The following is a 56,073-nucleotide window of genomic DNA, read 5'->3' on the forward strand; positions in this document are numbered from 1 at the left end:
AAATATCCACTAAAATGACAAAACGACCCCAAAAGATTTCTTTTGGGTCCGTTTTGTCTACAGTCTGAGCACCCGCGAAGGGTGCTGTTTTTCAAAGCGGCCGTCAAGCGACCTTTCTTTCCGGCAGTCCGATGCCGGTTTTCTTTCTGTAATCGAGCCACAGCCACATGTTCAGGGCCATCAGCAGCAGGGCCATTGTGAGCGGGATCAGCCATCGGACGGAAGAGTCGCCGTTCCAGCCGATGACCGTGACGGCGATGGCCATGGCCGGTGCGAGGAAGTAATACGCTTTTGTCATGTAGACCCAGCCGTAAGGGAACAAATGCGCACCCGTGATGACGGCAAAGATGAGCAGCATGGTCTCCGGATGCACGCCGAATGCCCAGAAGACGAGCGGGAAATACATGAACTGGGCGACGTTCAGGATGAGCCCGAGGCTGCCGAGCGGATTTCCCTCCGATTTCCAGTCTGTCTTCAAGAGTGAGGAAAGGCCCACGGCAAGCGGAAACATGATGCCGGACAGGACAAACAGGCCGATGTTTTGCAGTTCGAGTTCTACGGGAAGAGAAAACCAGACGGTGGCCAAAATCCAGACAGTCATGCCGGACAGCAGAAACGGCAGTCCGTTTTTATTGCGAAGCGCCAGGTCTTGCCTGAGTTCATTCAGATCCATGCGAAACTCCCCCTTTAAATGATGGCCCGTGTCAGCGGGTCGTCAGATGCGGCCAGAGAATATCGGCCCAGATGGCGTATCCGAGGTCGTTCGGATGGATGCCGTCTTTCAGAGTGTCCGGAAGCGCGATGTCCCGGTTTTGCATTTCGGCAAGCATTTCGTCGTGTACGTTCACGTAGTCCCAGCCTTGGTCGCGGATGAACGCTTCCGTGCCGTATACGTAGTCGGTGAAGCGGAGTCCGAGCGCGTTGACGGGCGGCCCGAATTGATTGTCCGTGCACGGGTTCGGCGAAAGGAAGACGATCCGGGCTTCGGGCAGGGCGCCGGTGTACAGTTCGTGCAGCCGGCGGAGCGAGTCGTATGTGTCTTCGAGCGAGACGTTTTTATTGTGGTTGTTGATCACGGATGTTTCGATGACCAGGACATCCGGTTTTGCGGCGAGGATCGGCGCGGTCACTTCGTCCTCGAGCAGCCGGACGGATGTGTAGCCGGAGTGGCCGAAGTTGCCGATTTTCAAGTGCTTGAGCGCCGGATAGGCGAGGCGGAGCTTTTGTTCGGTGAGTCCCCGCCATGTATACGCCTGTGCCGTGGCGCCGGTGCCGCGCGTGACGGAGCTGCCGGTGACGGCCATCCGGGCTTCTCCCGATGAGAGCGCACGGTAGACGAGATAGTCTGCGACTGGCTGCCCCGGATTTAAAAACGGATCGACCGCTTCGATCCTGGCCACGTCCGCTGCGGCGCGGCCGCCCCTGCCGTCCGGCTTGAATAAAAGCAGCAGGGCCCCGACTGCGGCGGCGACGATGATCCATCTCATGCGCTTCATCGGCGGGCCTCCTGTTCCGGTGCCGGGTATTTGAGCGCATTCTTTTTCATCTTATGACGGGCGGCCTCTTCCAAATCAATGCCGAGCACATCGGCGAGCTGAAGAAGGTAAATGAACACGTCCGCCGCCTCGTCTTCGAGGGCCTCCCGGTCTTGCCGGAGCGCCTCTTCCCCGGAATTCCACTGGAAATGCTCGAGCAGTTCCGCCGCTTCAAGCGTAACCGAAATGGCCAGACTGCGGGCATCCCGGTTTCCGGACGTCCATCCCCGGTCTTCGTTGAAGGCCAGAATCTCATCTGTGAGTTGCTTCAAAGGTGCTTCCCCCTGTGCGGTTTTCTTGAGTATACAACAGATTCAAGAGACAATGTATGGAAGAATGTTTGAAAGTTGGAGGTGTGCCCATGTATCAGCCGATTGATCCCGAGTTCTTCCGGCAACCGGTCCTTGAACTGGCGCCTGCGCTGCTCGGACAGTATATTGTGCACGAGACGCCGGCCGGGCTGGCGGTTGCTCGGATTGTGGAAACGGAGGCGTATCACGGGCCGGAAGACCGTGCCGCCCACAGTTTCGGCAACCGCCGGACGAAGCGGACGGAAATCATGTTCGGGGCGCCGGGGCTTGTGTATACGTATCAGATGCACACGCACACGCTCATGAACGTCGTCGCCGGGCCTGAGGGAACGCCGCACGCCGTCCTTATCCGGGGCGCCGAGCCGGTTGACGGGCTGGAACTGATGAGGGAGCGCCGGGGAGATCAGCACCGCATTCCCGATTTGACGAACGGGCCGGGCAAGCTGTCGAAGGCGCTCGGTGTGACAATGAAATACTACGGCAATCTGTGGTACGAAGAGCCGCTGTTCATTGCGCCGGGACCCGGTCTTGGCGGGGAGTTGGTGACCGGACCGCGTGTCGGCATCCAGAACACCGGAGAAGCCGTCCATTACCCTTGGCGGTTCTACGAAGCGGGCAATCCGTTCGTTTCAAAATACCGTTGAGGTTTGGAAGATTGGCAGACGGGAATAGTACGGAGGTAGAAATCTTTTAAGGAGTGATCGGATTGGCTAAGATTGCAACGGTAATCACGAACATGTTCGAGGACTCGGAATATACCGAACCGGCAAAAGCATTCAAGGATGCCGGCCATGAAGTGGTCACGATCGAAAAAGAATCGGGCAAGCAGGTGAAGGGCAAGCAGGGCGAAGCAACCGTCACGATCGACAAAGGGATCGGCGATGTGAACGCACAGGACTTCGATGCCCTCTTCATCCCGGGCGGCTTCTCGCCGGACCAGCTCCGTGCGGACGAGCGTTTCGTCGATTTTGCGAAGGACTTCATGGATGCGAAGAAACCGGTCTTCGCCATCTGCCACGGTCCGCAGCTGCTCATCACGGCGAAATCGCTTGAAGGCCGCAACGCGACCGGCTATAAATCAATCGCACAGGATATGAAGTATGCCGGAGCGGACTATGCAGACAAGGAAGTCGTCGTCTGCCAGGACCAGCTCGTCACGAGCCGCCAGCCGGACGACATCCCTGCGTTCAACCGGGAGTCGCTGAAGCTGCTTGAAGGCAAGTGATCAATTATGTTCGAAAACGCGCCCGATGCGGCGCGTTTTTTTAGTTTGATGAAAAATAAGCCTTTACTTATGGATTGGGTCACCTTTATAATGAGCCGGTGTTCGATTTTGGAGGGATTCCGGTGGAGTTATCAGAACTTGAATCATTTTTGAAAGCGGCGGGGGATGGTACCCGCCTGAAAATATTACAGCAGCTGACCCAGGGGCCGGTGTGCATTTGCGACCTGACGCCGCTTGTCGGCTTGACGCAGCCGGCGGTGAGCCAGCATCTGAAACGGCTGAAGGAAGCGGGCATCGTCAAAGGAGAAAAGAGGGGGAGATGGACATTCTGGTCTCTCAACGGGGAACACCCGCTGCAGCCGGTCTTGCTTTACTTGCTGGCGAGACTCCGGAATCCGGAACAGACACTTGCCGGGCTTGAAGTGGCCTGGCGGGAAAGTGGCTGCAGCTCGTGACCGCCTTGCTGGCGGCGCTCATTTTCATTGTCACGCTTGTATTCGTCATCTGGCAGCCGCGCGGACTGTCGATCGGCTGGTCGGCGGTCTCCGGTGCGGCACTGGCACTCCTCGCAGGGGTCGTCAGTTTCCGGGATGTCCTCGACGTGACGGGCATCGTCTGGAATGCGACACTGACGTTCGTCGCATTGATCATCATCTCGCTCATCCTTGATGAAATCGGGTTCTTCGAATGGGCTGCACTCCATATGGCCCGGTTCGCGAAGGGGAGCGGGCTCCGGATGTTCGTGCTCGTTACGCTTCTCGGAGCGGCCGTTTCTGCCCTGTTCGCGAACGACGGAGCGGCGCTCATCATCACGCCGATCGTGCTCGCGATGATGCGGGCGCTTGACCTTAAAGACAAGCTGATCCTGCCGTTCATCATGGCGAGCGGATTCATCGCCGATACGACGTCTCTTCCGCTCGTCATATCCAATCTCGTGAATATCGTGTCCGCGGACTTCTTTGGCATCGGCTTCGCAGAGTACGCTTCGCGGATGGTCGTGCCGAACTTTTTCAGCCTGGCGGCAAGCCTGCTCGTTCTTTATCTGTACTTCGGCAAAAGCATTCCGAAGACGGTTGACGCATCCAAACTCGCCGAGCCCCGATCAGCAATCAAGGATGCCAAGCTGTTTCGGTTGTCGTGGGCTGTGATTGCGGTATTGCTCGCGGGCTATTTCTTGAGCGAAGTGATCGGGGTACCGGTGTCTTTGATCGCCATGGCTGTCGCGCTTCTGTTCCTCGGCATTTCCGCACCGAGCGAGGCTGTCGACGGGAGGGCGGTCATCAGGGCCGCGCCCTGGGCGATCGTCTTTTTCTCAATCGGCATGTATGTGGTCGTCTATGGACTGCGCAACGCGGGCCTCACCGATATGCTGGCTTCTCTCATCGAATGGACGGCGGCACATGGCCTGTATGCGGCGACCATTGGAATGGGCTTCATCGCAGCGATTCTGTCTTCGGTCATGAACAACCTGCCGACCGTCATGATCGACGCGCTTGCCATCGCGGATGCGGACGTGCCGGAACGGGTGAGGGAAGCACTGGTTTATGCGAATGTCATCGGTTCGGACCTCGGACCGAAAATGACGCCGATCGGTTCGCTCGCGACACTCCTCTGGCTGCATGTTTTGTCTTTGAAGGGTGTCAGGATTTCGTGGGGCTATTACTTCAAAGTCGGAATCGTGCTGACGGTTCCGGTGCTGATCGTGACGTTGACCGGGCTCTATCTTTGGCTGGAGTGGATGGGTTGAAGGTTCTCTGTGTGAATATCGTTCAGAAGGAGAAGAAATTTTCGAGACACCTGCGGGAAAAGCGTCAGGCGAAGGCCCCGCAGAGCGCAGCTCGAGGAGACTGAGCCGACGCCCGCGGTAAGCGAGCGGATTTCTTCGACTGATGGAGTTTAGGGACAATCGCAAAATATCACCATACAAAAAAGCCCCCGGCCGGGAAGTTTCTTCCGGCCGGGGGCTCGCTTGTTTGATGTTAAGCAGTGACGGCTTCGAGTTCAGCGGCAGGGCCGAAGAATTCGTAGTGGATTTTCTCCATCGGTACGCCGAGTGCTTTCAGTTCGAAGATCATGGCGTTCATGAATGGTGCCGGGCCGCAGATGTAGACGTCGCTGCCGTCAAGGACGCGGCTTTCCAGGAAGTCGCGGTCGAGGAAGCCGTCCGTGTCGGAGTAGCGGACCGAGTACGAGGCGTTCTCGAGGCCGGCCGCCAATTCGCGGAGGTCGCCGTCGAATGCCTGAAGCTGCGGATTGCGGGCGGAGTGGATGAATGACACCGCGCGTTCCGGCTGGTTGTTCGTGATGTGATCGAACATCGACATCATCGGAGTGAGGCCGACGCCGCCGGAGATGAGTGTGACCGGAGTCACGGCTTCGGTACTCAGGTAGAATACGCCGGCCGGTGCGCTCACTTCGATCTTGTCGCCTTCGTTCACTTGGCGGTGAAGGTAAGTCGATACCTTGCCTTCCGGATTGCATTCGTCTTCACGCTTCACGGAAATGCGGAACATGTCTTCGCGAGGTGCGCGGGACAGGCTGTACTGGCGGATCATCGTGTACTTTTCGCCGGGAATCGAAACGCGGATCGTCAGGTATTGGCCGGGGATGTACGAAGGCACGCCTTTGCCGTCTGCAGGCTTCAGGTAGAAGGACGTGATGACGTCGCTTTCTTCCACTTTTTTCGCAACGACGAAGTCCTTGAAACCGTCCCAGCCGTTTTCCTGGTTGGCTGCTTCTTCATACATTTTCTTCTCTACGCCGATGAAGGCGTCTGCGATTGCTTCGTATGCTTCGCCCCATGCGCCGATGATTTCAGGAGTGGCGGCGTCGCCGAGCACTTCTTTGATGGCGCCGAGGAGATGGTAGCCGACGATCGGATAGTGCTCAGGGCGTACGTTGAGGCCGCGGTGCTTTTCGCCGATCTGGACGACGACCGGCACGATGGCTTCCAGGTTGTCGATATACTTGGCGGCTGCGAGGACGGTGTTGGACAGAGCCGTCTGTTGGCGTCCGCGGGATTGGTTTGCGTGGTTGAAGATATTCAGGAGCTCCGGATGAGCTTCAAACATGTTTTTATAGAAGACGGTCGTAATCGTTTTGCCGTGCTGCTCCAGGACAGGAACTGTGGATTTTACGATATCGATGGTTTGTTGGGAAAGCATTGCACTCTCACCTTTCGTCTGTGTGTTTTGTTCTTGAGTCAAGAATACTGCGGTCCGGCGCTTAAAGCAATATATAAAATACATGTTTAAATGGCTGTCGAAATTCAGCCACATTCCATTCAAAGAAAAGACAAATTTTCGGACATGGCGCTTTTCTTTATGGAATGAGCGACAGCGCTTATAATATGGATAGAAAGGTGAGTGACCATTCATGAGACTCACGATGTATACCGACTATTCCCTGCGCGTCCTCATGTACCTCGGGACAAAAGGGCCGGGGGAACTGTCGACGATCCAGGGAATTTCGGATGCATACGGCATTTCAAAAAACCATCTGATGAAAGTGACTCACGAACTCGGTAAAATGGGCTATGTCGAGACAATCCGGGGCCGGGGCGGCGGCGTGAGGCTTGCCGTTGCGCCGGAAGCGATCAATATCGGGGCGGTCGTCCGCCAGACGGAAGATGACTTCAACCTCGTCGAATGCTTCTCTTCCACGGCGAATCAATGCGTCCTCAGCCCGATCTGCGGCCTGCGCGGCTCGCTCAACCGGGCACTGCTTGCCTATCTGGCCGTGCTCGACGAATACACGCTCGCCGATTTCCTCATCAACAAAGAGGACCTCGCCGCCTTATTGTCGGCGGGCGAGTTATGATAAAATAAGTTTGGAAAATGAGAGACAAGACGGTCAGGAGTGAATGTTTCAATGGCAAAAGTACTGGTTTTCGGACATCAGAACCCGGACACGGACTCCATCACGGCGGCAATCGCCTACGCACATTTAAAGAAAGAACTCGGAATGGATGCGGAAGCGGTCCGCCTCGGCGAAGTGAACGACGAAACGGCCTACGCACTGGAGAAATTCGGTTTTGACGCACCGCGCCTCGTGAAAAAAGTGGCGGCGGAGGCCGAGGAAGTCATCCTCGTCGACCACAATGAGCGCCAGCAGAGCGCGGAGGACATCGCGGACGTCCGCATCCTCGAAGTCGTCGACCATCACCGGATCGCCAACTTCGAGACGGCCGACCCGCTTTATTACCGTGCGGAGCCGGTCGGCTGCACGGCGACGATTCTCAACAAACTCTACAAAGAGAACGGCGTCGACATTCCGAAAGACATCGCGGGCCTCATGCTGTCGGCGATCGTCTCCGACTCGCTGCTGTTCAAGTCGCCGACGTTCACGGAAGAAGACCGGAAAGCGGCGGACGAACTTGCGTCGATTGCAGATGTGGACGCGGAAGAATACGGCCTTGCCATGCTGAAGGCGGGTGCCGACCTGAGCAAGAAAACACTGGATGAACTCATCAACATGGATGCGAAAGAATTCGAGATGGGCGGCAAAAAAGTCGTCATCGCACAGGTGAACACAGTGGACGTGGATGACGTGCTGGGCCGCAAGGAAGAGCTTGAGGACCTGCTGTACCGCACGATCGCGGAGCGGGAGCTGTCCCTCTACATGCTCGCCATCACCGACATCCTCGAGAACGATTCCACGGTTCTCGTCCTCGGCAGCGAAGCGGATGCCGCATGCGGCGCATTCCACGCACCGCTCGAGAACAACCTCACGAAACTCAAAGGCGTCGTCTCCCGGAAAAAGCAGATCGTTCCGGTTCTGACTGCAGCCCTCTCTGAATAAGGTTCAAGCCCCCGGCCGCGATGCCGGGGGTTTTGATGTTCTGGGAGGGAGCTGAAATGATTTTCCCGGTCGCCCGGCTTGCAACCGTCCCCGCGGCTTTGGAATAATGAAAGCAGCAACCAGTGGGAGGAGGAGCCAGAATGAGCAGAAACAAACGGGTGGCGGATTCGCCGGTCGCCCAATTCATCATGATCACCATCGGGGCCGTGATCGCAGCGATCGGCCTGCAGCTGTTCCTCGTCCCGAACGAAATCCTGGACGGCGGCGTCATCGGCCTCTCAATCATCTTCTCGGAAATGACGCCGCTCTCCCTCAGTGTGTTCATCGTCCTGCTGAATATCCCGTTCTTGTTCCTCGGCTACAAACGGCTCGGACTCAAATTCACGGTCGAGGCGCTCTACGGCATTCTGGTCCTTTCCGTCGCCACAAAATTCTTCGAGCGGTTCGACGTCGTCACGCATGACCTGTTCCTCGCGACGATCATCGGCGCGGTCGTGCTCGGCGTCGGCGTCGGCCTTGTCATCCGGACGGGCGGCGCGCTCGACGGCACGGAAATCCTCGCCATCCTGATCAGCAAACGCCGGCCGATCTCGGTCGGCCAGATCGTCATGATCATGAACGTGTTCATCTTCACGCTCGCCGGGCTTCTCGTCTTTACATGGGAGACAACATTCTACTCGATGATCACGTACTTCATCGCCTCCAAAGTGATCGACATGGTCGTCGAAGGTCTCGACGAGTCACTGTCCGTCATGATCATCTCCGACCGTGCCGACGAACTGGCCCGCGGCTTCATTGACGAAATCGGCCGCGGCGTCACGTTCCTCCGTGGAGAAGGCGCCTTTACGACCGATACGAAAAAAGTCATCTACACGGTGGTCGACCGCCTTGAAATGGCACGAATCCGCACGATCATCCGAAATGTCGACCCCGATGCATTCGTCGTCGTCCAGCGCGTCAACGAAATTTCCGGCAGCAACTTTGAAAAAGAGGGCCATTAGGCAGACAAAAACCGGCACCCGTCACGGGAGCCGGTTTCATTTTTGATCGGAAGAAGTGCCGAAGCTTCTTCCGGCTGTGCGACTCGCGTCAGCCGAACAGATGCCGCAGGAACCGCTCCGGCGCATCCAGGAAATCCTTCGTCATCCGGACGTGTTCGATCTCATCAAAATCCACGGATTCGATCCGGCCGCCTTGGATTTCGTACAAGTCCGCTCCGGGAAATGCCATGAGGATCGGCGAATGGGTCGAGATGAGGAACTGGGCGCCCTGTGCGACCATGTCGTTCAGCATGGCGAGCAGGACGAGTTGTCTGGACGGGGAAAGCGGCGCCTCGGGCTCATCAAGGATATAGAAGCCGCCGGGGCGGAAGCGCGCCTGGAACAAGTCAAGGAAACTTTCGCCGTGGGAACGCTGCTCGAGCCCTTCGCCGTACAGGTTGCGCAGTTCTGAATATGTACGGGCATACGGCAAGATTTCCAGGCTGCCGGGATTGCGCTCCCGGATTTCCTCCATCGCCTCGCGGGCATCTTCGCGCATCCGGGCGACTTCGATCGTGTAGGTGACAAAGTCGAGCGCACGGAAGAAAAAGCCATTGCGCGTCTTCACCGACCAGGAAAGGGCAAGATGTTCCGCAAGTTCATGCGCATGGGCGAGCGACGCATTCCCTTCCATGGGCTCCCGGCTGATCAGGATGCTGTCGGCAGCCGCGGCGATTCCTTCGAGAAGCGTCGTCTTGCCGGTGCCGTTGTCGCCGGCTATGATCGTGACCGGCGTGCGGAAATCCATCCCGCCGAACTGGCGGATCACCGGCAGATCAAACGGGAACCGCCCGCTGTCCGGAAACGGCTTTTTCAGCCGGATGCTTTTCAGGATCATGACTCCGCCTCCTTTTTCTTCACTTTATCAGAAGAAGGCGCCAGTGTCCCATGCCCCCGGAAAACAAAACCGCAGGCGGGGCGCATCGCGCGTCCTGCCTGCGGTTTTGATCAAAGATCGAGCGGCTGGGTGGCCGGGCCTTCGAGCACGGAGCCGTCTTCGCGGAAGCGGGAGCCGTGGCACGGGCAGTCCCATGTCCGGTCGCCCTCATTCCAGCGGGTTTTGCAGCCCATGTGCGTGCACGTCGGAGAGTCGAGCCTCACCGTGTAGCCGGTGGCGAGTTCTCCGGCGACGAGGCCGCCGAGTTTCAGCCCCTGCAGGAGGAGCGAGCCGAAGCCGCTCCGTCCCGGGTCATACAGTTCGATCGCCGGATTGTTGCGCCCCGTGATGAGATCGCGGAGTATCCGGCCGGCCGCAAGGGAATTCGAGAGGCCCCATTTTCTGTAGCCGGTGGCGATGTATACATGGGGCAGGTTGTCTGAGATCCGGCCGACGTACGGCACCATGTCGGGCGTCTGCGGATCCTGCGCCGACCAGCTGTGCGTGATGCCCTTCAGGTGGAACAGGGTTTCCATGTCCTCGGAAAGCCGGCCGTATTCTTCATCGGTCTCTTTTTTCATGCCGGCGGTGTGGCTGCTGCCGGCGAGCATCATGTAGATCTTCCCGTCGATGTTCGCCGTGCGGACCGAGCGCTGCGGGGAGTCGACCGAAATGTACTGGTCCTTCAGCTCGCGGTCGGTCGGAGCGGCGGAGATGTAGGAACGGCTGACGGCGAGCTTCAGGATGTTCATGCCGCGGAGCCCTTCGATCGGGTAGTGGGTCGCGAGGATGAGTTCCTTGAATTCGACGTCGGCCCCGGTAGCGAGGAAGACGACCTTTTTCTTGAAGTCCATCGTGCGGACCGGTGACATCTCGTAGATGCGGGCACCATGGTCGGCGGCCGTCCGGGCAAGCCGCTGGCCGAAGCGGAGCGGGTGGATCTGGAGTTCGTCGTACATCGAAAGCGACGCCTGTACGGGGAACGGCAGCTCGGTCTCTTTGCCGAATGTCCCCTGGATGCCGATCTCCCGGTAGGCATCCCACTCCCTGCGCAGTTTTTCAGTGCCGTGGCGGGTCTGGGAAAACAGATAGGAGTCGGCCGATCTCGCTTCGCCTTCGCCGGCCATTTCCCCGCCGCGACGGACTGCTTCCTCATTGGCCTCAAAATAGGTCCTGGCCCCGTCCTTGCCGAACTTCTTCAGCAGATCGGCGTACACATAGCCATGCTGGGCGGTGAGCTTGCCGGTGGAATTGCCGGTCGTGCCGGCAAGGATCCGGTCGCGTTCAACGAGGACGACATCCTTGCCGGCCGCCGCAAGCTGTTCGGCGGCGGCCAGGCCGCTGATCCCCCCGCCGACGATGCAGACATCGCACTTGATCCGCCCCTGCGCCTGCGGGAATGAATCACGCGGATAGCCGGTATCAAGCCATAGGGATTGGGTCAATTCAATTTCCTCCATTCAGTGATCACTCAGTTTCACCGGGACACAAACAAAAGCCGACAAACAGCCTGCCGGGACAAAGCTGAAAAGTTGTCCGGCCGGCTGCAACACCTCTACAATGTAAGAAAAGAAAGAGGGGACCCACACATGAAAATCGAAGTATGGTCTGATTATGTTTGCCCATTTTGCTACATCGGTAAACGGAAACTGGAAAATGCCCTGAAGGAAACCGGTCTCGGCGACCGGGCGGAGGTTGTGTATAAAAGCTACCAGCTCGACCCGAACTCTCCGGATTCTTCCGAACATACGATGGCTTCGGCCGTGGCCGAGAAGTACGGCATATCACTTGAACAGGCGGAGGCTTCGAACGCGAACATTGGCGCAGCCGCCAAGGAAGTCGGGCTCGACTACGACTTCGACGGCATGCGTCCCGGCAACACGTTCAATGCGCACCGGCTCGCCAAGTGGGCGGAAGAGCAGGGCAAGGGTGCGGAAATGACGGAAAACCTGCTGCGGGGATATTTCACGGAGGGCAAAGCGATCGGGCTGAAGGACGTGCTCGCGGACATCGCGGCGGAAACCGGCCTCGACCGGACGGAAGCGCTGGCCGTGTTGGATTCGGACCGGTATGCGGGCGATGTCAGGGGCGACATCGGCGAAGCGGCGGCACTCGGCGTGCGCGGCGTCCCGTTCTTTGTCCTGAACCGGAAATACGCGATCTCCGGCGCCCAGCCGGACGAACTGTTCCGATCGGCGCTGGAAAAAGCGGCGGCGGAAGAGTGAAACACGGGAATTGCCGCACGGCGGGTCATGACGACTGCCGTGCGGTTTTTTGTCGGTCAATTCCGCCTCCTCCGGCGGTCCCGCGTGGCGCTTGTCAAAATCCGCGGCGCACAGCATACTATATACTTGTGAAGGACTTTGAATGGAATAAGAAATGCGGTGCGGCCGGCGGGCGGGATGCGCTTCGCCGGCGGCCGTGGAACGGCGATGAAAGGACTGCATTCCCATGAATAAACGGCAATGGGCCGATGATTTGAAAAAGATGCTGCGGAGCGAGGATGTCTTGCTCGATGAAAAGCTGTCGCTGCACACCGCGACGAAGATGGGCGGCTGTGCCGACTTGTTCGTCACGCCGGAAACGGAGGAGGAAACGCAGGAAGTTGTCCGGTATGCACACCGGAACGGGATTCCGATTCTCCTTCTCGGGAACGGGTCGAATATGGTCGTCCGCGACGGCGGGGTGCGGGGCATCGTCCTGAATCTCGGCAAGCTCGATGCGATTCGGGTGGACGGCGGCCATATTTGGGCAGAAAGCGGCGCCGACATCATCCAGGTATCGCGCGCGGCCGCGGCGGCGGGGCTCGCCGGCTTTGAGTTCGCCTGCGGAATTCCCGGCTCGGTCGGCGGTGCGATGGTCATGAACGCCGGCGCCTACGGAGGCGAGATCAAAGACATCATCCGCCGGTGCACGGTGCTCACGAAGGAAGGCGAACGGCTCGTCCTGTCGAAGGACGAACTGGAGCTCGGCTACCGGACGAGCATCATCGCGCGAAAAGGCTACTATGTTTTGTCCGCGGAATTCGATCTGACGGAAGGCGTTCAGGAAGAGATCGACGCGAAAGTCGCAGACCTCACCCACCAGCGCGAATCCAAACAGCCGCTTGAGTACCCGTCCGCGGGCAGCGTCTTCAAGCGTCCGCCGGGCTACTTCGCCGGCAAGCTCATCCAGGATTCCGGCATGCAGGGCAAAGGCCACGGCGGCGCGGAAGTTTCGACAAAACACGCCGGCTTCATCATCAACAAAAACGGCGCCACGGCGACCGACTACATCCGCACGATCGAGATGGTCAAGGCCGAAGTGAAAAAGAACTTCGGCGTCGACCTGGAACTCGAAGTGAAAATCGTCGGGGAAGAAGCGTGAATTTGGAAGACCGGAGGGCGTGGCGCCCTCCGGTCTTTTCAATGCGGCGGATGGGGAGAGAGGCGGCTGCCCGGGGTGAATGTCGGGATAGGGTGCGCGAATGTCGGGAACCGCCCTCTGAATGTCGGGAAAACCCGCCGCCCGGGGTGAATGTCGGGATAGGGTGCGCGAATGTCGGGATAGCGGCGTTGAATGTCGGGAAACGCCTTCTGAATGTCGGGAAAACCCTCCGCCCGGGGTGAATGTCGGGATAGGGTGCGCGAATGTCGGGATAGCGGCGTTGAATGTCGGGAACCGCCTTCTGAATGTCGGGAAAACCCGCCGCCCGGGGTGAACGTCGGGAAAACCCGCCGCCCTCCGCCCTCCGCTGCCTCGCCTCCCCGTGCCGAAAAAGCCGCAGTCCCCTGGGGAACTGCGGCTTTTTCCTATTCCGGTTTCACTTCACGTGCTTTTCTTCCGCGATGCGGTCGACGGTGCCGGTTTCTTCGATCTGGTCGTCGTGGACGTGGACTTGGCACATTTTGTGGTCGTGCATGAATTTGAAGATGCCATTGTTGAAGTCGGTGCCGATCTCCTTGAAGAAGATGCCTTCGAACGCGCAGCCTTTTGTCAGTGTGAAGCTGACGCGGTAGCCGTCGCCGTCTTTGAGAAGGTAAGCGCGGACGCCTTTTTCGTAAAGTCCTTCTTCTTCGGACTTGACGGTGCGTGCCACTGACACGACGTGCAGATCGGCGAACGGGATCTCGCGCAGGAGGACGTTGATGAATGAGCCTTTTGTGATTTCTTCCCAGCGGCTTTGGGCAGTCTGGCCGACGATGATCTGGGTGATGTTCAGCTCGTAGGCGACTTCCTTGATCACTTTGGCGGATGCGCGCTTCTCGTCATCACGAAGGATGAAGTCTTCGGCACCGAGCTCGTCGGCAAGTGCTTTCCAGCTTTCAACGTAGTCGGATTTGTCTGCGTCGAATTCGTCATAGGGCAGCGGATCGACCGTCAGAATATAGAACGGGCAGTCCAGCATGCTGGCCATCTGATGGCCGCGGCGGATGAGCCGCTCGCCGTTCGGCCCGTAGTACACACACACAAGGATGCGTTCGTCCATCCCCGGCTTTTTCATCATGGCGGTGTTCACCTCTCGTTTTTGGTATGCCGGCGGCCCGGTGCTGTGCCGGCCGGCGGTCGTCATTATGGTTCGGCCCGCCCGCCGGGAGTGCGGGAGCGGCCTGTTTCCTGTATAATTGATCAGTGGGGAAATACCGGCACGGCAGGCGCCACGCCCGCCGGAGATCGGGTGTCCCTCTTTCTACATATGCGGGTGGCGGACGGCTTCCAAAAAGACCGGATCCGCCCCGCCTTATACCGGTTTTCGGAATATCAGGTTTTCCGAAGGACCGGCCTGTCGCCCATATTATGCGCCCTGCCGGCCAGTCCGTCAAGGGCTCCCGAAAACGCTTCTCGTGGACACACCAATTTACTGGAGGGTTCCCATGCTGGTTGTTTTAGGAGTATTCTTTCCGTTCGCCATGGCCGCGGTCATTCCGCTGCTGTACCGGGTGGTTCCCGACCGCCGGATCGGCTGGTTTGTGGCGGCGGTCCCGCTTGTTTTATTCGCAGGGCTTGTGAGCATTCTGCCGCGCATTGCATCGGGGAAAACTGCGAATGTCACGGTTCCCTGGATTCCGGCCGCCGGAATCGATCTATCCTTTCATATTGACGGGCTGAGCATGATTTTCGGCCTGCTGATCACGGGCGTCGGAGCGCTCGTCGTGCTTTACTCCATCTACTATTTGTCCCAACGCGAATCGCTCGGCCACTTCTACGCATATATTCTTCTGTTCATGGGCGCCATGCTCGGCGTCGTGTTTTCCGACAATCTGATGGTCCTCTATGCGTTCTGGGAGCTGACGAGCATTTCGTCGTTCCTGCTCATCGCCTTTTGGTACCACCGTAAAGGCTCCCGCTACGGCGCGCGAAAATCCATGCTGATCACCGTATTCGGCGGCATCGGGATGCTCGCCGGGTTCCTCATGCTGTACTCGATGACGGGGACGTTCAGCATCCGCGAGACGATCGCCCTCGCCCCTGCATTGAAATCAGAGCCGCTTTACCTGGCGGCGATGATCCTCGTCATGCTCGGAGCGTTCACGAAATCGGCGCAGTTCCCGTTTCACATCTGGCTGCCGGATGCGATGGAGGCGCCGACGCCGGTCAGTGCCTACCTTCACTCCGCGACGATGGTGAAGGCCGGCATCTACCTGATCGCCCGGTTCACGCCGGTGTTCGGCGGGGAAGCCGCCTGGTTCTGGACGGTCAGCCTCGTCGGAATCATCACGCTCCTCTGGGGATCGTTCAATGCGGTGAAGCAGAACGACCTGAAGGCGCTGCTCGCCTATTCGACAATCAGCCAGCTCGGCCTCATCATGAGCCTTCTCGGTTTCGGTTCGGCGGCGCTGTCGGCAGGGGCCGGGTCCGACCGGGTCCTCTTTGCGCAGGCCGGGTTCGCCGCACTGTTTTACATGGTGAACCATTCCACGTTCAAGGGCTTGCTGTTCATGATCGTCGGCATCGTCGACCATGAGCTCGGCACGCGCGATATCCGGCGGCTCGGTGGCCTGATGGCGCTCATGCCGGTATCGTTCACGCTCGCCGTCATCGGCAGCTTCTCGATGGCCGGGCTGCCGCCGTTCAACGGCTTCCTCGGCAAAGAGATGTTCTTTGAGGCTGCGGTGGCCATCAGTTCCGGGAATCCGTTTGCCGAAGGCGGCGCATCTGCGCTGTTTCCCGTCATTGGCTGGGTCGCGAGTGTCTTTACGTTCATCTACTGCATGATCATCGTCTACCGGACGTTCCTCGGTCCCCGGCAGCCGGAGAAAGTCGACCGGCTGCCGCATGAGGCACCGAAAGGGATGCTCGTATCGCCGATCATCCTTGCGCTGTTCGTCGTCGGGATTTTCTTCTTCCCGAATCTGGCGGGAGCGTACGTCATCGGACCGGCAATGCCGGCGGTGTTTCCGACGCTCTCGGGCGAGCCCGGCCTCGTGCCGCATATTCGGGCGTGGCACGGAATCAACACGCCGCTGCTCATGACGCTCGGCGTCATCACTGCCGGCATCATTCTGTTCATCACGCTCCGCCACTGGCGCCGGATTTACCGGCTGCCGCCGTTCCGGTGGAATCTCGATGCCGTGTACAGAGGCTTGATCGGGGGCACGGAAGCCGGCTCCACGCTCATCACGAAGCGTTACATGACCGGCAATCTCCGTGATTACTTCGTCTACATTTATGTGTTCTTCCTGGCGGCAGCCGGCGGCAGTCTGTTCCTGACAGGTGCATTCAAACCCGATTTCCATATGGAGAAGATCGCGGCTTATGAAGTGGCATACGTTCTCATCATGTCATTCGCCGCGCTGGCCATGCCGTTCGTGAAGTCGAGGATCACCGCGACGCTGCTCAACGGCGTGCTCGGCTACTCAATCGCCATCTTCTTCATTTACTTCCGTGCGCCGGATCTGGCGCTCACGCAGACGGTCATCGAGACGGTGACGACTGTGCTGTTCCTGCTCTGTTTCCGCTTTTTGCCGGACTGGAAGCCGGAGCGGGCGCCCGCCCGGACGAAAATCGTCAATGGGCTCATCGCAGTCGGCGCGGGCGTGCTCGTGACCGGATTCGCGCTGACGGTCAAAGGGTACGACGTGTTCAACAGCATTTCCGGCTACTTTGAAGACGCCTACACGCTTGCCGGCGGCAACAACATCGTCAACGCCATCCTCGGGGACTTCCGTGCGTTTGACACGATGCTGGAAGTGGTCGTGCTCTTCATCGCCGGGATCGGCGTTTATACGCTCATTGTGCTGAAAGCGAAGAAAGGGGGCGGGGACATTGAAGGGAAATGATGTGATCCTCCGGACGGTTTCGCGGATTGTCGTCTTCATCATCCTGACGTTCGGCGTCGAGCTGTTCCTGTCCGGACACAACGATCCGGGCGGCGGATTCATCGGCGGCCTTGTCCTTTCTTCGGCGCTCGTTCTTCTTTACGTCGTCTACGACATCGAAACGGTTCACGAGGGTGTGCCGCTCGACTTCAAGAAAGTCGCCGCGTTTGGCGCGATGCTCGCCGTCCTGTCGGGAACCGCCTCCGCGGTCCTCGGGAAGCCGTTCCTTTCCCAGACGTTCGGCTACTTTGACCTGCCGATCTTCGGCGTCACGGAACTTGCGACGGTCACCATTTTTGAAGCCGGCGTCGCGCTCACCGTCATCGGAACGGTGGAAACGATTATTTTGAGTATCAGCAAGGATGTGTAGCGGATGGAAGTTCACATGATCATATTGACGGGTGTCCTTGTGACCGTGGCGGTCTATTTGCTGCTGTCGCGCAACATGATCCGGATGATTCTCGGCACGGCGGTCCTGTCGCACGCCGTCCACCTGCTGCTCATCACGATGGGCGGCGCGGCCGGCGGGAATGTCCCGCTGCTCGGGGAATCGGACGGGCCGTACGTCGATGCACTGCCGCAGGCACTCATCCTGACGGCGATCGTCATCAGCTTTGCGACGACCGCGTTCCTTCTCGTGCTCGCCTACAGGACCTACGAGGAGACCGGGACGGACGACCTGAGCTACCTCCGGAGGGTGCGCCGTGAATAATATCCTCGTCCTTCCGATGGTCGTCCCGCTGCTCACCGGCTTTGTGCTGTTTTTCCTGCGCCCGTCCGTCAAGGCGCAGAAGCTGGTCGCGTCGCTGTCTCTCCTGTCGCTCACCGCGATCAGCGTCCGGCTGCTCCTGAAAGTCCGGGACGAAGGCATTCTCCGGCTGGACTTCGGCGGATGGAAACCGCCGTTCGGCATCCTGTTCGTCGGCGATTCATTCGCTGCACTGCTCGTCCTGACAACCTCGGTCGTCTCCGGCCTGATCTTGTTCTATGCATTCGCCGCGACCGAGCGGCGGCATGAGAACATGTTTTTCTATCCGTTCTCGTTTTTCCTCGTGGCGGGTGTCAACGGCTCGTTTCTGACCGGTGACCTGTTCAACCTGTTTGTCTGTTTTGAAGTGATGCTGCTCGCCTCTTATGTGCTTGTCACGCTCGGGGGCGGCAGGGCGCAACTCGCGGAATCGGTGAAATACGTCGCGATCAATGTCGTGGCCTCCTGGTTTTTCCTCGTCGCCCTCGCGTTCCTCTACGGGACGGTCGGCACTCTGAACATGGCCCACATTTCGGTCCGGGTGGCAGAGGCCGGACAGGGGCCGCTCCTGAGCGCCATCGCGGTGATTTTCCTCATCGTGTTCGCGCTGAAAGCCGGCCTGCTGCTGTACTTCTGGCTCCCGGGCTCTTATTCGGTGCCGCCCGCACCGGTTGCCGCGCTGTTCGGGGCGCTGCTGACGAAAGTGGGGGTGTACGCGATGTTCCGCGTGTTCACGCTCATCTTTTACCACGACGCGGCCATCACGCACGGGCTCATCGGTGCAATGGCCGTCCTGACGCTTGCCGGCGGCTCGCTCGGCGCCATCGCCTACAAAGACATCCGCGTCATCGCCTCCTACAACGTCGTCATCGCGGTCGGCTTCATGCTGCTCGGCCTGGCCGTCTTCAACGAAGCCGCATTCCAGGGATCGGTGTATTACCTCATCCATGACATGGTGATCAAGGCCCTCTTGTTCCTTGCCGTCGGGTCGATGGTCGTCCTGACGGGAGAGTCGAGAATCGACCGGATGAGCGGCCTCATCCGCAACTATCCGGTGCTCGGCTGGCTGTTTTTCATCACGATGCTGTCGCTTGCGGGCATCCCGCCGTTCAGCGGGTTCATCGGCAAGGTGTACACCGGGCTCGGGGCGGTCGAGGGAGGCAACTACTGGCTGCTGCTCGCAGGGTTTCTTTCCAGCCTGTTCGTGCTGTATTCGCTTTTGCGGATCTTCATGAACTGTTTTTGGGGGGAGACGATCATCACGCCCGAGGAGCAGCGTCCGCTGAATAAGAAAAAGCTGATCCCGCTGTCGCTGCTCGGCGCACTGACGCTGGCGCTCGGCATCGGCACGCAGGCGATCGCGCCGTTCGTCGCGGATGCGGCGCATGTGCTGGCCCATCCGGAGCTTTACATCGACGCCGTGCTCGGGGAGGTGCCGCCGGGTGAATAAATTTCGGAAAAACGGGGAGACGGGGGCGACGGCCGGCCAGTTCCTGCTCAATCTGTTTATCGCGTTCCTCTGGATGCTGCTGCTGGACGAAGACGAGTTCCGGGTGACGACGTTCGCCGCCGGGTTCATCGTCGGGATCTTCATCGTGTTTTTCATGCACCGGTTTTTCGGGACGCAGTTTTACCTGCGGCGGCTGTTCGCGATCGTGAAGCTCGTGTTCATCTTCAACCGGGAACTGGTGAAGTCGAGCTGGTCGGTGATCGGGCAGATCCTGAGCCCGAGGCTGACGATCCGGCCGGGGATCTTCCGCTACGATACGGTGCTGGAAAGCGAAGGGGAAGTGACGACGCTGTCGCTGCTGCTCACGCTGACGCCGGGGTCTGTCGTCATGGAAGTGACCGAGGACGGCCGCGGACTCTACATTCACGCGATGGACATCGAAAATTCAAAGGAAGCCCTGATCGTCCAGCTGAAAAACTTTGAGAAAGCGATCATGGAGGTGACGCGCTGATGGTGAATACGCTGATGCTCATTGCACTGATTCTGTTTTCCTTCACGATTGTCATCGCTGTGTACCGGATCATCAGGGGGCCGTCCAAGCCCGACCGGGTCATCGCGCTCGATATGATCGGCGTCAATCTGCTCGCCTCGATTGCGGTCGTCTCCTGCCTGCTCGAGACGAAGGCGTTCATGGAAGTAATCCTGATCCTCGGCATCCTGAGCTTTATCGGGACGATCGCCTTCTCGAAATATATCGAGAGGGGGGTCATCGTTGAACGCCGACACAATCGTTGAATACGCGGCAGCCATTCTCATGGTGACCGGCGGCCTCATGAGCCTTGTGAGCGCGATCGGGCTGTTCCGGCTGCCGGATGTGTATACCCGGTCGCATGCAGCGACGAAAAGCTCGACGCTCGCGGTGTTGCTGACATTGCTCGGCGGCTTCCTTTACTTTTGGGCGCTCGAACGCTTCATCAGCGTCCGGCTGCTGCTCGGCATCATCTTCGTCTTCCTCACCGCCCCGGTTGCAGGCCACGTCATTATCCGCGCCGCCCACCGCTCCGGCGTGAAGCTTGCGGACATTTCGAAGAAAGACGAACTGGCCGAAGCGAAAGAGAGGCTGTGGCAAGAACAGGAGAGAAACCGGCTGGAGAAAGAGATGAAACACGGATCCGACGGCTAAGGCCGGGCGGGTCCGTTTTTGTTGTCGCGGAGCGGGATAAAGAGGGTTTTTTCCCGGCAAGGAAGAATGGAAGAATCAAGGGGGGAGAGTAAATGAGAAAATGGCCGAAATGGCTGAAAGCGGTCGTCATAGTGCTTGGAACGGCCGCGGTGCTGGCGGTGGCCGCACTGATTTTCGTAAACGCTTACATATCAAAGTCAAAACCGGTGACGGAAGGGGAGCTTTCCGTTCCGGTGCTCGAAGAAGAAGTGACCGTCGTGAGGGATGCGAAGGGGGTGCCGCATATCCGGGCGGAGTCTGATGCGGATCTCTACAGGGCGCAGGGGTTTGTCCAGGCGCAGGACCGCTTGTTCCAGATGGACCTGGCGCGCAGGCAGGCGTCCGGCCGGCTCGCGGAAGTCGTCGGGGAAGCGGCCGTACCGTCCGACAAGCTGTTCAGGACATTCAGCCTGCGCCAGGCGGCGGCCGATTCGGAGTCCGGCTACGGGGAAGATGCCCGCGAAGTGCTCGGCTGGTTCGCGGAAGGGGTGAATGCGTTCATCGGCCAGGCGAAGGAAGACGGAAAGCTTCCGTATGAGTTCCGGCTGCTCGGCTATGAGCCGGAAGAGTGGACGCCGATTGATTCGCTGACGATCGGCAAATACATGGCCTATGACCTGGGCGGCAACTGGCCGGCACTCGCCTTCCGCCACTGGGCGGTGAATGAGTTTGATGGAGGGAAGATGAAGGAGCTGTTTATCCGGTATCCGGAAAATGCACCGTCCATCATCGAGGCGAACCGTGCGAATCCGGTGGCGATCGCGGGCGCGTTCGATGCATCGCTCATTCCCCCGGAGCATAACGGAAGCAACAACTGGGTCGTGTCGGGCGACAAGACGGCGTCAGGCAAGCCGCTGCTTGCGGACGATCCGCACCTCGGGCTGACCACCCCGTCGATCTGGTACGAGATGCATCTCGAATCGCCCGAACAAAATGTGGCGGGCGTCATTTTCGGCGGCATCCCCGGGATCATCCTCGGCCATACCGAAAAAGTGGCATGGGGCGTGACGAATGTCGGACCGGACGTGCAGGACCTCTATATCGAGGAGCAGAACCCGGACAATCCGGCGGAATTCCGCTGGGACGGCGAGTGGGAGCGGGCGACCGTCCGCGATGAGCCGATCAAGGTGAAGGACGGCGGCACGATCGAATTTGAAGTGGTGACGACCCGCCACGGCCCGGTCATTTCGGATATCATGCTCCAGGACACAGGGACGGACGGCGATGTGCTGTCAATGCAGTGGACCGCCCTTGAGCCGACCCGGGAGCTGGAGGCGGTGCTGCAGATGAATAAAGCTTCGGACTGGAATGACTTCGAGCAAGCGCTCCGGAACTTCAACGCTCCCGCGCAGAACTTCGTCTTTGCTTCGGTGGACGGGACGATCGCCTACCGGGCGAACGGCAATATCCCGATCCGCAAAAAAGGAGACGGCCAGCTGCCGGTTCCGGGCAACTCATCCGAGTACGGCTGGGAAGGCTACATCCCGTACGAGGAGCTGCCGACGGCGGTCAATCCGGAGGAAGGATTCGTCGCGACGGCGAACAACCGGGTCATCAATGAGAACTATCCGTATCATATCACCGACTTCTGGGCACAGCCGTACCGGTACGAACGAATCGCGGAAGTGCTCCGGGCCGGAGATTCATTCACGCCCGAAGACATGATGGCTCTCCAGATGGACGTGAAGAACCTGTATGCGCGCGAATTTCTGGAGGACATGCTCGGTTCGCTGAAGAACACGGGGACGGATAAGGAATTCGGCGGAGCGGTGAAGCTCCTCGAGGAATGGAACCAGGAGGACGACAAAGATCTGGCTGCGCCGCTCATCTTCCATAAGTGGATGAAGGAGTTGCCGAAGACGATGTTCCGGAGCACCATGCCGGAAGATGTTTACGGACTCATGCCCGGCAAAAACCACATCACCGACGAAATGATGCGCCGGGCGTATGCCGGCAATCCGGGTGAATGGGTGACGGAATACGGCGGCGTCGACAAATGGGTGAGCGACTCGTTCGAAAAGACGATCAAGGGCATTTCCGGCAAGTACGGCGAAAATACGGACAAGTGGAAGTGGGGCGACTTTCACCAGCTCGTCTTCCCGCATCCGCTCGGCAGCGCTTCTCCGGTGTTCGAGCGGCTGCTGAGTCCGCCGCGCACCGCGACAAGCGGCTCAGGAATCACCGTCCAGGCGGCCGGTTTCAAGGAAGACGGATCCGCTGATCACGGCGCTTCCTGGCGGTTCGTCGCCGATCTGTCCGACCTGTCCAGTACATGGAACATCGTCGGGCCGGGCCAGAGCGGCCACATGAAATCGGAATGGTTCCACGACCAGGCAAAAGACTGGGTCGCCGGGGATTATCATGAGACCCGGATCGACGGCGACGTTGAGGGAGACGTGCTGAAACTCTTTCCTTAAGACGGAGGACCGGGGCGGAAGATAAAATCAAAGAAAGGGCAGGTTCCCCGTATCGGGAGAACCTGCCCTTGTTTGATTCAGCCGAGGGGATCGGTCTCGAAATCGGCTTTTTTGACTGAGCGTCCTTTGCGTCCGCGTGTGTCTTCCGCGTGGAGCAGCGACTGGAGGATCGCTTCCTCGGTGGACTCGATGGCGGCCTGGAACAGGTCGTTCATGAGCGGGTGATCGTCTTTGAATGTTTCGCGTACGATGAGCGGGTCATCGCCGCCATGCGGGACGGTATAGCCGGTGGAGAAAGCGATGATGATGTCGCCGCTGCCGTTGTGGATGTGCGTGCCCGTTCGCCCGAGCCCGATGGATGCCCTTTTTGCAAGACGGCCGAGCTGTCGGCTGTCGAGCGGGGCGTCGGTCGCAACGACGATGATGACGGAGCCGTCCGGCCGTTTTTCATCCCGGTCCGAGGCGGATGGATCCGAGCCCGCAACCGGTGTTTCAGGAGCCGGCTCTTCAGGTGCGACCCATCCGGGGAACCGGCATTCATTGCCGCGTCCGAAGTTCGTGAGCACGAGCGTGCCGACGGTGAATCGGCGTCCCGCATGCTCCGCGGTGCGGGAAGAACTGCCGATTCCCCCCTTTGCGCCGTAGCAGATCATCCCTTTGCCGGCCCCTGTCGCGCCCTGCGCGAATTCACCGCCCGTTGCCGAGCGGATCGCTTGTTCGGCATGCTCCGGACGGACTTCCATCCGTCGCATCGAGTTGAGGAAAGAGTCGTTGCATTCGCCGACGACTACATTGAGCGAGCTGGACGAGTCGCCGATTTCAGGGTTTTCCGAGAGCATATGCCGGAGGGTTCCCTCGAGTACGGCTCCGACGCTGAACGTATTCGTCAGCATGACCGGTGACTCGAGCACGCCGAGTTCTTCAACTTGGATGAGGCCGGCCGTCTTGCCGAACCCGTTGAGGACAAACGAAGCGGCAGGCACTTTTTCCTTGAACAGATTGCCGGCGTGAGGAAGGATGGCCGTCACGCCGGTGCATCGGTAGTCCTCCCCGTCGAGCGGGCCGTCGAGCGTAACGTGGCCGACCGCCACGCCTTCAATGTCCGTGATGGCGTTGAATGTTCCTTTTTTCATGATGAGATTCCCCCTTGGAAATGGATGAACAGGTGGTGAGCAGAGATGAATAGATAGAATGCGGTGATGAATAGATAGAAAGCGGCGATGAATAGATAGAAAGCGGTGATGAATGGACAGGACCCGCCCTCCGCCCTCTGGCAATCGGCCTGTACATCCAAAACGCCCATCCGCACCGGATGGGCGTTTGGTCATTTGACGAGAAGGACGGGGCAGTCGACACGCTTGGCGACTTTGTGGCTGACACTGCCGAGCACCATTTCCTGGAAGGCATTCAGGCCGCGGCTGCCGACAATGAGGATGTCGTAATCTTCGGCGTTGCAGAATTTGACGATGGTCGGTCCGGGTTCGCCGTATTGGATCTTGAGCGCGGGACCCACGCCTTTTTCGCGGAACACTTCGAAGATATGGTCGAGCCGGTCGGTGATTTTCCCTTCGAGTTCATCTTTTGGGACGCTTTCGAACTCCTTTTCACGGGAGCGGTCGTAGTCGACCACGTACAACATGTCTGCAGCGGCGCCCGTCGAGGCGGCAAGATCCGCCGCGTGCTCGGCGGCGCGCTTGGAGTGGTCGGATCCATCCACTGCAACAAGGATTTTTTTATACATCAATCTGTCACTCCTTCGCTCTCCTGCCGGACCGGACAGCGGTTTGCCCGGAGCCGGTTTCTGTCACTCGGTTGGTATCTTCTATATGTTTCTATTCCCTTAGCGCGTCCAAAAAACCTTCCCGATGCACAATATTTGAGGGAAACTCAAATCTCTGTTTGAATGGCCTTGCATTCGGCGAGTTCTCCGAATACAATGAGGTCATACAATCAAATGAACGTTTGAATGAAAGGGGAACAAGTCGTGAATGCGGCAAATGAGCCAAAGGCCGGGAGGAACCCCGGCATTCAGCAACAGGAAGAGATTTGTGATGTTACGTGCATTCATGCGGACACTGTCCCTTTAATCAGGGAGCAGCTTCCGGAGTTCGGAGGAATGTCGGCGATCTTCAAGGCCCTGGCCGACCAGACCCGTCTAAAGATTGCCTATTCCCTTTTGATCGGCGGAAAGCTCTGCGTCTGTGATGTGTCGGCCATCATCGGCTCGTCGACAGCGACGGCGTCCCATCATCTCCGCTATCTGAAGCAGCATGGGCTCGCCAAGTCCGAACGGGAAGGCCGGCTCGTTTATTATTCTTTGCAGGACCATCATGTGCGCGATCTGGTCCGCATCGCACAAGAGCACGCCGAGGAGGATGATACGGATGGGAACTGATCTGAAGCAGGAATATCGGCTGGAAAACCTCAGCTGTGCCAACTGCGCGGCGAAATTCGAGCGGAATGTCAGCTCGCTCAGCACGGTCAGCGGGGCGCAGGTGAATTTCGGCGCGTCGAAGCTGACTGTGATCGGCGGTGCCACGGTGGAAGAGCTTGAAGCAGCGGGCTCATTTGACGGCATCAAGGTCGTGCCGGCGAACAAGCGTCCCGAAATGAAGAAAACGCCGCTTCTCCGGCGAAAGGAAACCGCCGTCACCGGCGTATCACTGATTCTGTTGGCGGCGGGGCTCATTTCCTCCTACACGGCAGGGGAGTCTGCCTGGCTGACGATCGCCTTGTTTTCTGCGTCCATCCTTGCCGGCGGGCTCGGGATGTTCCGGGCCGGCCTGAGGAATCTGGCCCGTCTGGAATTTGAAATGAAAACGCTGATGACGATCGCCGTCATCGGTGCGGCGATCATCGGCGAATGGCGCGAAGCTGCAGTGGTCGTTTTCCTGTTTGCCATCTCGGAGATGCTGGAGGCCTATTCCATGGACAAAGCCCGTCAGTCCATCCGGGGCCTCATGGACCTGGCGCCGCCCGTTGCGGAAGTGATCCGGAACGGCAGCCCCGCCGAAATCCCGACCGAAGAAATCCGGATCGGGGACGTCATGGTGGTGCGTCCGGGCGGGAAGCTGGCCATGGACGGAATCATCATCGAAGGACGCTCATCGGTCAGCGAGGCGGCCATCACCGGAGAGTCGGTCCCGGCGGCGAAAGGGCCTGATGACGAAGTGTTCGCAGGCACTTTGAACGGGGAAGGAGCACTCAAAGTCCGGGTGACGAAGGGGGCGGAGGACACGACGATCGCCAAGATCATCCACCTCGTCGAAGAGGCGCAGGCGGAAAAAGCCCCTTCCCAGAAATTCGTCGACCGCTTTGCCAAATGGTACACGCCGGCAATCATGACGGTGGCCTTCCTGGTCGCCGTACTGCCTCCGCTGCTGGGAGCGGACTGGCACACATGGATCTATCAGGGCCTCGCCGTCCTCGTTGTCGGATGCCCGTGCGCGCTTGTCGTCTCCACGCCGGTCGCCATCGTGACGGCAATAGGAAACGCAGCCCGAAACGGCGTTTTGATCAAGGGTGGCGTCCATCTTGAAGAGCTGGGTCGCATCCGTGCAGTGGCGTTTGATAAGACCGGCACGCTGACGAACGGCGTTCCGGAAGTGACGAACGTCCTTATGGCGGAAGACATGGAGCGGAAGCGGCTCATCGCCCTCGCGGCTGCGGTCGAGTCGCTGTCCCAGCATCCGTTGGCAAATGCGATCCTGAAAGAAGCACGCGGATCAGGAGCCGCCGTGCCGGAAGTGACGGACTTCCGGTCGGTCACCGGAAAAGGGGCCGAAGGAAGAGTGGCGGGAGACCGGGTTGCCGTCGGCAGTGTTGACTGGATCAGTGAGCAGACAGATATTCCGGTTTCATTCCGGCAGGACGCAGAGCGATTGCTCGAAGAGGGCAAGACGGTCATGGCCGTCACTTCCGGCGGGCGGTTTGCCGGACTGATCGCCGCTGCCGATTCGGAAAGGCGCGAGGCTGCCGCAATCGTCGGGAATCTGAAGCGGTCGGGGGTCGGGGCAATCGCGATGCTCACGGGCGATCACCGCAAAACGGCCGAAGCCATCGCCGGCCGGATCGGGATCACGGATGTCCGGGCAGGACTCATGCCGGATGAAAAGCTCAAAGCCATCAAGGAGTTCAACAACTCGCACGGTTCAGCCGCCATGGTGGGAGACGGCATCAACGACGCGCCGGCACTTGCGGCTGCGTCGGTCGGCATCGCGATGGGCGGTGCAGGGACAGACGCGGCGCTTGAGACGGCGGATATCGCCCTTATGGCGGATGATCTGGAAAAATTGCCGTATACGATACGGCTCAGTCGAAAAACATTGCGCATCATCAAAGAAAACATTATGTTTGCATTAGGACTGAAAATTGCTGCGCTGCTCCTGCTCATTCCGGGGTGGCTCACGCTCTGGATCGCGATCTTCGCGGATATGGGGGCGACGCTGCTCGTCGTGCTGAACTCCCTCCGGCTGATCAGGATCCGGGGGTAGCGCACTGCGGAGGGACTTCGGATGAAACTGACAGAATGGACGATGCAGGAACAGGAAGAGCTCATCCACTTCATGACGGAAAACAGCTGGCCGTACCACGGCATTCCGCACCCGGCGCGGGAGATGATCGAAAAGGCGATCGGAGAGGGCGGCTATGAATCGGATGAAGTGAAGACGTTCTGGGTAGAGACGGACGGAGGAGAGAAAGTCGGGATCGTCAAGCTGTATGACATGCAGGATGAAATTCCGATGTTCGATCTGAGAATCGCGGACCGGGCGCGCGGGCACGGCTACGGCCGGCGGGCGCTGCGGCTCATCTGCGACTTTGTCTTCAGCATGCCGGACAAGAAAATCCGGCTTGAAGGGCACACCCGCCAGGACAACGCGCCGATGCGCAAGACGTTCGAGCGGGCGGGATTTGTAAAGGAAGCCCATCTCCGCAAGGCGTGGTATTCGCCGAAGGAGGAGTCGTACTATGACGCCGTCACCTACGGGATGACGCGCGAAGACTTCCTGAGCGGAACAACGACGCCTGTGGAGTGGAACGACCGGGAGAACAGCCTGGAAGAACCCGCACAGGTGTCCGGCCCTCCGGTATTTCCGGATGAATTTCGCTCGGAACGCCTGGTCATCCGTGCGCCGCGGCTGGATGACGCTGCGGACGTATGCGATGCGCTGACCCATTCCCATGCAGAACTGAAGGAATGGCTGCCGTTCGCCAAGGAAGCGCCCACGCTTGAGGCGACGGAGGAAAGCCTTCGCCAGGCGGTCGCGGACTTCGTTACACGAAAAGACCTCCGGCTGCATCTGTACCGGATCGAGGACGGCGCCTTTATCGGCTCGTCCGGATTGCACCGGATCGACTGGGAAGTGCCGAAGTTTGAGATCGGCTACTGGATCGACAGCCGTTTCGCCGGCCAGGGTTATATGACCGAGGCGGCTGCGCGGATCACCGAGTTCGCTTTCGAGTCGCTCAGAGCGCGCCGCGTTGAAATCCGCTGCGATTCACTCAACCTGAAAAGCCGCGCGATTCCGGAACGGCTCGGCTTTGAGCTAGAAGGGACGCTCCGCAATGATGCCCGTTCGGTGTCGGGTGACGGTGTGCGCGATACGTGCATTTACGCTAAGATTAAATAAAAAGGGATGCCGCGCTGTGCGGCATCCCTTTCTTCAGGCGGATCTTCGGCCCGTGAACAGTGAAATGATAAACAGTACGGCCGCGACAACCAGCAGGATGTGGATTAATCCGCCTGCGACCTTGAAGATGAGCCCGAGCACCCAGAATACGATGAGCGCGAGGATGATGAACCATAGTATTTTGCCCATATTGATTTTCACCCGCTTTCCTTCAAGACGTTAATAAAAGATAATGGCCTTTGCTTGGAAAATACCCGACTGTGACGCTCCTTAAACCGCCGCCTTCCTCGTGCTATAATGGACGGACAGGATAGGAAAGGGCTGATGGCATGGCGACGCCGAGCATGGAAGACTATATCGAACAGATCTGGCTGAAGTCGGGCGGCCGCGGGGAGGCCAGAGTTTCCGACATCGCCGAGGCGCTGGAAGTCCTGCCTTCTTCGGTGACGAAGATGGCCCGAAAGCTGGACCGGGAAGGCTATTTAGTTTATGAACGGTATAAAGGGTTAATATTAACGGAAAAAGGCGAAGCATTCGGCCGGAAGCTGGTCCGCCGCCACGAACTGCTTGAACGGTTTCTCCGCATCATCGGCGTGGATGAGCAATATGTCTACGGCGATGTCGAAGGGATTGAGCACCACCTGAGCTGGAATGCAATCGACCGGATCACCGAACTGGTCGAGACGCTGGAGGAACATCCGGAAGTGCTCGGGCGGATGGCCGGCGGACAAACGGAAGACAAAACGGGAATTGAAAAGGAGAGATGAGGATGGCGAAGGCAGAATCCGGCCGGATCATCGAAGCGGCTGCAGAGCGCAGGGAAGGCTCCCGCTGGGTGTTGTCGTGCGGGGAAGAGGAAATTTTCATGAATGATTCGGAAGCGCCGGAAGGACTGGAGGAAGGGGACAGGCTGAAAGTCTTTATCCATCCGGACCGGCGCGGCAATCTGACCGCCACTTCCCGGCTCCCCCGCATGGAAATCGGCTCCTACGGATGGGCGGAGGTGATCGACACGGACGGCCGTGACGGCATCCGGACGGATATCGGAACATCGGTCGAAGTGATCGTCAATCCCGCGGACATGCCGAAGCTGCGCGAGCTGTGGCCAAAGCCGGGAGACTGCCTGTACATGACGCTCCGCACCGACAAGGGCGGCAATCTGTTCGGCCGGCTCGTCACCGAAGAGCGGATCATGGACGAATTCGTCGACGCCCCGTCTTCGATTTTCAATAAAAACCTGAAAGCCCGTCCTTACCGGCTGCTGCCGGTCGGCGCGTTCATGCTGACGGAGCCGGAGAAATACCGGATATTCGTCCACCATTCGGAGATGAAATTCGAGCCCCGGCTCGGCCAGGAACTGGAAGTGCGGGTCATCGGCGTCCGCGACGACGCCTCTCTGAACGGATCGCTCCTGCCGAGGAAGGAAGAGCGGATCGGAGACGATGCCGAAACAGTGCTTCGCTATTTGAACAGTGCCGGAGGGAAAATGCCGTTCTGGGACAAGTCCACGCCGGAAGAGATCGAGGAAATGTTCGGCATGAGCAAGGCCTCGTTCAAGCGGGCGCTCGGCAAGCTCATGAAAGGCCGGCGCATCGAGCAGAAGGACGGCTGGACTTATTTGAAAGAAGAACAAGCCTGAACGGGCTCTGCTGATTGAAAGTGAAACTTTTCGAGTGCTCTGCCCGTTTATATGGGTAGGGCACTTTGAGTTGAAGGGGGAAGAATGAGGATGAAACGAAAAATTAAATGGGCACTGCCGGCGGCGCTGGCGCTGATGGCTTCGCTGATCCTGCCGCCTGCTGCCTCGGCCGACACGCCGGTCGATGAGCGTCTCGGCGTGCCGATCGTCGTATACGGGGCAAACCTGTCGGATGCAGAAAAAGCGAGCGTCAAAGAGAGCCTCGATGTTGACGACGAGGCGGAAATGGAAGAAATCACCGTCTCCGGAGAAGATCTCGGCAAATACATCAAAGACTCCAATCCGCGGGCGCGGATGTATTCGTCTGCGAAAATCACCGTGACCGATGCGGGCAGCGGACTGGTCATCCAGATCGTCACGCCGGATAACATCACGCAGGTCACGTCCGACATGTATGCGAATGCGATGCTGACCGCCGGCATCGAAGACGCGAACGTCGATGTCGCGTCGCCGAAGCCGGTCTCCGGCCACTCGGCGCTTGCGGGGATCTACAAAGCGTATGAAGCAAGCGGCGGAGAGCTCGATACCGAGCGCACCGACGTCGCCAATGACGAACTGTCCGTCGCCACGGACCTGACCGAAAAGTCGGGCGTCGAGGAGCAGAAAGTGAATGAACTGCTCACCAATCTGAAACAGCAGATCGCCGACCAGAAGCCGGCCACGAAAGAAGACGTCGAGCGGATCGTCAAGGAACAGCTCGACAAGCTGCAAATCGAACTGAAGCCCGAAGACCGCCAGCTCCTCATCGACCTGATGGACCGCATCCGCCAGCTTGATATCGACTTCGGCAAATGGTCCGACAAGCTCAGCCAATTTGGCCAGGAACTGAACGACAAATACGGCGACAAAATAAAAGAGACACTGAAAGACGAAGGATTTTGGCAAAGCGTGAAGGATTTCTTCAACAAACTGATCGACACCGTCAAATCCTGGTTCAGCTGACGAAAAAAACGGATGTCCGGCTTAATCGGCCGGGGCATCCGTTTTTTCATCGATCTTTTTTTTCCACTGTTGTGTTTGGGCATTGCTTGCTCCCGTGAGGAAAACGGGTCCGTCGGTTGTCTTGATCAGCAGGACAGGCTGTTTTCTCATGTCGACAAAAAGAAGGGCGGACCCATACTCTTTCGTCTTGAACCAACCTTTTGCAAATGAAGAAAAGCCGAAGCCGTTCTCCTTGTAGGAAACATCCGGCATGCGTTCAAGCAGTTCGGAGGACTGGATGTCTTGGTAGGAGATTTCCTCCCCGTACATCCCCGAAATGTCGAGGGAATCCGGCCCGAATGTGACGGCAACCGGACGGCTTCCCGTCAGGAGCAGGACGGAGACCCCGCCGATGACGAGAACGGCCATGACGGAGGAAGTGATGAACGCCCGCTTCCGCTTTTGGGGAATTTCCTTTCGCGACAGCAAGATGAGTCCGCCGAACAAACCGAGGAACAGGAAGGCCATCTGGATTTCAAATGAGTGGGAGAACCCGAAAAACGAAAGGATTTGAATGACGGCCAGGCCGGCGGCAAGAAAGAAAAACAGCCTGCCGACACCCTGCGGATAGCCGTTTCGGATCAGCTCCTCCTGTTCCGCGTCCGCCCTCGTGGCAAAGCCGGAAATCAAGAAATACGCCTTTTTTTTCAAGATGGCATACGCAAACAGGGCAAACATGACAATGAGCACGATCTGAGTCCAAAAAATAAGTGACATGGGCTGCATCCTTTCTGCCTGAGGGGTCTGAAGACCAGTTTAATCCAGAGCATCCGGTTTGCAAAGGGTCCCGCCAGCAGATAGACTGAAAAAAGGAAAACCTTTGCAGGAAGCCGGGGCCACGTGGAAAGGCCGGGTGAGTGGGAGATCGGAGTAAGGGATGGGATATCGGAGTAAGGGACCGGATTTCGGAGTAAGGAACCGGATTTCGGAGTAAGCGACCTGATTTCGGAGTAAGGGACCGAATCTCGGAGTAAGTGACTGAATTTCGGAGTAAGCGACCGGATTTCGGAGTAAGCGACCTGATTTCGGAGTAAGGAACCGGATTTCGGAGTAAGGGACTTGATTTCGGAGTAAGGAACCGGATTTCGGAGTAAGCGACCTGATTTCGGAGTAAGGGACCGAAAATCGGAGTAAGGAACCGGATATCGGATTAAGGTCCCGACTTCCGATGCCCCGCAGCACCACTCCCCGCTCCCTCACTCTGCTCCCGCACCCCTAAAGGCCATTGCGCCGCTCGGCCTCTCCCGCACACCCCCGCAACTGCAAAGGTTGAAATGATGCGAAAGGGGCACACCAAAATGGAATTCCAACTGCAGGAACTGGGCAATGATGCGTATGCGTTCATTCATGAATCGGATGAAGGGAAGCAGGATGCGGAAATCACGTGGACGATGATGGGGGACGTCATGGTCATGGACCATACATTCGTTCATCCGTCGCTCAGGGGAGGCGGCGTTGCGAAGCAACTGCTGGACCGGGCCGCCGAGCATGCTCGTGAGCACGGCTACAAAATGGAAGCGGTCTGTTCGTATGTTGTGACGGCGTTCAAACGCTACCCGGACTACGATGATGTGAAAGTCCAGGGATAAAATCCAGAACAAAATCAAAAAAGCAATCCGGTCCTCATCAGGGTCGGATTGCTTTTTATGTACCTAAATCCAGAATGTCAGCCATGTCGTCCTCCTCAGAATGTAAGCAACAGCAAGATGGCGGTGAGCACCGATGAACCGGCAATGGCATACATGGCATCTGCGTTGTTAAAGATCAATTTTTTCTCCATTCTTCTCTCTCCCGTCTCTTTGGTTATACTTGGAGAATACCCGGGCAAATGTTTGCATAAACCTTCCAGCGTCCAAAAAATCTGTCCTTTCGGATGAAACCATATGCTAAGATAGCCGTATGATGAAGGAGAACAAAAGAAAAAGAGGTGTTTCATCCATGCAATATGAACAGACCGCATATGGGCGACCATTCAAGCGGACGGGAGAAATGGTTCTTGGCATCATCGGCATCGTCTTCAATGTCCTGGGGATCATCGGGGTGTTCCTCCTGAACGGCTTCACGAAAATGATTTCGTCGGACCCTGCATTCCGCGAAGAATTCGAGGCGGAAATCTGGAATGACCCGACACTCAGCCAATCCGAGGCGCAAAGCATCATCGACATCATGTACTCGGTCATCGACTGGATGGTCGGCTTCGGCTGGTTTTTCATCGTCGCGCTCATCATCAGCACGATCCTGGGCGTCTTCGCGGTTGTTAATCTGAAAAAGAACTCGAAACTTGCAGGCATTCTGTTCCTCGTCGCCGGATTCCTTGCCGGGATCCTGACGCTCACATCGATCCTGCTTTACATCGCCGGTATCATGTGCCTCGTCCGCAAACCGCCCGTCGCACCGCAGGAACCGTCGTCTTACTCCGATGATGATTTTGGAGAGCCGATGCGCCCGCTTTGATTTCAAGAAAAAAATGAAAAAACACCGGCTGCTCAGACGAGCGCCGGTGTTTTCAGATAGTGAACATATTGTGCGGTGAGCGTCGGATAGCCTTCGAACAGTTCTTCGAATTCATCCAGCAGTTCAAATCCGCAACCTTCAAAAAATGAGCAGGCTTCGCTGTCCGGGCCTTCCACGTAGGCGAACAGCCGGAGCCCTCCTTCGAGCCGGCTGATCCCGGCCTCGATCAGCCGGTGGCCGTAGCCGAGTCCTTCAACTTGCGGGAGGAGGTGGAAAGCCGTCAGTTCTGCGTCTCCATCCTCATCTACTCGCGTGATGTTGGCGAATCCGATGGGCATGCCTTCATGTTCCGCGATGAGCATCGTCGTCTTTTCCATCCGCTTCATCAGCATCGGGGCCGAATAGTCGCGGTTCAGCGACTGCTCGAGTGCCTGGGCGGGCAATAGTCCTTCATACGCTCGGCGCCGGCTGATTTCCGCAATCTGCCGGACAGTATTGATATCATTCGGTGTCATCAAACGGATCATGGCTTCCCCCACCTCTTTTTTATTTCATCTAGCATAACAAATAAATCGCACTTCAACTATATGTTATGGAATAATGTAATCAAATTGAAATGAAAGAGGGGGATTCCATGGAATGGGAAATGAAACGATTCGAAGAATTGACGACCGACGAGCTTTACGAGCTGCTCCGCCTCCGGGTGGATGTGTTCATCGTCGAGCAACGGTGCATCTACGGGGAGATCGACGGACATGACCGCCAGGCGCTTCATCTGATCGGGACGGATGGGGGAGAAATCGCCGCCTACTGCAGAATCCTGCCGCCGGGTGAGCGGTATGACGAGCCGTCAATCGGCCGCGTGATCGTCAAGACGGCCTGGCGGGGGAACGGCCATGCGCGCGGACTTGTGGAGCGGGCGAAGGACATCATCCGCGGAGAATGGGGGGCCGTGCCGGTCCGGCTGCAGGCTCAGCACCATCTGGAACCGTTCTATGGATCTTGCGGATTCGAATCCATCTCGGAGCCTTACGATGACGAAGGCGTCCCGCATATCGATATGAGAATGCAGGTTTCTGAAAGCTTGTGAACGGGTATACTCGACTATGGATAAATAATTGACCTGACAAAGAGCAAAATATGGAGGATGATGGAGAATGGCGAACAAAAACCGCAATCTGTTGCTGGCCGGGCTTGCAGCCGGTGCCTATGCATACTTCAGCAAAAAGGAAAACCGAGATAAAGCGATGGTGGCATTCAATAACTTGAAGACGAAAGTGGACTCGTTCGTCGAAAGCCAGCAGCTGAACAGGAGCGACGACACGAAAGCCGGCTATTCCGATCCATATGACCTTCAGGACAACGACATGGTGGCGGAAGGCGCGCAGACGAGCGTCCATTACTACAACCAGGAAGTGCAGGACGACAAAAAACTGGCGCCGGACGAGGATGGACTCTATCATAAGAAAGAGACCGGCAAGCCGGCCGGCCAACAACAGGCCAAACTGGGCGGCACCGACCAAAACCAAGAGCATAAACAGGAAAACACTGATACCGTCACGGATGAGAATCGGATTAACACCGAGAATCTGTAAATCCGTTCCAGACAGCCGTCTATCCGGCGCCGGATAGACGGCCTCTTTGCGTCTTTGCATTCAACGGGGAATTCGGGTGCGGTCAGGTGAGATTCTCCGCCCGAAGGGTATAGAAGGATACGAACGAGCAGGAAATGGAGTGGCGACATGTCGGAAAAACGGCAACGGCAGGCGGTTTTGATCATGAACCCGTCATCGGGCAAGGAAAAAGCAGAAGAGATCCGGAAATCTGCAGAAGCAGCAATCGCCGGCGCCGGCTATTCGGTCACGACCCGGCTGACGGAAAAAGCGGGAGATGCGGAGCGGTTTGCCCGGGAGGGGACACGGGACGGGGCAGATCTCGTCATTGCGGCAGGCGGTGACGGAACGGTGAATGAAGCGGTCAACGGCATCGCGGGTCTTCCGGAGCGGCCCCTCTTTGCACTGCTTCCGCTTGGAACGGTGAATGACTTTGCACGCGCGCTCGGCATTCCGCTGGATGTTGGAGAAGCAATTCAAGCGCTGCCGGATCTTGTGCCCAAACCGGCGGATATCGGAATGGCGGCCGGCAGGTATTTCATGAACATCATTGCCATCGGCGCGCTCGCGGAAGGCGTGGCCGGCGTACCGGTTGAACAGAAATCTGCATTCGGACCGCTGGCCTATATCGCGCATGGTGCCAAGGCTCTGTTTTCAGCAGAAGGCAACGAGTTGCAGCTGTGGCATGATCACGGAAGCTGGTCCGGTGAAGCCTCTCTTCTCCTTCTCGCGCTGACCAACTCAACGGGCGGATTTGAACGGATGAATCCGGAGGCGGAAACGGACGACGGACTGTTGCATGTGACGGTGATCAAAAACACGAAACTGCCGAATCTCGTCCGGATGTCTGCAGCGCTGCTTCTTGGAAAACTTCAGGAGGCGGGGGCCGTCGAAACATTCCGGACAAAGCGTCTGCGCGTGGAATCGGATCGACCGCTCGTCTGCAACATCGACGGAGATGAGTGCGGCGTCACGCCTCTGGAAGTTTCTGTTCTTCCCGGCCATCTCCGCGTTCTGGTACCCGCGGAAGAGGGCGGGGGCGGTGAGCCGGACGAACGGATCCCCAATGCATGATAGAGAAAGCGGGTGAAACAGGATGATGAACCCAGGGTTGCAGGATATGACCAAGGCGTTTTTGGACGACTTTGAAGTGATGAGGGCCTATGACAGAAGCGAGGACTTCTACCGGCTGGAAAAAGAACTGCTTTCGTGCATCGGAGAAGGGAAAAGGGCGGAAGCGAAGGAGCGTCTCAATAAGATCGTGGAGATGATCTGCGAAATCGCCGGCGAAGAACGGGCGGACCGTGACGTTTCTTTTTACTACATTATCATTTCTGCGCTTGTTGCCCGGATTCTCCTCAAGCCGAAATTCACTGTTGAGCGGACTGTGGCTTTCAATATTACGTGCATGAGGATCGTCGAGCGGAAATTTGACACGGACGCCATCCAGGACCTGACGAATGATATGGTCGAGTTTTTCATACATGTTCTCCAGGGGCGCAAAAACCCGGATTTGCCCCACCCGGTCGTCAATGAGCTGATCGAATACATCGACGCCTCCATCGAAGCCAATCTGACGGTGGCCCGGCTGGCAGAGCATTTCAACATCAGCACGAGCCATCTTTCCCGGATTTTCAGGGAACACACCGGCCTGACGCTCATTGACTACATCAACATGAGAAAGATCGAGGAATCGCAGTATTTCCTTCGCAACACCGACTTGAAGATTTCGACGATCGCCGAGCAATTCAGTTTTTGCAATCAAAGCTATTTCACGCGCACCTTCAAAAAATACACCGGCATGACGCCGAAACAGTTCAGGGAGCGCAAGGAGATCGACTACTTTTCCTTCGCGCTGCCGGCCGGGGGGGGGGCCTGAGCGCCTGCCCGCAATTGAAATGCCTGTGAGGGTTGATGTATACTACTCTATAGCCTGAAAAAAGATGTAGGTGAATTGATTGAATAAACGCATAGGGTTGATCATCACCCTCGTGGCGACGGCGACACTCCTCGGCGGCTGCTCGAGCGTGCAGAACAAGGAAGGCACGTTCTACAGTTTGTTTGTCCGTCCGATGGAATGGGCGCTCGAGTCGCTCGGTGAGGCGTTCAACGGAAACTACGGGCTCGCCATCATTGTCATCACGGTCATCATCCGCCTCGTCCTCATGCCGCTCATGCTGAAGAACTACAAAAGCCAGCAGGCGATGAAGGTCAAGATGGATGCGCTCAAGCCGGAGATGGACGAGATCCAGAAGAAGATCAAGGCTGCGAAAGACAAAGACGAGCAGATGAAGCTGCAGCAGGAAATGATGGGTCTTTACCAGAAACACGGAGTCAATCCGCTCAATATGGGCTGTCTGCCTGTACTGATCCAGATGCCGATCATCATGGGCCTCTACTTCTCGATCCGCTACTCCGCGGACGTGCAGGCTCACCAGTTCCTCTGGTTCAGCCTCGGTGCCCCGGACATCATCATGGCATTCATCGCGGGAGCCGTGTACCTGTTCCAGGCGCGTGTTTCGCTTTGGACGATGCCTGAACAGCAACAGAAGCAGATGAAAATGTTCATTTACATGTCACCGATCATGATCACGTTCATTTCCTTTACCGCGATGTCGGCACTTCCGCTTTACTGGGCGGTCAGCGGGGCCCTCCTCGTCATCCAGACGTACATCGGGCGCAAGTTCTACTACCAGCATCCTGAAAAAGCGGTGGAATGATCTCTTTGAATACAGGATCACAAGTGATTTAATCGGATAAAGGCAAACGGAAGCGACCCGGGTCCTGCCGTTTGCCTCTTTTTATCAATTTGCCAAAGGGGGAGCCGCATGTCAAAGGGGAAACGGTGGGTGCTCGGCGGACTGATCGCCGTCGTGGGTGTCCTGACAATCGTCTTCATCATCCGGCAGGCGATGTACGGCGCCGCGCTTTCGCTGTCGCTGCTGTTCGTGCTCACGAACACGGCCCGGGCATCGGGCTTCCGCGAACGCGGGATGTTCCGCGAAGCCAGGTGGATGAACTTGCTTGCCGGCTTTTTCGGACTCCTGTTTGTCGTATTGCTCGCAATGATGTGGTTTTGAGGTGAATCAAAAAAGGCAAGGACCGGCGGAAATATCCGCAGTCCTTGCCTTTTGGCTTGACCTGCAACATCGGGGCGGCCTGCCCCGTCAGTAAGAGAACCGCTTGCGTGTTGCCAGCACGAGCAGGCCGGCGGGAATGGTGCACATCGCCATTCCGAGGAACGAGAGGTTCGGCGACACGCCGTACAGGGCCCCGCCGAGCAGCGTGAGGAATGCGGTGCTGAGGCTCATCCCGAGGGCAGCGTACAGACCTTGCGCGGAAGCAAGCAGTCCGCGCGGCAACTTTTCGGATATGTACCGGATGAATGCATAATGTGCGATGCCGAAAGACACGGCGTGCAGCACCTGGGTGAGCGTGAACATCCACACGGCCGGGACGAGTGCGATGAGCAGCCAGCGGGCCGTGGAACCGGCTGCGGCAATCAGGAACATGTTGGAGGACTTCATCGAACCGAACCATTTGTCCGCCTGTGCGAAAAACACGATCTCCGCGATGACGGCGACGTTCAGGATCACCCCGATTGCAAAGCTTGCCACCCCGAGGTCCTCCAGGTAAATGAACCCGTAATTATAATACGAGGCATGCGCGCTCTGCAAAAGGATGGAGATGCCGAGCACGGTGACGAACCCCCGCATGCCGAGCAGCTGCCGGAATGCATTGCCCCGCCTCCCTTCGCCGGACTCTGCCGCGCGGGCGCTCAGCACGGCGGGCGGTCCCGCGAGTTGGGCAACGTAGAACACGGCAAGCCCGGCAAACATCGTCCACAGGATGGCTGAATTGCCAAACCAGGCGTTTAGGCCGCCGATGACGAGCAGGGCGACCGTGTAACCGAGCGAACCGAAGGCGCGGCTGCGGCCATAGTTGATCCGTTCGGACTGGATAAGCACCGAGGCGCCGGACTCCATCGCCGGCAGGAGATTCGGATAAACGAGGTTGAACGCGAGTGTCACGGCAAACAACGCCTCAAGCGAATGTGCCGGTATGTAAAAGAGGCCGATCAAGAGAGACAGGAGAATGGAGATCCTCATCAGTTTCGTGAGGGGCAGGCGGTGGGCCGCGGCAGGGAAGAGAAACAGCGTCGACAGGGCACGGGCAATCATCCCGGCGCCCATGACGAGGCTGGCCTCAAAAACGCTCAGCCCCTTGACCGACGTCAGCCAGCCGGTCCAGTACGGCAGAAAGATGCCCCAGGTGAAGAAGTAAGCAAAGAAGTTCAGAGAAAGCCATCGTGCATTCATCGGGTCCATCCTCCGCGTTGAAAAATAGTCATATGAAAATAGAATAGCACACCGGAAGAACGTACGGAACAAGGCCTGGATGTGGTACGATAAAGAAATGGAAAATAAGGAAAGAAGGTAGCCGCTAACGATGCGCAGAATCGATACACGCAACAAGAAAACACACAAAAGCAAAGGATGGGTTCCCGCCGCTTCGGTCGCCGTTCTCCTTTTCGGCGGAGGAGCGGCCTGGACGGGCGCCCACGGCTGGGACCTGAAAGAGAGCGCGGCTTCGCTGAGGGGTGCACTAGGCGGCGAAACCCCGACGGATGCAGGTTCCGGCGGTCAGAAAGGGACAGAAGAAAATTCGGCTCCCGATTCCGCAGGCCAGCCGACCGGCGACGGTCCCGATCAGCCTGCGGACGGCGTCGTGACACAGCCCGCAGGGGGAACTTCCGAAAAAGGCGGGGACCCTGCATCGTCCGCCGATGATCCGCTTGCCGGGATTGCGGAGTATGACGACAACCGCCCGCTCCCGTCCGAACCGACTTATATCGACGGCGTGCTGCTTGCCAATAAAAAATACCCGCTCCCGGCAGATTTCGCACCCGGGGTGGATCCCGAGGCTCAGGAAGCATTTGACGAAATGGCCGCCGCCGCACGGCTTGACGGCTTTGAACTGGCCCCGTTCAGCACATTCCGCACATTTGAGCGGCAAAAGGAACTGTATGACCAGTATGTGGCGCGCGACGGCGTGGAAGCGGCGGACCGGTACAGCGCGCGTCCCGGTTACTCGGAGCACCAGACCGGCCTGACGTTCGACATCGGCGAAGTGAACCAGGAACAGCACTGGGCCCGCGATTCATTCGGAGACACGGAAGCCGGGAAATGGCTGTTCGCCAACGCGCACAGGTTCGGCTTCATTCTCCGCTATCCGGAAGGCAAGGAGGACATCACCGGCTACATGCACGAGTCGTGGCACTACCGCTACGTCGGCAAGGAAATCGCGGCGAAGATCCATTCCAGCGGACTCACGCTCGAAGAGTACCTGCTCGGTTCCGGGAAGGGTGCGCCTTCAGATCCGGATAAGTGAATAAACAAAAATGCCCGGAAGGCCGTCTGGCTTTCCGGGCATTTTCGTCTGTTCACAGGATCGGCGAGACGAGCCGTGACAGGGATTCTTTCAGCTTAATGGCCGTCGATCGGGAATGATAGGCCTCCGAGGTCAGTTCCGTGCAGAGCCGCATGTCCTGTTCAAACAGTTCGGCGAGTTCGTGTGATTCTTCACGGTCATAGATGAAGGCATTCACTTCAAAGTTCAGCTTGAAACTCCGCACGTCGATGTTCGCCGTGCCGACCGTCGACAGTTCATCATCGACGACGATCATTTTCGCGTGGATGAACCCGTTTTCGTAAATGTACACTTTCGCTCCGGCCCTGAGAAGCGAGCCGACATTGGAGTAAGTTGCCCAGTAGACAAACATGTGGTCGGGCTTGTTCGGGATCATGATCCGGACATCGATGCCCGACAGGCAGGCGATCCGGAGTGAATCGAGAAAGCTGGCATCCGGGATGAAATAAGGCGTCTGGATGTAAATGTACTTTTTCGCGAGATTGATCATTTTCAGATAGCCGTCTTTGATCTGCTCCCAGTCGGCGTCGGGTCCGCTTGAGACAATCTGGATGCCGACCTCGCCTTTCCTCGGGATGGCGGGGAAGTACCGGTCCGCGTATTCGATATCATGAGTGGTGGATGCCTGGTTCCAGTCCAGGATGAACCGGGTCTGGAGCGGATGAAGCGCACTGCCTTCGATCCGCAGGTGCGTGTCCCGCCAGTAGCCGAACTTCTTTTTCAGCCCAAGGTATTCATCGCCGACATTGAATCCGCCGATATAGCCGATCCGCCCGTCGACGATGGCGATTTTGCGGTGGTTCCGGTAGTTCATCCGCGGGTTGATGAGCGGAAGGATGGCCGGGAAGAACGCCTCCACTTCGCCGCCGGCTTCCACCAGTTCCCGGAAATGCCGCTTCCTGAGGCCGCGGGAGCCCATGTCATCGTAGAGGACACGGACTTTCACGCCTTGCTTCGCTTTTTTCACGAGTACATCGAAGATCCGCCTGCCGAGATTGTCCAGCCGGAAGATGTAGTACTGGATGTGGATGTGATCCTTTGCCTGCTCGAGATCCGCAATCAGCGATTCGAACTTCGCCGTCCCGTCATTGAAAATCTCCACATCGTTGTCCTGTGTGAGAAGGGCATGATTGTTTCGCAGATGAAGGTAAATCATATCTTTATAGTGGGCCGTGTCGTCAAGGTTAAATTCAAACGTCCCGTCTTCGATCGCCTCGATCTGATAGTCGACGAGCTTCTCAATCCCGATCCGGTTGCGCCCCTCCCAGCGGAACATATGCCGTTTGCGGAGCTGCCTTCCGAACAGGAGATAAATGAAGAACCCGAAAACCGGAATGAAGAAGAGGACCATGAGCCACGCCCAGGTGGATGTTGCATCCCGCCGCTCCAGGAAGATCAGCGCGACGGCGAGGAATATGTTCAATATGAAAATGGCAACCGTCATGATTGTGATCGCCTGTGTCATGGCAAAACCCTCCACCGGTGCTTTTTTCTATAACCCATAGTATACCGAACGGCAACGGAAAAGACGAACGGGGAATTAAGGCAATTAAACCTACTTGACTTATAGGTTATATAACATTAAAATTTCGTTATGCCGTCAAGAGGTGTTGTGTCTGCACGGACGGCAATGAATCCAACGATGGGAGAATGAACATGAATATATGGTGGGTCCTCCTCAATGTGGCCGTCCTGGCCGCTCTCGTCGGCGTCCTGTTTTTCATGGACCGCCGGCATGTTTCTTTTTCCAAGCGCGTGTTCACGGGCCTGGGGCTCGGCATCGCGTTTGGCATCGCCCTGCATCTCATCTACGGGGCGGAGTCCGAAACTCTCGGCCGCTCTGTGGAATGGTTTAATATCATCGGATCCGGCTACATCCGGTTCCTTCAGATGATCGTCATGCCACTCGTCTTCATTTCCATCCTTGCCGCGTTCACGAAAGTGACGGCAGGAAAGAATTTCGGCAAGACGGCGGCGCTCGTCCTCGGCATGTTGATCGCCACCACCGCGATTGCCGCGACCATCGGCATCTTGTCGGCGGCGGGGTTTGGCCTCGATGCATCCGACATCGTCCAAGGCTCCGCGGAATCCGAACGCGGCCTGTCGCTTGAACAGCAGTCGGCCGACGTGGCGGACCGCACGCTGCCGCAGCAGATCACCGAACTGATTCCGTCCAATCCGTTTCTCGACCTGACGGGTGCGCGGCCGACCTCGACGATCGGTGTTGTCATCTTTGCCGCATTCCTCGGCGTGGCCTACATGGGCATTGCCCGAAAAGAGCCGGAAACCGCAGCGGTTGTGAAAAAGGGGATTGATGCAATCTATGCCCTGATCATGCGTGTGGTGAAACTGATCCTCCGCCTGACGCCATACGGGATCCTCGCGATCATGGCCCGCACGGTCGCCACGTCCGATTTCGGGGCGATTCTGAATCTCGGGAAGTTTGTCCTGGCGTCCTATGCCGCCTTGATCGTCATGTTCCTGATTCACCTGGCGATCATCGCGATGAATGGCCTCAACCCGGTCACCTATGTGAAGAAAACAGCGGAGACCCTGCTGTTCGCTTTTTCTTCCCGCTCCAGCGCGGGCGCTCTGCCGCTCAACATCAAAACCCAGACGGACCGTCTCGGCGTGCCCGATGCCACCGCGAACTTTGCGGGTTCATTCGGGTTGTCGATCGGACAGAACGGCTGTGCCGGCGTGTACCCGGCGATGCTCGCCGTCATGATCGCCCCGTCCGTCGGCATCAATCCGCTTGAGCCCGGTTTCATCGCAACGCTGATCCTCATCACGGCACTCAGCTCATTCGGCGTCGCGGGCGTCGGAGGCGGGGCGACATTCGCCGCCATCCTCGTCCTGTCGGCGATGAACCTGCCGGTCGCACTTGCCGGCGTGCTCATCTCCGTCGAACCGCTCATCGATATGGGGCGGACGGCGCTCAACGTCAGCGGCTCGATGACCGCAAGCGTCACCGCCGCGAGCGTCAGCGGCGAACTCGACCGGCACGTCTTCAACGAGTCGGCCGACAGCCAGCCGATCGACGCGTAAAACCTTTTCAGGCGGGAGCGACCCATTCGCACCCAATTGCGTCTCACTCGCGCGGAAAAGCGACACACTCGCGGGTCAAAGCGTCTCACTCGCGACTCATTGCGTCTCGCTCGACAAAAAGACTGCCCAACAAGCCGTTATCCAACGGACTTGCACGGGCAGTCTTTTTCAGTTTCCTCCGGTCATCCGGTCGTACACTTGCCGGATCCGCTTTTTGTACGGCGTCTCGATGAGCGGAGAGATCTGTTCATGCGCCCGGCGGATGACTTCCTCCGCTTCTTCGCTTTTTCCGCTGGCTTCAAGCGACTCGGCCAGAAAAGCCTCTCCTTCAAAAAAGATCGACAAGTCGATCGGGTGATGGATGAACTCTCTTGGCACCTGAACCTGACGCAGCTGTCCGATCGCTTCCTCGTGCCTGCCGAGGCCGGACAGCGCCTTTCCGGCCTCCATCTTCAAATACGGAGAGTGGAGAAGGTTCTCGGGATCGCCGCCTTCCTCCGTCACTTTCTGTTCCACTTCCCGAACCAGCTCCAGCGCCTCTGCATACTGATGGTCATAGGATGTCAGTTCGTGGATATCCAGGAACTTCAAAAAGCCCCCGGTCTCCTCGTCTTCGGCAAAAGTGCTGTATTGTTCCAGTTTGAGCCGGTAGTGGGCATAGTTTTCCCGGTTGCCGGTCATGAGGGCATGGATGGCGGCCAGCCGGTACCAGTCGCTCATCCGGTAGTACAGTCCCTTCTCCCGTGAAAAAACGAGCGCCGCGTCCATGACCCGGAGTGCTTCCTCATCCTGGCCGACGGCATAGTGGAGCGCGGCTTCCAGGTAATCAAAATCGAGCTTCGTCATCGGCTCGATGAATGTCCCCCGTGACTCGAGCGCCCGCCGCTCGCTCAGCAGGACGGCGAGCGAATCCGCGTATCGGTGGCGGGTGTACAGCATCTGCGCCCTGAACATGCCGATATCGGCACGGCGCGCGGTAATGTTCAGGCTGTCATAAATGGCCGCCGCCCGCTCCAGTGCCCCCTCCCAGCCCTCCAACTCGAGAAAGTGGAGCGCATACGCATAAAGCTGCAGAATCCGCGCCGACTCATAGCTGTCTCCGAGACGCTCTGCATAAGGGGAGAGGAGGTCCACAATCCGCTGCTGCGATTCGGCTTTTTTCTGGTCGTATACTTTCACCTTCGCCAACTCTTCCGCCTTCTCCAGTACTTCCCGGAGTTCATGGGCACTCACTTCCTCCAGCAGTTCGGAAGGGGAGACACCGAGTCGTTCCGCTATGTAGGAAAGGCTCTCCATTGAGGGCTTGGCTTTGTTGTTTTCGATCAGGGACAGCATGCCTTTTGACATCCGCTCACCCGCAATGTTGTCCAATGTCAGTTTCCGTTCTTTTCGGATCGAGCGGATCCGTTCACCCAGTGTCGGCAAATCACTCACTCCTTCTGTTTAATTATATTAAACTTTAGCTTGCGTGTGAAGTGATACCGTGTTATGATTTGTTTAATCAAATTAAACAAGGAGTGTGAAAACATGATGGATGCACAAAAGTTGTTCCGGGCCACGTTCAACCTATGGGCGCTTGCAGCCAGAAAGCTGGCTCCCGAGACTCAGAAGGAAAACTTGCCCGGCCGGACAAAAACTGATTTCCCCGCCAGAGAACCGGCGGAGTTCCCCCAGGACAATCGGCGGGACGCTGAATCGCTCAAACCCCGGCGCTGGCTGTAAACTTATTTTTTTGGCCAAAGAGTTTAATTAAATTTAACTTTCTCTTGTGATTGGGTTCGCCGGATGGTATGATTTGTTCAAGTAAATTAAACAAGGAGTGTGGCTAAATTGGATCAGGCGGTAAAACTGCGCCGGGCGACCTGGCACCTGTGGACATTCACGGCCAGCAAGCTCATTTCGTCATTCGGAGCTCAAGTTTATACATTTGCCATCAGTTTCTATATTCTCCAGCTCACCGGGTCGGCGGCCAGTTTTGCAATGAACCTGATCTGCAGCATTCTGCCGAGGACACTTGCCGCTCCGTTTGCCGGCTACGCCGCCGACCGCTGGCCCCGCAAGCCGATCGTCATCGGTGCGCAAGTATTGACGGTCGCCGCGCTCGGCGGGCTGCTCGGCGTCAGCCTTCTCGCCGGCCTGTCGCTTCCGGCCATCTATGCCACGACCGTCGTTCTTTCACTTGCGTCGACATTCTCTGGCGTGACCTTCTCTTCCGCGGTGACTTCTCTTGTCGACGAAGAACGGATCCAGAAGGCGATGTCGCTCAACCAGATGTCCATGTCGATTGCGGCGATCGGTGCGCCCGCAGCGGGAGGCCTCCTCTACGGAACCGTGCCGATGAACCTGTTCCTTCTCCTCTATATGGCGGCCTCGCTCATCGCGCTTCTGCTTGAGTCAACGATGAACTTCCGGCTGTTCAACCGGAAGGCGGAAGCGGGGGGCCAAGAAGAAGAGGCCGCCAAGGAACCGTTGCTCCGGAGCATGAGGTCGGGCCTGGCCTACTTGAAGACACAGCCGGTCATCATGGCGGTCATCTGGATCGCATTGATCGTCAACTTCCTGTTCGGTGCTTTTCAGGTCGGGTATTCATTCATCCTGATCGAGAAGCTGAAGATCGCCCCCGAGCATTTCGGTTTGACCGAAGGGGCGCTCGCGGTCGGCATGCTCATCATGAGCATCTGGCTGAGCGTCAGGAAAGAAGTGAAACGCCCGCTTGTCGTCGCCAAGCGGGGAATCATCGTGATGGCCTTCACGATGGGCGGCGTCGCCTTGCCGCTGTTCATCGGCCTCCCTTATGTTGCCATGGTGATCTTCTTCGGCGCGCTCATGCTCGTCTCCGGCCTTTCATCGGGTATCGTGAACACGCCGATCATGGTCATGATGCAAAAGCAGGTTGATGATGACTTCAAAGGTCGGGTGTTCGCCGTCCTGGAAACGATGGCGATGGCACTGATGCCGCTCGGCACCGTCTTATACGGCTTCCTGTACGACCTTTTCCCGGCGGAATGGATCCTCCTCTCCTCCACGATTGCGCTCATCGGGGCCGTCCTCTGGCTGGCACGTCCGTCGGTCATCCGAAGAGCCCATCCGGAACGAACTGCCCCGCAGACCGGAGCTGCAGCGCCGGTCGCCCAATAACCTGAAACGGACAGGAATCCCGCGCGGGTTCCTGTCCATTTTTATGCATGGAGCCGTGGAAGCTCGCCCAATAATTAGGCTTCCGCTATACTGGTGAAAAGGAAGAATTGTATAGACGGATAGGGGGCGCGTCATGGGGGAATCAACGGGTAGCCTTCAAGAGCGTGTGCTGATGGACGGTCTTTCGGATATGATATTCGTCATGGCCATCAGGGAAAACGGATCAGTCATTTATGAATTCATCAATCGGGCGGCACGGCAGGCGCTTGGCGTCCAATCGGATATCATCGGGAGATCCATCGCAGAAACAATCGGCGATGAACGGGGCCGTGTGCTTGAGACTGTCTACAGGCGGGTGGCCGTGGCGGGTGAACCGGTTGTCTATGAGGACTGCTATTTGGCGGAACTGGGCGGGAAACGGCATTCCGAAGCCAGCCTCACACCGCTTTTTGAGGACGGGAAATGCACACATGTCGTCGCTGCGGTCCGTGACGTCACAGAGAAATTCCTTGCCCGTCAGTCGGCCGAACTCATGAGCGGACGGCTGGAACTGGGCGGGTCGCGTTACCGTGCATTGTTTGAAAACAACAGCGATGCGGTGTTCGAACTGGATGAAGGGGGAAGGATCCTCTCGGCAAACCGGGCGGCGGAACTTCTTTTCAGCACACGGTCAGACGCACTTGCCGGCAACTTTTTCACCGATCTGGTGACCGGGGGAGACCGGCCGCGAGCCGCGGACGCGCTCTTGAACGCCGATGCATCCGGCCGGACGGATATCCGCCTGGATGTTCGCGCCGGCGATGGTCCGGTCGGTTGCCTGCTCAACTTCACGCCGGTGGTCAGCGCCGGAAAACGGGTCGGCTGCTATGCCCACCTGAAGGACATGCGGGAGCTGGACAAGCTGGTCGGGCAGTTCATGGAGAGCGAGAGGCGGTTCCGGATCATTGCAGAGCATGTCCGGGACGTCATCCTCGTCGTCGATGAAGCATGGGACTTCCTGTATGTGTCTCCCGCCAGCCGAAAGGTGTTCGGCTACGATCCGGAGGAACTGGCAAGGTCCAACGGCCGGGCGCACGTTTTCCCCGAAGACGAACGGCGGCTCCGCCGCGCATTCAACCGGGCGGTCGGCGGTGAAGGCACATTCACGCTCCGTCTGCGGCTCGCCCACGCTGAGAAAGGCTGGATCTGGTCGGAACTCACCGGATCCGCGGTGTTCGGTTCGGACGGCGGTTTCCTCCACATGGTGCTCGTCGTGCGGGATATCACGCGCCAGAAAGAAGCGGAAGAGCGGCTTCAAAACTATGCCTACCATGATCCGCTCACCGGATTGCCGAATCGGCGGCTGTTTTATGAACGTCTCCATCAAAGATTGGATCGCTACATAAAGACGGGCGAACCGTTCGCCGTCATTTTGATGGACATCGACGGATTCAAGCAAATCAACGACACCCGGGGGCATGAAGCGGGCGATGAAGTGATCCGGGCGTTCGGCGCACGGGTGGCGGGCGCGGTCGACCACGGCTTTGTTGCCCGCCACGGAGGAGATGAATTTGTCGTCCTGATCATGGAATGCCGGGACGAACAGGAAGCGGAAGCCGTCGGACGAAAAATCCTGGATACACTTGACTTTCCGTTGCCGGTCGCCAGCCAGCCGATCCGCGTCTCGACCAGCCTCGGCATCGCACTGGCAGCACCCGGACGCTCAACTCCCGAAGCCCTGCTCCGGCTCGCCGACCAGGCGATGTACCAGGCGAAAAAGTCCGGCCGCGGACGCTTACGGATCCTTTGAATGAAAAAACCCCTGCAGGAAGCGGCCTGCAGGGGTTTTTGCGATTCGGTTTCAGCGGGAGGGCTGCGCATGCCGGAGCGATTGGTCCGACCGGCGGTAAAGCAGAAGCAGAACGAGAGACAATACGGCGAGCGCCGCGGATATACCATAGACACCGTCCGGCAGCCGGGTGAACAGCCAGGTGAACAAGAGCGGCCCGGCGATCCGGCCAATGTTGTCCATCGAGTAACTCATGCCCGCCGCGGTGCCGTACCGGCCGCCGGATTCCTTCGTCGTGAGCGACACCAGGATGGTCCGGACCAGGGCATTGCCGGCGGTAAACACACAAAGCGACAGGCCGGCCCAGAACAGGCTTCCGGTGAACAACATGAGAACCAGGCCGGCGGCGGTGATGACCTGGGCGATGGTGATGACCTTCGTCTCCATGCCGTTCTTGATCCGCCGGACGACCCCGCCCTGGATCGCCGCGTCGACGAATCCGCTGAACATGAACAGATAGCCGATCTGCTTTGGCGTGATCTCGATTTTGTGGATGTTGAACAGCTGGAAGGTCGCCTCCACCCCCGCGAGGAGGAACGTCACCATGAACGACAGCAGGAACAAGTAGCGGATCCGGTATCCCCAGAGCTTGGAGGCGCCTTCCGGGATGATGGCCCGCTTGTTGGCTTCGGCATGCCGTTCCGGCTCTTTCAGGACGAACGCCGCATAGACGAGCAACAGCAGGACGAGCGTGCCGGAGGCGGTGAACGGAAGCGACAGGCTGTAGTCTCCCAGGATGCCGCCGATCGCCGGACCGAAGATGAAGCCGAGTCCGATCGACATGCCGAGGAAGCCCATGTACTTGTTGCGGTTTTCCTCATCGGTCAGGTCAGCGACGAAACCGGTGACGGCCGTGTAGAGGGCGCCGGAGAACAGGCCGCCGATGATCCGAGACAAATACATCATCGGAAGCGAGTGGGTGAACAGCGCAAAAAGGAAGAAGCTGAGGCTGAACCCGGCCAGCCCGATCATGATCAGCTTTTTTCTGCCGGTGCGGTCGGAGTAGGCCCCCCAAAGCGGCGCGGTGAAGAACGAGGCAAGCGCATAGACGGTCAGGAGGCCGCCGACGTGCATCTCGTCAAACCCCTGCGCCACGACCACTTCCGGAAGAACCGGAATGATGATGCCGAAGCCCAGGTAAACGAGGAACTGAACAGACATGAGAAGGATGATGGCTTTTTTCATTCGGGATGACCTGCTTTCCAAAACAATTCAGATGACCCCATTCTACTCTGCGGATGGGAGAGACACAATGGAAAGCCGGTTTTGTCCACAGCATTGGGTCCACTCCCTCAGACGAAGAAATCCGCCCGCTTACCGCGGGCGTTGCCGACGCCAACGCGAAATTCAGCGTCTGCGATTAAAAATGATGGCGTTGAGCAACATTAGCAGCCTTCTCGAGCTGCGCTCTGCGGGGCCTTCGATTAACGGTGCTCCCGCCCGTCTCGCGGATTCCTTCTGATTAGTCAGAAAACCGGCTTTTGAAATGAAAGCGGAGAAAAACAGAGGTGCGGAAAGCTGCGATTCCACTCGGCACTCGAATGCGCTCACTCGATGGCCGTATGATCCCACTCGCGATGTCTACGCGCTCACTCGCAGGCGATATGATTCCACTCATCCAATAAGTCGGTGAATAAAAACTTTACGGTCGGTTAACCTTTGTAACAAAATTGAAAGATTTGATCCCCGACTCCGGTGGTATGATAAAAGGGCATATATATAAGGTTCGGCATCATGGAACAACAGGCAACCTTGCCCCGGATGTTGCGTCGGAATCTACAGGAAGGATGAGGTGGAACGGATGGCCAAAGAGAAAGACGTCAAAACAATCGCGGAGCGGATTTCCGCTCTCGGAATCCCGGTCACGATCACGAAGTCTCGCCTGGAGCTGCTCAAAGCCCTCGCCCCGCCCGCAAATGTTCCCCACCCGCGCACGACCTGATCAAAAAGCTCCCGCTCCTCGGTAATCGAGGGGCGGGAGCTTTTTGGTGAAAGTGGGATTTGGGCAAGCGGGTCAGTCAGCCGTCCTCCGCTTTTCTGTGTCCGGCTGCGGGCGGCTGCTTCTCGGGGTCATAAACCGATCCGCGCCACGAAACAGGCTTCGCTCTTCGGATCGGCTTATGCCTGTCAGGGCAAAACGCCGCCCTCCGCTTTTCTGTGTCCAGCTGCGGGCGGCAGGGGCTCGGAGGCCCGCATCAGCGGGTCTGTCAGCCATGCGCCGGCTGACTTCATCTTCCGGCCCGCTCCGCTTTTCCTTTAGTCATCCGTTTCTGTGCTGAACATGTAGGTGCGGTGGTGGAATTTCATGCTGAACACGATACCGAGGGCGAGCATGTTGCCCATGATCGAGCTGCCTCCGTAGCTGATGAGCGGGAGGGGGATGCCGGTGATCGGGAGCACCTGGATCGTCATTCCGATGTTCTGGAACACGTGGAAGGTGATCATGGCGATAATCCCGGACAGGACATAAGTGCTGAACGGGTCCTTCAGCTGGAGCGTGATTTTCGTCAGGTGGTAGATCAGGACAAAGTAAAGAGAGATGACGACGCTCGCACCGATAAAGCCCCAGTCCTCCGCGATGACAGAGAAGATGAAGTCGGTATGGGCTTCCGGCACATAGACTTCCCGGCCCATGAATCCTTTGCCGCTGATCTGTCCCGATCCGATGGCGTTCAGGGACGTGATGAGGTGGCGGCCTTCATCGGTGGAGTATGTGTACGGATCCAGCCAGGAATAAACCCGGGCGAACTGATACTGGTGGAACCCGAATGTCTTGACGAGAAACTCCTGCATGTACAGTGCCATCCAGATGACGAGCCCGCCAAGGACGGCACCGCCGGCAAACAGGGGCGTGACGATTTTCCAGGAGATGCCGGACACGAGAATCAGGGCGGCGGTGATTGCGAGGAACACGAGCGACGTCCCGAGGTCCGGCTGCTTGAAGATGAAAAACAGCGGAAGGGCCATCACGCCGGCGAGTTTCAGCAACAGCAGGAAGTCAGTTTTTACGGTCCGGATCAAATGGTTTTCATTGTGCACGGTGATCATGCGGGCCGCGCCGATGATGTAGAAGGTTTTCATGAACTCCGCAGGCTGGATGTCTCCAATCGGAAGGTGGAACCAGCTTTTCGCATTGTTCCGCCGTTCGACGAGCGCCATGCTGTCAGGCAGGATGAACAGCACGAAGAGCGAGAGTACGCCGGCACCGTAGATGAGCCAGGCGGCCTTTTTGTACTGTTCCGGGTCAAAGTACATCATGACCGCAATGATGGCGGCCCCGACCACGTACCAGCGGATCTGTGCCGGCACGAAATTCGTATGGCTATATTGCCCGGTCGTCTGGGCGGAGGCGATGGCGACGGAACTGATGATCAAAAACAGCAATAAGATGAACGCAAGCGTCCAGTCAAACCGGTCCGACGGCCGATTGTTCAGCTTCATGTGATATCACCTGAAATTTCTTGGAATAGATTAAGTCAATACGCTCCATTATAGCGCATCAGGAGCCGGATTGCGCGCATTCCATCGTAAACTATTGGACGAGAATGCAAGAGAAATGTTTCCACCCGGCACGCTCTGCAGTTCTCACGGCAGAAACGTTCGACTCAGGCAGGGAATCGTTCGACTCAGGAGAAGAATCGTTCGACTCAGGCAAGGAATCGTTCGACTCGGACAGGGAATCATTCGACTCGGACAGAGAGCCATCCGGTGTGCAATCATCCGGCTCCCCGCTTCATCCGGAAACCCTTTGCTTCCCGGACCGCCCTCCAACCGAAAAATTGCGCCCGCCCCGTCACATGTGCGGCCTGCTCATGCTACACTGTAAGTATCCAAGATACGGAGGTTTCCACATGAAAAATCGGATCTTTCTACTATACGGGGGCAAATCGGCGGAGCATGAAGTTTCGCTTTCGACGGCACGCGCTGTCACGCACGCCCTTGACTTCTCCAAATACGATGTGACGCCGGTGTTCATCACACCGTCCGGGGAATGGCGCCCGGGCCCGCTGCTCACCGGGCCGGCCGCACAGGTCACAGATCTCTTGATCGGCGAGAAAGGGACATCCGCCCCGGCAAGTCTGACGGAAGGCATCGGGGCATTGGCCGAGGAGGCACCGGGGCAGCCGGTCGTCATCCCGCTGCTGCACGGACCGAACGGGGAAGACGGGACGGTCCAGGGCCTGTTGGAGGTGCTGGATCTTCCGTACGTCGGCAACGGCGTCCTCGCTTCGGCGGCGGGGATGGACAAGGTCGTCATGAAACAGCTGTTCGGATCGATCGGGCTCAATCAAGTGCCGTTCATCCATTTCACTCAGAACGAGTGGGACACCGACCGTGAGGTGATCCTGTCGAAGGCGCAGGCACGCCTGACCTGGCCGGTGTTCGTCAAGCCCGCCAATCTCGGTTCAAGTGTGGGGATTTCAAGGGCGACGGACCCGGTTTCGCTCGTCCGCGCCATCGGAAACGCCCTGCGTTACGACCGAAAAGTGATCATCGAACAGGGTGCCGATGCCCGCGAGATCGAACTCGGTCTGCTGGGCAACGCGGACCCGGCCTGCTCCGTCGCCGGCGAAATCAGTTCCGCTTCCGAATTCTACGACTATGAATCCAAATACCAGGACGGCAACACCGTGCTCACCATCCCGGCGGAAGTGCCGGAACCGATTGTGAAAGAAATGGAGCGGATGGCGAAAGCCGCGTTCAAGGTACTTGACTGTTCGGGTCTCATCCGGGCGGACTTCTTCCTCACAAAGGACAATGAAGTGCTCATCAATGAAGTGAACACGATGCCGGGCTTCACGCCGACGAGCATGTTCCCGCTCCTCTGGCAGCACACCGGCATGACTTATCCGGAACTCATCGAAGAACTGATCCGCCTGGCGCTCGAACGATGGGCAGAAAAACAGGCGCTGAATACAGACAGAAATTGAGGGAAGACTTTCATGAAACGGACACTTCAACAAATCGCCGGCTGGCTCGGCAATGAATCCCGGCCCGGCTGGGAAAACATCCACGTGACCGGCGCTTCGATCGACACGCGCACGCTAAAAGAGGGAGATCTGTTCATCCCGTTCAAGGGGGAGCAGGCGGACGGCCACCGGTTCGCCGGCCAGGCTTTTGAAAAAGGAGCCGCGGCCATGCTTTGGCAGGAAGGCGTGCCCGGCGCGCCGGAAGACCGCCCGGTTTTGTTTGTGAACGATCCTGAACTCGCGCTTCAGAAGATGGCCCGCAGCTACCGGCAGGAACTGGACGCCGTGTTCATCGGCATCACGGGCTCAAACGGCAAAACGTCGACGAAAGACCTGGTCGCGGGCGTCCTGTCCCCGTATTTCAACGTTCGCAAAACGGAGGGGAACTTCAACAACGAACTCGGCCTGCCGCTGACGATCCTGTCGCTTGAGGAAGACACGCAGTTCGCGGTGCTCGAGATGGGCATGAGCGGCTTCGGGGAAATCTCTTTCCTGTCGGAGCTCGCCCGTCCATCGTACGCCGTCATCACGAACATCGGCGAAGCGCACCTGCAGGATCTCGGCTCGCGGGAAGGAATCGCCAAGGCAAAGTCCGAAATCACGGACGGTCTGCAGCCGGGCGGCAAGCTGTTCTTTGACGGGGATGAGCCGCTTCTCACACCGCATGCACAAAAGCTGCCGGCAGGCACCGCCGTCCCGTTCGGCAGGAGTCCGCAATGCGCACTGCAACTCGAAGCGGTCGAGGCCTCCGAATCGGGCAGCCGGTTCCGGACATCCGGCTTGGTCAACGGGGAATTCGAAATCCCCGTCCTTGGCGCCCACCAGGCGAAAAATGCGCTGGCCGCGATCTTGATCGCGTTGGAGGCAGGGCTGTCAACGGAACAAATCCGCACGGCTCTGCGGAATGTCTCGCTCACCGGCATGCGCATGCAGACGGTGGAAGGCCCGTCCGGCTCGCTGTTCATCAATGACGCCTACAACGCAGCCCCGGCGTCCGTCCGGGCGGCACTCGACTTCGTCCGCAGTTCCGCCATCCGCAAAGAAAAATGGGTCGTCCTCGGCGACATGCTCGAACTCGGTTCACTGGAACAGTCGTCCCATGAAGAGCTTGCCGGCGAACTGGATCCGTCCGATTTCGACGGCGTTTGCTTGTTCGGCCCGCGCATGGAGACCCTTTACAGGAAACTGGAAGGGCGCTTCGCGGAAGGCCGGCTCGTCTGGAGCGAAGCGGACCTGTCGCCGATCAGCCGGACTCTTTCCGAGCGGCTGCCGCATGCCCCGCTCATTCTGCTGAAAGGCTCACGCGGCATGGCGCTCGAGCGGATCCTCCAACAGCTTCATATTCAGTGATGATCCCCGCGGGTCCGGGCCCGCGCGGTTTCATTGCAACCAAGGCGTTCCTGTGCTATAATCATCGGAGTTGGATACATTTGACGGGAACTCTTCGCGTTTGATGAAGAGTACTTTTTTTTGAAAAGCCCCGCCGTACGGCCGCTTCTCGATCAGAGAGGCAGGCAGGCGGGGCCCCATTGAAACGGTTCGGTTGAAGGGCGTGCTCCTCTCCGGTCGGACCGCCCGGCAGCTACCGGACGTTTTAGCGACAGACCGCCCCGGAGCGGCGGTCTGCAGGCAGACAAACCTCCGATCACGGCTCAGCATCGCCGGACTTCATTTGAAAAATGGATCCAATCATCACATGAAGGATAAGGAGATTGACCTAATTTGACAAAGTTTTCCGAACTGAACATCAGCGACACAACCCAGCTCTCACTCGAGCGGATGGGCTTTGAAGAAGCAACACCGATCCAGGAGGAAACGATTCCTCTCGCACAGGATGGCCGCGACGTCATCGGCCAGGCGCAGACAGGTACGGGGAAGACGACCGCTTTCGGCGTTCCGATCATCGAAAAGATCGACACGTCCAATCCGGACATCCAGGCCCTCATCATCGCACCGACACGTGAACTCGCCATCCAGGTGTCCGAAGAGATCTACCGAATCGGCTACGGCAAGCGCGCCCGCATCCTTTCCGTTTACGGCGGACAGGAAATCGGCCGTCAGATCCGTGCGCTCCGCAGCCGTCCGCAGATTGTCGTCGGCACACCGGGCCGGATCCTCGACCACATCAACCGCGGCACAATGAAGCTCCAGGGCGTCCAGACGCTCGTCCTTGACGAGGCGGATGAAATGCTCAACATGGGCTTCATCGAAGACATCAACTCCATCCTCGAGAATGTCCCGTCCGAACGTCAGACGCTTCTGTTCTCCGCGACGATGCCGGGACCGATCCGCCGCATCGCCGACAACTACATGAAAGACCCGCAGGAAGTGCGCATCAAGGCGAAGGAAATGACCGTCG

General features: G+C 58.0%; 57 protein-coding genes (1 of these 57 only partly in view). 40 read left to right on the forward strand and 17 right to left on the reverse strand.

From position 1 onward, the window contains the following. Positions 1-103: 103 nt before the first annotated feature. The 3 genes from ACFFIY_RS05420 to ACFFIY_RS05430 are packed head-to-tail and all read right to left on the reverse strand — an operon-like array spanning position 104 to position 1,807. Entirely contained in the window at positions 104-673 is a 570-nt protein-coding gene (locus ACFFIY_RS05420; protein WP_354197823.1) for a DUF7010 family protein, read from the reverse strand. Between the two features lie 31 nt (positions 674-704). Then, a complete protein-coding gene (locus ACFFIY_RS05425) occupies positions 705-1,496 on the reverse strand; it encodes an SGNH/GDSL hydrolase family protein (protein ID WP_354197821.1) in 792 nt (263 codons plus the stop codon). Then, positions 1,493-1,807 carry a nucleotide pyrophosphohydrolase gene (locus ACFFIY_RS05430; RefSeq protein WP_354197819.1) on the reverse strand — a complete coding sequence of 105 codons (315 nt, stop codon included), beginning with the start codon at positions 1,805-1,807 and terminating at the stop codon, positions 1,493-1,495. Before ACFFIY_RS05430 ends, ACFFIY_RS05425 begins: the two co-directional genes overlap by 4 nt. Before the next feature lie 89 nt (positions 1,808-1,896). On the opposite strand from ACFFIY_RS05430, the gene ACFFIY_RS05435 reads away from it, so the two are divergent. The 4 genes from ACFFIY_RS05435 to ACFFIY_RS05450 all read left to right on the forward strand — a co-directional run bounded on the left by ACFFIY_RS05435 (position 1,897) and on the right by ACFFIY_RS05450 (position 4,818). After that, positions 1,897-2,490: a DNA-3-methyladenine glycosylase gene (locus ACFFIY_RS05435; protein WP_354197817.1), complete on the forward strand. Its 594-nt coding sequence runs from the start codon at positions 1,897-1,899 to the stop codon at positions 2,488-2,490. Positions 2,491-2,552: 62 nt separating this feature from the next. Beyond that, positions 2,553-3,071 carry a type 1 glutamine amidotransferase domain-containing protein gene (locus ACFFIY_RS05440; protein ID WP_354197815.1) on the forward strand — a complete coding sequence of 173 codons (519 nt, stop codon included), beginning with the start codon at positions 2,553-2,555 and terminating at the stop codon, positions 3,069-3,071. A 122-nt stretch (positions 3,072-3,193) separates the two neighbouring features. Beyond that, positions 3,194-3,526 carry an ArsR/SmtB family transcription factor gene (locus tag ACFFIY_RS05445; RefSeq protein ID WP_354197813.1) on the forward strand — a complete coding sequence of 111 codons (333 nt, stop codon included), beginning with the start codon at positions 3,194-3,196 and terminating at the stop codon, positions 3,524-3,526. Further along, the gene (locus tag ACFFIY_RS05450) at positions 3,523-4,818 is read left to right on the forward strand and encodes an arsenic transporter (protein WP_354197811.1); all 1,296 of its coding nucleotides are present in this window, start codon (positions 3,523-3,525) and stop codon (positions 4,816-4,818) included. Before ACFFIY_RS05445 ends, ACFFIY_RS05450 begins: the two co-directional genes overlap by 4 nt. Positions 4,819-5,050: 232 nt before the next feature. Here the strand turns inward: ACFFIY_RS05450 and hmpA are convergent, their stop codons facing one another. Further along, entirely contained in the window at positions 5,051-6,235 is a 1,185-nt protein-coding gene (hmpA, locus tag ACFFIY_RS05455; RefSeq protein ID WP_354197809.1) for an NO-inducible flavohemoprotein, read from the reverse strand. 211 nt (positions 6,236-6,446) lie between these two features. Between hmpA and ACFFIY_RS05460 the strand changes: the two genes are divergently transcribed. The 3 genes from ACFFIY_RS05460 (at position 6,447) to ACFFIY_RS05470 (ending at position 8,872) form a co-directional block, all read left to right on the forward strand. Further along, positions 6,447-6,890, forward strand: a complete 444-nt coding sequence (locus ACFFIY_RS05460; RefSeq protein WP_354197807.1) for an RrF2 family transcriptional regulator — start codon at positions 6,447-6,449, stop codon at positions 6,888-6,890. A gap of 51 nt (positions 6,891-6,941) precedes the next feature. Continuing rightward, complete coding sequence (locus tag ACFFIY_RS05465; protein WP_354197805.1) at positions 6,942-7,871, forward strand: manganese-dependent inorganic pyrophosphatase; 930 nt, start codon at positions 6,942-6,944, stop codon at positions 7,869-7,871. A gap of 140 nt (positions 7,872-8,011) precedes the next feature. Beyond that, complete coding sequence (locus tag ACFFIY_RS05470; protein WP_354197803.1) at positions 8,012-8,872, forward strand: YitT family protein; 861 nt, start codon at positions 8,012-8,014, stop codon at positions 8,870-8,872. Positions 8,873-8,960: 88 nt separating this feature from the next. Here ACFFIY_RS05470 and ACFFIY_RS05475 read toward each other — a convergent pair whose 3' ends face one another. Together ACFFIY_RS05475 and ACFFIY_RS05480 are read right to left on the reverse strand one after the other, a co-directional pair. Then, positions 8,961-9,749, reverse strand: coding sequence for an AAA family ATPase (locus ACFFIY_RS05475; protein ID WP_354197801.1), 789 nt, complete (start codon positions 9,747-9,749; stop codon positions 8,961-8,963). Between the two features lie 110 nt (positions 9,750-9,859). Further along, positions 9,860-11,233 carry an FAD-dependent oxidoreductase gene (locus tag ACFFIY_RS05480; RefSeq protein ID WP_354197799.1) on the reverse strand — a complete coding sequence of 458 codons (1,374 nt, stop codon included), beginning with the start codon at positions 11,231-11,233 and terminating at the stop codon, positions 9,860-9,862. 144 nt (positions 11,234-11,377) lie between these two features. Here ACFFIY_RS05480 and ACFFIY_RS05485 point away from each other — a divergent pair, with 144 nt between their 5' ends. Together ACFFIY_RS05485 and murB are read left to right on the forward strand one after the other, a co-directional pair. After that, entirely contained in the window at positions 11,378-12,013 is a 636-nt protein-coding gene (locus tag ACFFIY_RS05485; protein WP_354197797.1) for a DsbA family oxidoreductase, read from the forward strand. Positions 12,014-12,239: 226 nt separating this feature from the next. Then, positions 12,240-13,154, forward strand: a complete 915-nt coding sequence (murB, locus tag ACFFIY_RS05490) for a UDP-N-acetylmuramate dehydrogenase (RefSeq protein ID WP_354197795.1) — start codon at positions 12,240-12,242, stop codon at positions 13,152-13,154. Positions 13,155-13,590: 436 nt separating this feature from the next. Here murB and ACFFIY_RS05495 read toward each other — a convergent pair whose 3' ends face one another. Next, positions 13,591-14,274, reverse strand: a complete 684-nt coding sequence (locus tag ACFFIY_RS05495) for a histidine kinase (RefSeq protein WP_376837203.1) — start codon at positions 14,272-14,274, stop codon at positions 13,591-13,593. Positions 14,275-14,641: 367 nt separating this feature from the next. On the opposite strand from ACFFIY_RS05495, the gene ACFFIY_RS05500 reads away from it, so the two are divergent. From ACFFIY_RS05500 to ACFFIY_RS05535, 8 genes are all read left to right on the forward strand, one after another. Then, positions 14,642-17,047 carry a Na+/H+ antiporter subunit A gene (locus ACFFIY_RS05500; protein WP_354197793.1) on the forward strand — a complete coding sequence of 802 codons (2,406 nt, stop codon included), beginning with the start codon at positions 14,642-14,644 and terminating at the stop codon, positions 17,045-17,047. Further along, on the forward strand, positions 17,034-17,456 hold the full coding sequence (locus ACFFIY_RS05505) for a Na(+)/H(+) antiporter subunit B (RefSeq protein ID WP_354197791.1): 423 nt from the start codon (positions 17,034-17,036) through the stop codon (positions 17,454-17,456). Before ACFFIY_RS05500 ends, ACFFIY_RS05505 begins: the two co-directional genes overlap by 14 nt. Positions 17,457-17,459: 3 nt before the next feature. Next, positions 17,460-17,798: a Na(+)/H(+) antiporter subunit C gene (locus ACFFIY_RS05510; protein ID WP_354197789.1), complete on the forward strand. Its 339-nt coding sequence runs from the start codon at positions 17,460-17,462 to the stop codon at positions 17,796-17,798. Continuing rightward, positions 17,791-19,284 carry a Na+/H+ antiporter subunit D gene (locus ACFFIY_RS05515; protein WP_354197787.1) on the forward strand — a complete coding sequence of 498 codons (1,494 nt, stop codon included), beginning with the start codon at positions 17,791-17,793 and terminating at the stop codon, positions 19,282-19,284. The genes ACFFIY_RS05510 and ACFFIY_RS05515 overlap by 8 nt, the downstream gene beginning before the upstream one ends. Next, a complete protein-coding gene (locus ACFFIY_RS05520) occupies positions 19,277-19,795 on the forward strand; it encodes a Na+/H+ antiporter subunit E (protein WP_354197785.1) in 519 nt (172 codons plus the stop codon). The genes ACFFIY_RS05515 and ACFFIY_RS05520 overlap by 8 nt, the downstream gene beginning before the upstream one ends. After that, on the forward strand, positions 19,795-20,079 hold the full coding sequence (locus tag ACFFIY_RS05525) for a Na(+)/H(+) antiporter subunit F1 (protein ID WP_076759149.1): 285 nt from the start codon (positions 19,795-19,797) through the stop codon (positions 20,077-20,079). Before ACFFIY_RS05520 ends, ACFFIY_RS05525 begins: the two co-directional genes overlap by 1 nt. Next, positions 20,057-20,467 carry a Na+/H+ antiporter subunit G gene (locus ACFFIY_RS05530; RefSeq protein WP_354197783.1) on the forward strand — a complete coding sequence of 137 codons (411 nt, stop codon included), beginning with the start codon at positions 20,057-20,059 and terminating at the stop codon, positions 20,465-20,467. Before ACFFIY_RS05525 ends, ACFFIY_RS05530 begins: the two co-directional genes overlap by 23 nt. 92 nt (positions 20,468-20,559) lie before the next feature. After that, complete coding sequence (locus ACFFIY_RS05535) at positions 20,560-22,923, forward strand: penicillin acylase family protein (RefSeq protein WP_354197781.1); 2,364 nt, start codon at positions 20,560-20,562, stop codon at positions 22,921-22,923. 77 nt (positions 22,924-23,000) lie between these two features. On the opposite strand, the gene ACFFIY_RS05540 is transcribed toward ACFFIY_RS05535, so the two are convergent. Then, positions 23,001-24,056: a DmpA family aminopeptidase gene (locus tag ACFFIY_RS05540; RefSeq protein WP_354197779.1), complete on the reverse strand. Its 1,056-nt coding sequence runs from the start codon at positions 24,054-24,056 to the stop codon at positions 23,001-23,003. Positions 24,057-24,247: 191 nt separating this feature from the next. After that, positions 24,248-24,664: a universal stress protein gene (locus ACFFIY_RS05545; protein ID WP_354197777.1), complete on the reverse strand. Its 417-nt coding sequence runs from the start codon at positions 24,662-24,664 to the stop codon at positions 24,248-24,250. A gap of 225 nt (positions 24,665-24,889) precedes the next feature. Between ACFFIY_RS05545 and ACFFIY_RS05550 the strand changes: the two genes are divergently transcribed. Genes ACFFIY_RS05550 through ACFFIY_RS05560 form a run of 3 tightly spaced genes read left to right on the forward strand, consistent with a single transcriptional unit; the run spans position 24,890 to position 28,553 of the window. After that, a complete protein-coding gene (locus tag ACFFIY_RS05550) occupies positions 24,890-25,318 on the forward strand; it encodes an ArsR/SmtB family transcription factor (protein ID WP_354197775.1) in 429 nt (142 codons plus the stop codon). Continuing rightward, positions 25,308-27,416, forward strand: a complete 2,109-nt coding sequence (locus ACFFIY_RS05555; RefSeq protein ID WP_354197773.1) for a heavy metal translocating P-type ATPase — start codon at positions 25,308-25,310, stop codon at positions 27,414-27,416. Before ACFFIY_RS05550 ends, ACFFIY_RS05555 begins: the two co-directional genes overlap by 11 nt. 21 nt (positions 27,417-27,437) lie before the next feature. Further along, complete coding sequence (locus ACFFIY_RS05560; RefSeq protein WP_354197771.1) at positions 27,438-28,553, forward strand: GNAT family N-acetyltransferase; 1,116 nt, start codon at positions 27,438-27,440, stop codon at positions 28,551-28,553. A 33-nt stretch (positions 28,554-28,586) separates the two neighbouring features. Here the strand turns inward: ACFFIY_RS05560 and ACFFIY_RS05565 are convergent, their stop codons facing one another. Further along, a complete protein-coding gene (locus ACFFIY_RS05565; RefSeq protein WP_354197769.1) occupies positions 28,587-28,754 on the reverse strand; it encodes a lmo0937 family membrane protein in 168 nt (55 codons plus the stop codon). 128 nt (positions 28,755-28,882) lie between these two features. On the opposite strand from ACFFIY_RS05565, the gene mntR reads away from it, so the two are divergent. The 3 genes from mntR to ACFFIY_RS05580 all read left to right on the forward strand — a co-directional run bounded on the left by mntR (position 28,883) and on the right by ACFFIY_RS05580 (position 31,194). Continuing rightward, positions 28,883-29,320, forward strand: a complete 438-nt coding sequence (gene mntR / locus ACFFIY_RS05570) for a transcriptional regulator MntR (RefSeq protein WP_354197767.1) — start codon at positions 28,883-28,885, stop codon at positions 29,318-29,320. A gap of 2 nt (positions 29,321-29,322) precedes the next feature. Further along, on the forward strand, positions 29,323-30,192 hold the full coding sequence (locus tag ACFFIY_RS05575) for a CvfB family protein (RefSeq protein ID WP_354197765.1): 870 nt from the start codon (positions 29,323-29,325) through the stop codon (positions 30,190-30,192). A gap of 90 nt (positions 30,193-30,282) precedes the next feature. Next, positions 30,283-31,194 (forward strand): DUF1002 domain-containing protein, encoded by a 912-nt coding sequence (locus tag ACFFIY_RS05580; RefSeq protein ID WP_354197763.1) that lies wholly within the window; start codon positions 30,283-30,285, stop codon positions 31,192-31,194. Between the two features lie 21 nt (positions 31,195-31,215). Here ACFFIY_RS05580 and ACFFIY_RS05585 read toward each other — a convergent pair whose 3' ends face one another. Further along, entirely contained in the window at positions 31,216-31,950 is a 735-nt protein-coding gene (locus tag ACFFIY_RS05585) for a DUF3784 domain-containing protein (protein WP_354197761.1), read from the reverse strand. A 581-nt stretch (positions 31,951-32,531) separates the two neighbouring features. Here ACFFIY_RS05585 and ACFFIY_RS05590 point away from each other — a divergent pair. Continuing rightward, positions 32,532-32,822: a GNAT family N-acetyltransferase gene (locus tag ACFFIY_RS05590; protein ID WP_354197759.1), complete on the forward strand. Its 291-nt coding sequence runs from the start codon at positions 32,532-32,534 to the stop codon at positions 32,820-32,822. A 349-nt stretch (positions 32,823-33,171) separates the two neighbouring features. After that, a complete protein-coding gene (locus ACFFIY_RS05595; RefSeq protein WP_354197757.1) occupies positions 33,172-33,687 on the forward strand; it encodes a DUF4064 domain-containing protein in 516 nt (171 codons plus the stop codon). Between the two features lie 32 nt (positions 33,688-33,719). Here ACFFIY_RS05595 and ACFFIY_RS05600 read toward each other — a convergent pair whose 3' ends face one another. Further along, the gene (locus ACFFIY_RS05600; protein WP_376837204.1) at positions 33,720-34,214 is read right to left on the reverse strand and encodes a GNAT family N-acetyltransferase; all 495 of its coding nucleotides are present in this window, start codon (positions 34,212-34,214) and stop codon (positions 33,720-33,722) included. A 119-nt stretch (positions 34,215-34,333) separates the two neighbouring features. Between ACFFIY_RS05600 and ACFFIY_RS05605 the strand changes: the two genes are divergently transcribed. The 6 genes from ACFFIY_RS05605 to ACFFIY_RS05630 all read left to right on the forward strand — a co-directional run bounded on the left by ACFFIY_RS05605 (position 34,334) and on the right by ACFFIY_RS05630 (position 38,380). Then, the gene (locus tag ACFFIY_RS05605) at positions 34,334-34,777 is read left to right on the forward strand and encodes a GNAT family N-acetyltransferase (RefSeq protein WP_354197753.1); all 444 of its coding nucleotides are present in this window, start codon (positions 34,334-34,336) and stop codon (positions 34,775-34,777) included. Between the two features lie 67 nt (positions 34,778-34,844). Further along, complete coding sequence (locus ACFFIY_RS05610) at positions 34,845-35,282, forward strand: YbyB family protein (RefSeq protein ID WP_354197751.1); 438 nt, start codon at positions 34,845-34,847, stop codon at positions 35,280-35,282. Positions 35,283-35,429: 147 nt separating this feature from the next. Then, a complete protein-coding gene (locus tag ACFFIY_RS05615; RefSeq protein WP_354197749.1) occupies positions 35,430-36,374 on the forward strand; it encodes a diacylglycerol/lipid kinase family protein in 945 nt (314 codons plus the stop codon). 25 nt (positions 36,375-36,399) lie between these two features. After that, positions 36,400-37,179 carry a helix-turn-helix transcriptional regulator gene (locus tag ACFFIY_RS05620; protein WP_354197747.1) on the forward strand — a complete coding sequence of 260 codons (780 nt, stop codon included), beginning with the start codon at positions 36,400-36,402 and terminating at the stop codon, positions 37,177-37,179. 79 nt (positions 37,180-37,258) lie between these two features. Further along, the gene (gene yidC, locus ACFFIY_RS05625; protein WP_354197745.1) at positions 37,259-38,020 is read left to right on the forward strand and encodes a membrane protein insertase YidC; all 762 of its coding nucleotides are present in this window, start codon (positions 37,259-37,261) and stop codon (positions 38,018-38,020) included. Positions 38,021-38,128: 108 nt separating this feature from the next. Next, on the forward strand, positions 38,129-38,380 hold the full coding sequence (locus ACFFIY_RS05630) for a hypothetical protein (protein ID WP_354197743.1): 252 nt from the start codon (positions 38,129-38,131) through the stop codon (positions 38,378-38,380). 87 nt (positions 38,381-38,467) lie between these two features. Here ACFFIY_RS05630 and ACFFIY_RS05635 read toward each other — a convergent pair whose 3' ends face one another. Next, positions 38,468-39,619, reverse strand: a complete 1,152-nt coding sequence (locus ACFFIY_RS05635; protein ID WP_354197741.1) for an MFS transporter — start codon at positions 39,617-39,619, stop codon at positions 38,468-38,470. A gap of 130 nt (positions 39,620-39,749) precedes the next feature. On the opposite strand from ACFFIY_RS05635, the gene ACFFIY_RS05640 reads away from it, so the two are divergent. Then, the gene (locus ACFFIY_RS05640) at positions 39,750-40,691 is read left to right on the forward strand and encodes a M15 family metallopeptidase (RefSeq protein WP_354197739.1); all 942 of its coding nucleotides are present in this window, start codon (positions 39,750-39,752) and stop codon (positions 40,689-40,691) included. Between the two features lie 52 nt (positions 40,692-40,743). On the opposite strand, the gene cls is transcribed toward ACFFIY_RS05640, so the two are convergent. Next, complete coding sequence (cls, locus tag ACFFIY_RS05645; RefSeq protein WP_354197737.1) at positions 40,744-42,195, reverse strand: cardiolipin synthase; 1,452 nt, start codon at positions 42,193-42,195, stop codon at positions 40,744-40,746. Positions 42,196-42,386: 191 nt separating this feature from the next. Here cls and ACFFIY_RS05650 point away from each other — a divergent pair, with 191 nt between their 5' ends. Next, entirely contained in the window at positions 42,387-43,778 is a 1,392-nt protein-coding gene (locus tag ACFFIY_RS05650; protein WP_354197735.1) for an L-cystine transporter, read from the forward strand. 168 nt (positions 43,779-43,946) lie between these two features. On the opposite strand, the gene ACFFIY_RS05655 is transcribed toward ACFFIY_RS05650, so the two are convergent. After that, positions 43,947-45,203 (reverse strand): helix-turn-helix domain-containing protein, encoded by a 1,257-nt coding sequence (locus tag ACFFIY_RS05655; RefSeq protein ID WP_354197733.1) that lies wholly within the window; start codon positions 45,201-45,203, stop codon positions 43,947-43,949. 102 nt (positions 45,204-45,305) lie between these two features. Here ACFFIY_RS05655 and ACFFIY_RS05660 point away from each other — a divergent pair, with 102 nt between their 5' ends. From ACFFIY_RS05660 to ACFFIY_RS05670, 3 genes are all read left to right on the forward strand, one after another. Further along, positions 45,306-45,500 carry a hypothetical protein gene (locus tag ACFFIY_RS05660; protein ID WP_354197731.1) on the forward strand — a complete coding sequence of 65 codons (195 nt, stop codon included), beginning with the start codon at positions 45,306-45,308 and terminating at the stop codon, positions 45,498-45,500. Between the two features lie 99 nt (positions 45,501-45,599). After that, positions 45,600-46,916 (forward strand): MFS transporter, encoded by a 1,317-nt coding sequence (locus ACFFIY_RS05665; RefSeq protein ID WP_354197729.1) that lies wholly within the window; start codon positions 45,600-45,602, stop codon positions 46,914-46,916. Between the two features lie 133 nt (positions 46,917-47,049). Next, on the forward strand, positions 47,050-48,705 hold the full coding sequence (locus ACFFIY_RS05670; protein WP_354197727.1) for a sensor domain-containing protein: 1,656 nt from the start codon (positions 47,050-47,052) through the stop codon (positions 48,703-48,705). A gap of 51 nt (positions 48,706-48,756) precedes the next feature. Here the strand turns inward: ACFFIY_RS05670 and ACFFIY_RS05675 are convergent, their stop codons facing one another. Beyond that, a complete protein-coding gene (locus ACFFIY_RS05675) occupies positions 48,757-49,929 on the reverse strand; it encodes an MFS transporter (protein ID WP_354197725.1) in 1,173 nt (390 codons plus the stop codon). Positions 49,930-50,545: 616 nt separating this feature from the next. Between ACFFIY_RS05675 and ACFFIY_RS05680 the strand changes: the two genes are divergently transcribed. Beyond that, positions 50,546-50,686 (forward strand): Lmo0850 family protein, encoded by a 141-nt coding sequence (locus ACFFIY_RS05680; protein WP_200805808.1) that lies wholly within the window; start codon positions 50,546-50,548, stop codon positions 50,684-50,686. 314 nt (positions 50,687-51,000) lie between these two features. Here the strand turns inward: ACFFIY_RS05680 and ACFFIY_RS05685 are convergent, their stop codons facing one another. Then, positions 51,001-52,185 (reverse strand): FtsW/RodA/SpoVE family cell cycle protein, encoded by a 1,185-nt coding sequence (locus ACFFIY_RS05685; RefSeq protein ID WP_354197722.1) that lies wholly within the window; start codon positions 52,183-52,185, stop codon positions 51,001-51,003. A 410-nt stretch (positions 52,186-52,595) separates the two neighbouring features. Here ACFFIY_RS05685 and ACFFIY_RS05690 point away from each other — a divergent pair, with 410 nt between their 5' ends. The 3 genes from ACFFIY_RS05690 to cshA all read left to right on the forward strand — a co-directional run. After that, a complete protein-coding gene (locus tag ACFFIY_RS05690) occupies positions 52,596-53,675 on the forward strand; it encodes a D-alanine--D-alanine ligase (protein ID WP_354197720.1) in 1,080 nt (359 codons plus the stop codon). A 12-nt stretch (positions 53,676-53,687) separates the two neighbouring features. Then, complete coding sequence (locus tag ACFFIY_RS05695) at positions 53,688-55,064, forward strand: UDP-N-acetylmuramoyl-tripeptide--D-alanyl-D-alanine ligase (protein ID WP_354197718.1); 1,377 nt, start codon at positions 53,688-53,690, stop codon at positions 55,062-55,064. Between the two features lie 372 nt (positions 55,065-55,436). Beyond that, a protein-coding gene (cshA, locus tag ACFFIY_RS05700; RefSeq protein WP_354197716.1) for a degradosome RNA helicase CshA crosses the window boundary here: on the forward strand, positions 55,437-56,073 show its start. The gene runs 839 nt beyond the window's last position; only the first 637 of its 1,476 coding nucleotides appear in the window; the start codon lies at positions 55,437-55,439; the stop codon falls past the right edge of the window.

It is taken from the genome of Bhargavaea ullalensis, assembly GCF_042432615.1.
Classification (GTDB): domain Bacteria; phylum Bacillota; class Bacilli; order Bacillales_A; family Planococcaceae; genus Bhargavaea; species Bhargavaea ullalensis.

Excerpts from the sequence above, each read along its gene's own strand:
- ACFFIY_RS05420 (WP_354197823.1), bottom strand. The coding sequence starts at position 673 with ATGGATCTGAATGAACTCAGGCAAGACCTGGCGCTTCGCAATAAAAAC.
- ACFFIY_RS05425 (WP_354197821.1), bottom strand. The coding sequence starts at position 1,496 with ATGAAGCGCATGAGATGGATCATCGTCGCCGCCGCAGTCGGGGCCCTG.
- ACFFIY_RS05435 (WP_354197817.1), top strand. The coding sequence starts at position 1,897 with ATGTATCAGCCGATTGATCCCGAGTTCTTCCGGCAACCGGTCCTTGAA.
- hmpA (WP_354197809.1), bottom strand. The coding sequence starts at position 6,235 with ATGCTTTCCCAACAAACCATCGATATCGTAAAATCCACAGTTCCTGTC.
- ACFFIY_RS05460 (WP_354197807.1), top strand. The coding sequence starts at position 6,447 with ATGAGACTCACGATGTATACCGACTATTCCCTGCGCGTCCTCATGTAC.
- ACFFIY_RS05465 (WP_354197805.1), top strand. The coding sequence starts at position 6,942 with ATGGCAAAAGTACTGGTTTTCGGACATCAGAACCCGGACACGGACTCC.
- ACFFIY_RS05470 (WP_354197803.1), top strand. The coding sequence starts at position 8,012 with ATGAGCAGAAACAAACGGGTGGCGGATTCGCCGGTCGCCCAATTCATC.
- ACFFIY_RS05475 (WP_354197801.1), bottom strand. The coding sequence starts at position 9,749 with ATGATCCTGAAAAGCATCCGGCTGAAAAAGCCGTTTCCGGACAGCGGG.
- ACFFIY_RS05485 (WP_354197797.1), top strand. The coding sequence starts at position 11,378 with ATGAAAATCGAAGTATGGTCTGATTATGTTTGCCCATTTTGCTACATC.
- murB (WP_354197795.1), top strand. The coding sequence starts at position 12,240 with ATGAATAAACGGCAATGGGCCGATGATTTGAAAAAGATGCTGCGGAGC.
- ACFFIY_RS05495 (WP_376837203.1), bottom strand. The coding sequence starts at position 14,274 with ATGATGAAAAAGCCGGGGATGGACGAACGCATCCTTGTGTGTGTGTAC.
- ACFFIY_RS05500 (WP_354197793.1), top strand. The coding sequence starts at position 14,642 with ATGCTGGTTGTTTTAGGAGTATTCTTTCCGTTCGCCATGGCCGCGGTC.
- ACFFIY_RS05510 (WP_354197789.1), top strand. The coding sequence starts at position 17,460 with ATGGAAGTTCACATGATCATATTGACGGGTGTCCTTGTGACCGTGGCG.
- ACFFIY_RS05525 (WP_076759149.1), top strand. The coding sequence starts at position 19,795 with ATGGTGAATACGCTGATGCTCATTGCACTGATTCTGTTTTCCTTCACG.
- ACFFIY_RS05535 (WP_354197781.1), top strand. The coding sequence starts at position 20,560 with ATGAGAAAATGGCCGAAATGGCTGAAAGCGGTCGTCATAGTGCTTGGA.
- ACFFIY_RS05540 (WP_354197779.1), bottom strand. The coding sequence starts at position 24,056 with ATGAAAAAAGGAACATTCAACGCCATCACGGACATTGAAGGCGTGGCG.
- ACFFIY_RS05545 (WP_354197777.1), bottom strand. The coding sequence starts at position 24,664 with ATGTATAAAAAAATCCTTGTTGCAGTGGATGGATCCGACCACTCCAAG.
- ACFFIY_RS05550 (WP_354197775.1), top strand. The coding sequence starts at position 24,890 with ATGAAAGGGGAACAAGTCGTGAATGCGGCAAATGAGCCAAAGGCCGGG.
- ACFFIY_RS05555 (WP_354197773.1), top strand. The coding sequence starts at position 25,308 with ATGGGAACTGATCTGAAGCAGGAATATCGGCTGGAAAACCTCAGCTGT.
- ACFFIY_RS05560 (WP_354197771.1), top strand. The coding sequence starts at position 27,438 with ATGAAACTGACAGAATGGACGATGCAGGAACAGGAAGAGCTCATCCAC.
- mntR (WP_354197767.1), top strand. The coding sequence starts at position 28,883 with ATGGCGACGCCGAGCATGGAAGACTATATCGAACAGATCTGGCTGAAG.
- ACFFIY_RS05575 (WP_354197765.1), top strand. The coding sequence starts at position 29,323 with ATGGCGAAGGCAGAATCCGGCCGGATCATCGAAGCGGCTGCAGAGCGC.
- ACFFIY_RS05580 (WP_354197763.1), top strand. The coding sequence starts at position 30,283 with ATGAAACGAAAAATTAAATGGGCACTGCCGGCGGCGCTGGCGCTGATG.
- ACFFIY_RS05585 (WP_354197761.1), bottom strand. The coding sequence starts at position 31,950 with ATGTCACTTATTTTTTGGACTCAGATCGTGCTCATTGTCATGTTTGCC.
- ACFFIY_RS05590 (WP_354197759.1), top strand. The coding sequence starts at position 32,532 with ATGGAATTCCAACTGCAGGAACTGGGCAATGATGCGTATGCGTTCATT.
- ACFFIY_RS05595 (WP_354197757.1), top strand. The coding sequence starts at position 33,172 with ATGCAATATGAACAGACCGCATATGGGCGACCATTCAAGCGGACGGGA.
- ACFFIY_RS05600 (WP_376837204.1), bottom strand. The coding sequence starts at position 34,214 with ATGATCCGTTTGATGACACCGAATGATATCAATACTGTCCGGCAGATT.
- ACFFIY_RS05605 (WP_354197753.1), top strand. The coding sequence starts at position 34,334 with ATGAAACGATTCGAAGAATTGACGACCGACGAGCTTTACGAGCTGCTC.
- ACFFIY_RS05610 (WP_354197751.1), top strand. The coding sequence starts at position 34,845 with ATGGCGAACAAAAACCGCAATCTGTTGCTGGCCGGGCTTGCAGCCGGT.
- ACFFIY_RS05615 (WP_354197749.1), top strand. The coding sequence starts at position 35,430 with ATGTCGGAAAAACGGCAACGGCAGGCGGTTTTGATCATGAACCCGTCA.
- ACFFIY_RS05620 (WP_354197747.1), top strand. The coding sequence starts at position 36,400 with ATGAACCCAGGGTTGCAGGATATGACCAAGGCGTTTTTGGACGACTTT.
- ACFFIY_RS05630 (WP_354197743.1), top strand. The coding sequence starts at position 38,129 with ATGTCAAAGGGGAAACGGTGGGTGCTCGGCGGACTGATCGCCGTCGTG.
- ACFFIY_RS05635 (WP_354197741.1), bottom strand. The coding sequence starts at position 39,619 with ATGAATGCACGATGGCTTTCTCTGAACTTCTTTGCTTACTTCTTCACC.
- ACFFIY_RS05640 (WP_354197739.1), top strand. The coding sequence starts at position 39,750 with ATGCGCAGAATCGATACACGCAACAAGAAAACACACAAAAGCAAAGGA.
- cls (WP_354197737.1), bottom strand. The coding sequence starts at position 42,195 with ATGACACAGGCGATCACAATCATGACGGTTGCCATTTTCATATTGAAC.
- ACFFIY_RS05650 (WP_354197735.1), top strand. The coding sequence starts at position 42,387 with ATGAATATATGGTGGGTCCTCCTCAATGTGGCCGTCCTGGCCGCTCTC.
- ACFFIY_RS05660 (WP_354197731.1), top strand. The coding sequence starts at position 45,306 with ATGATGGATGCACAAAAGTTGTTCCGGGCCACGTTCAACCTATGGGCG.
- ACFFIY_RS05670 (WP_354197727.1), top strand. The coding sequence starts at position 47,050 with ATGGGGGAATCAACGGGTAGCCTTCAAGAGCGTGTGCTGATGGACGGT.
- ACFFIY_RS05675 (WP_354197725.1), bottom strand. The coding sequence starts at position 49,929 with ATGAAAAAAGCCATCATCCTTCTCATGTCTGTTCAGTTCCTCGTTTAC.
- ACFFIY_RS05680 (WP_200805808.1), top strand. The coding sequence starts at position 50,546 with ATGGCCAAAGAGAAAGACGTCAAAACAATCGCGGAGCGGATTTCCGCT.
- ACFFIY_RS05685 (WP_354197722.1), bottom strand. The coding sequence starts at position 52,185 with ATGAAGCTGAACAATCGGCCGTCGGACCGGTTTGACTGGACGCTTGCG.
- ACFFIY_RS05690 (WP_354197720.1), top strand. The coding sequence starts at position 52,596 with ATGAAAAATCGGATCTTTCTACTATACGGGGGCAAATCGGCGGAGCAT.
- ACFFIY_RS05695 (WP_354197718.1), top strand. The coding sequence starts at position 53,688 with ATGAAACGGACACTTCAACAAATCGCCGGCTGGCTCGGCAATGAATCC.